The sequence below is a fragment of the Thalassobacterium maritimum genome, from assembly GCF_031127805.1.
Lineage (GTDB): Bacteria > Verrucomicrobiota > Verrucomicrobiia > Opitutales > Coraliomargaritaceae > Thalassobacterium > Thalassobacterium maritimum.
The window spans coordinates 1-57,671 of the sequence record NZ_JARXHW010000021.1; the positions used below are offsets into that span (position 1 = coordinate 1).

At 52.8% G+C, this 57,671-nt stretch carries 33 protein-coding genes and 1 pseudogene (1 of these 34 running past the window's edge); 21 read left to right on the top strand and 13 right to left on the bottom strand.

Annotated elements, in window-relative coordinates; genetic code table 11:
- Nucleotides 1–242 precede the first annotated feature (242 nt).
- Nucleotides 243–1,247 carry a transposase gene (locus tag QEH52_RS10265; protein ID WP_308950227.1) on the top strand — a complete coding sequence of 335 codons (1,005 nt, stop codon included), beginning with the start codon at nucleotides 243–245 and terminating at the stop codon, nucleotides 1,245–1,247.
- Nucleotides 1,248–1,493: 246 nt separating this feature from the next.
- On the opposite strand, the gene QEH52_RS10270 is transcribed toward QEH52_RS10265, so the two are convergent.
- Nucleotides 1,494–2,603, bottom strand: a complete 1,110-nt coding sequence (locus QEH52_RS10270) for an SGNH/GDSL hydrolase family protein (RefSeq protein ID WP_308950228.1) — start codon at nucleotides 2,601–2,603, stop codon at nucleotides 1,494–1,496.
- A 151-nt stretch (nucleotides 2,604–2,754) separates the two neighbouring features.
- Between QEH52_RS10270 and QEH52_RS10275 the strand changes: the two genes are divergently transcribed.
- The 4 genes from QEH52_RS10275 to QEH52_RS10290 all read left to right on the top strand — a co-directional run bounded on the left by QEH52_RS10275 (nucleotide 2,755) and on the right by QEH52_RS10290 (nucleotide 6,924).
- Nucleotides 2,755–5,205, top strand: coding sequence for a hypothetical protein (locus QEH52_RS10275; RefSeq protein WP_308950230.1), 2,451 nt, complete (start codon nucleotides 2,755–2,757; stop codon nucleotides 5,203–5,205).
- Nucleotides 5,206–5,411: 206 nt separating this feature from the next.
- Nucleotides 5,412–5,642: a DUF4160 domain-containing protein gene (locus QEH52_RS10280; RefSeq protein ID WP_345785462.1), complete on the top strand. Its 231-nt coding sequence runs from the start codon at nucleotides 5,412–5,414 to the stop codon at nucleotides 5,640–5,642.
- Nucleotides 5,642–5,890 (top strand): DUF2442 domain-containing protein, encoded by a 249-nt coding sequence (locus tag QEH52_RS10285; protein ID WP_308950232.1) that lies wholly within the window; start codon nucleotides 5,642–5,644, stop codon nucleotides 5,888–5,890. Before QEH52_RS10280 ends, QEH52_RS10285 begins: the two co-directional genes overlap by 1 nt.
- Nucleotides 5,891–6,198: 308 nt before the next feature.
- The gene (locus QEH52_RS10290) at nucleotides 6,199–6,924 is read left to right on the top strand and encodes a rhamnogalacturonan acetylesterase (protein ID WP_308950233.1); all 726 of its coding nucleotides are present in this window, start codon (nucleotides 6,199–6,201) and stop codon (nucleotides 6,922–6,924) included.
- Nucleotides 6,925–7,441: 517 nt separating this feature from the next.
- On the opposite strand, the gene QEH52_RS10295 is transcribed toward QEH52_RS10290, so the two are convergent.
- The 3 genes from QEH52_RS10295 to QEH52_RS10305 form a co-directional block, all read right to left on the bottom strand.
- Nucleotides 7,442–9,343, bottom strand: a complete 1,902-nt coding sequence (locus QEH52_RS10295; protein WP_308950235.1) for a family 78 glycoside hydrolase catalytic domain — start codon at nucleotides 9,341–9,343, stop codon at nucleotides 7,442–7,444.
- A gap of 46 nt (nucleotides 9,344–9,389) precedes the next feature.
- Entirely contained in the window at nucleotides 9,390–12,614 is a 3,225-nt protein-coding gene (locus tag QEH52_RS10300) for a glycoside hydrolase family 3 C-terminal domain-containing protein (RefSeq protein WP_308950237.1), read from the bottom strand.
- 213 nt (nucleotides 12,615–12,827) lie between these two features.
- Nucleotides 12,828–14,960 carry a DUF5722 domain-containing protein gene (locus QEH52_RS10305; RefSeq protein WP_308950238.1) on the bottom strand — a complete coding sequence of 711 codons (2,133 nt, stop codon included), beginning with the start codon at nucleotides 14,958–14,960 and terminating at the stop codon, nucleotides 12,828–12,830.
- Between the two features lie 160 nt (nucleotides 14,961–15,120).
- On the opposite strand from QEH52_RS10305, the gene QEH52_RS10310 reads away from it, so the two are divergent.
- The 9 genes from QEH52_RS10310 (at nucleotide 15,121) to QEH52_RS10350 (ending at nucleotide 30,693) form a co-directional block, all read left to right on the top strand.
- Nucleotides 15,121–18,717 carry a hypothetical protein gene (locus QEH52_RS10310; RefSeq protein WP_308950240.1) on the top strand — a complete coding sequence of 1,199 codons (3,597 nt, stop codon included), beginning with the start codon at nucleotides 15,121–15,123 and terminating at the stop codon, nucleotides 18,715–18,717.
- Nucleotide 18,718: 1 nt separating this feature from the next.
- Nucleotides 18,719–19,480: a hypothetical protein gene (locus QEH52_RS10315; protein ID WP_308950242.1), complete on the top strand. Its 762-nt coding sequence runs from the start codon at nucleotides 18,719–18,721 to the stop codon at nucleotides 19,478–19,480.
- Nucleotides 19,481–19,535: 55 nt separating this feature from the next.
- The gene (locus QEH52_RS10320) at nucleotides 19,536–21,851 is read left to right on the top strand and encodes an alpha-L-rhamnosidase (RefSeq protein ID WP_308950244.1); all 2,316 of its coding nucleotides are present in this window, start codon (nucleotides 19,536–19,538) and stop codon (nucleotides 21,849–21,851) included.
- A 52-nt stretch (nucleotides 21,852–21,903) separates the two neighbouring features.
- On the top strand, nucleotides 21,904–23,733 hold the full coding sequence (locus QEH52_RS10325; protein ID WP_308950247.1) for a sulfatase: 1,830 nt from the start codon (nucleotides 21,904–21,906) through the stop codon (nucleotides 23,731–23,733).
- Between the two features lie 92 nt (nucleotides 23,734–23,825).
- On the top strand, nucleotides 23,826–24,506 hold the full coding sequence (locus QEH52_RS10330; protein ID WP_308950249.1) for a type II secretion system protein: 681 nt from the start codon (nucleotides 23,826–23,828) through the stop codon (nucleotides 24,504–24,506).
- Between the two features lie 17 nt (nucleotides 24,507–24,523).
- Complete coding sequence (locus QEH52_RS10335; protein WP_308950251.1) at nucleotides 24,524–26,356, top strand: sulfatase; 1,833 nt, start codon at nucleotides 24,524–24,526, stop codon at nucleotides 26,354–26,356.
- A gap of 6 nt (nucleotides 26,357–26,362) precedes the next feature.
- Nucleotides 26,363–27,808 (top strand): sulfatase family protein, encoded by a 1,446-nt coding sequence (locus QEH52_RS10340; protein WP_308950252.1) that lies wholly within the window; start codon nucleotides 26,363–26,365, stop codon nucleotides 27,806–27,808.
- Between the two features lie 5 nt (nucleotides 27,809–27,813).
- On the top strand, nucleotides 27,814–29,706 hold the full coding sequence (locus tag QEH52_RS10345) for a sulfatase-like hydrolase/transferase (RefSeq protein ID WP_308950254.1): 1,893 nt from the start codon (nucleotides 27,814–27,816) through the stop codon (nucleotides 29,704–29,706).
- A 6-nt stretch (nucleotides 29,707–29,712) separates the two neighbouring features.
- A complete protein-coding gene (locus QEH52_RS10350; protein WP_308950256.1) occupies nucleotides 29,713–30,693 on the top strand; it encodes a hypothetical protein in 981 nt (326 codons plus the stop codon).
- A 1,187-nt stretch (nucleotides 30,694–31,880) separates the two neighbouring features.
- Here QEH52_RS10350 and QEH52_RS10355 read toward each other — a convergent pair.
- Nucleotides 31,881–33,491, bottom strand: coding sequence for an arylsulfatase (locus tag QEH52_RS10355; protein WP_308950259.1), 1,611 nt, complete (start codon nucleotides 33,489–33,491; stop codon nucleotides 31,881–31,883).
- A gap of 93 nt (nucleotides 33,492–33,584) precedes the next feature.
- On the opposite strand from QEH52_RS10355, the gene QEH52_RS10360 reads away from it, so the two are divergent.
- The 4 genes from QEH52_RS10360 to QEH52_RS10375 all read left to right on the top strand — a co-directional run bounded on the left by QEH52_RS10360 (nucleotide 33,585) and on the right by QEH52_RS10375 (nucleotide 44,539).
- The gene (locus QEH52_RS10360) at nucleotides 33,585–36,749 is read left to right on the top strand and encodes a hypothetical protein (protein ID WP_308950261.1); all 3,165 of its coding nucleotides are present in this window, start codon (nucleotides 33,585–33,587) and stop codon (nucleotides 36,747–36,749) included.
- Nucleotides 36,750–36,822: 73 nt separating this feature from the next.
- The gene (locus QEH52_RS10365; RefSeq protein ID WP_308950263.1) at nucleotides 36,823–40,764 is read left to right on the top strand and encodes a trypsin-like serine protease; all 3,942 of its coding nucleotides are present in this window, start codon (nucleotides 36,823–36,825) and stop codon (nucleotides 40,762–40,764) included.
- Nucleotides 40,765–40,769: 5 nt separating this feature from the next.
- Nucleotides 40,770–43,769: a glycoside hydrolase family 9 protein gene (locus tag QEH52_RS10370; RefSeq protein ID WP_308950265.1), complete on the top strand. Its 3,000-nt coding sequence runs from the start codon at nucleotides 40,770–40,772 to the stop codon at nucleotides 43,767–43,769.
- Between the two features lie 134 nt (nucleotides 43,770–43,903).
- Nucleotides 43,904–44,539 (top strand): transposase, encoded by a 636-nt coding sequence (locus tag QEH52_RS10375; protein WP_308950267.1) that lies wholly within the window; start codon nucleotides 43,904–43,906, stop codon nucleotides 44,537–44,539.
- 77 nt (nucleotides 44,540–44,616) lie between these two features.
- Here QEH52_RS10375 and QEH52_RS10380 read toward each other — a convergent pair whose 3' ends face one another.
- Both QEH52_RS10380 and QEH52_RS10385 read right to left on the bottom strand, forming a co-directional pair.
- Nucleotides 44,617–46,044 (bottom strand): MFS transporter, encoded by a 1,428-nt coding sequence (locus QEH52_RS10380; protein WP_308950269.1) that lies wholly within the window; start codon nucleotides 46,042–46,044, stop codon nucleotides 44,617–44,619.
- Between the two features lie 276 nt (nucleotides 46,045–46,320).
- Complete coding sequence (locus QEH52_RS10385; RefSeq protein WP_308950270.1) at nucleotides 46,321–47,046, bottom strand: PEP-CTERM sorting domain-containing protein; 726 nt, start codon at nucleotides 47,044–47,046, stop codon at nucleotides 46,321–46,323.
- A gap of 298 nt (nucleotides 47,047–47,344) precedes the next feature.
- On the opposite strand from QEH52_RS10385, the gene QEH52_RS10390 reads away from it, so the two are divergent.
- Nucleotides 47,345–48,379: a LacI family DNA-binding transcriptional regulator gene (locus tag QEH52_RS10390; RefSeq protein WP_308950271.1), complete on the top strand. Its 1,035-nt coding sequence runs from the start codon at nucleotides 47,345–47,347 to the stop codon at nucleotides 48,377–48,379.
- A 187-nt stretch (nucleotides 48,380–48,566) separates the two neighbouring features.
- Nucleotides 48,567–49,688: an integrase core domain-containing protein gene (locus QEH52_RS10395; protein WP_308950273.1), complete on the top strand. Its 1,122-nt coding sequence runs from the start codon at nucleotides 48,567–48,569 to the stop codon at nucleotides 49,686–49,688.
- Nucleotides 49,689–49,798: 110 nt separating this feature from the next.
- Here the strand turns inward: QEH52_RS10395 and QEH52_RS10400 are convergent, their stop codons facing one another.
- From QEH52_RS10400 to QEH52_RS10415, 4 genes are all read right to left on the bottom strand, one after another.
- Entirely contained in the window at nucleotides 49,799–49,984 is a 186-nt protein-coding gene (locus QEH52_RS10400; RefSeq protein WP_308950275.1) for a phage integrase N-terminal SAM-like domain-containing protein, read from the bottom strand.
- Between the two features lie 46 nt (nucleotides 49,985–50,030).
- A complete protein-coding gene (locus tag QEH52_RS10405) occupies nucleotides 50,031–50,441 on the bottom strand; it encodes a LacI family DNA-binding transcriptional regulator (protein ID WP_308950277.1) in 411 nt (136 codons plus the stop codon).
- A gap of 104 nt (nucleotides 50,442–50,545) precedes the next feature.
- Nucleotides 50,546–51,769, bottom strand: a complete 1,224-nt coding sequence (locus QEH52_RS10410) for a Gfo/Idh/MocA family protein (RefSeq protein ID WP_308950279.1) — start codon at nucleotides 51,767–51,769, stop codon at nucleotides 50,546–50,548.
- Nucleotides 51,766–54,555, bottom strand: coding sequence for an FAD-dependent oxidoreductase (locus QEH52_RS10415; protein ID WP_308950281.1), 2,790 nt, complete (start codon nucleotides 54,553–54,555; stop codon nucleotides 51,766–51,768). Before QEH52_RS10415 ends, QEH52_RS10410 begins: the two co-directional genes overlap by 4 nt.
- Before the next feature lie 74 nt (nucleotides 54,556–54,629).
- Here QEH52_RS10415 and QEH52_RS10420 point away from each other — a divergent pair, with 74 nt between their 5' ends.
- On the top strand, nucleotides 54,630–55,460 hold the full coding sequence (locus QEH52_RS10420) for a helix-turn-helix domain-containing protein (RefSeq protein WP_308950282.1): 831 nt from the start codon (nucleotides 54,630–54,632) through the stop codon (nucleotides 55,458–55,460).
- A gap of 54 nt (nucleotides 55,461–55,514) precedes the next feature.
- Here the strand turns inward: QEH52_RS10420 and QEH52_RS20715 are convergent.
- Both QEH52_RS20715 and QEH52_RS10425 read right to left on the bottom strand, forming a co-directional pair.
- Nucleotides 55,515–55,706 (bottom strand): annotated as a pseudogene (locus QEH52_RS20715) (family 1 glycosylhydrolase); the annotation flags it as partial.
- Between the two features lie 67 nt (nucleotides 55,707–55,773).
- On the bottom strand, nucleotides 55,774–57,671 hold the 3' portion of the coding sequence (locus tag QEH52_RS10425; protein ID WP_308950284.1) for a sodium:solute symporter family transporter. Its footprint extends 46 nt past the window's final position; only the last 1,898 of its 1,944 coding nucleotides appear in the window; its start codon lies off the right edge, out of view — the gene reads right to left on this strand; its stop codon occupies nucleotides 55,774–55,776.

Genomic DNA, 57,671 nt, shown 5'->3' on the forward strand with positions numbered 1-57,671 from the left:
CAGGCCGTACTCCCCGCTGCTCTTTAGCAATCCACACAGACGCTCTCAGCTGACACTGAAATTTATACGTTGGCTGCGACATCACCTCAGAGTCGACAGCCTCATCAGCCAAGCCCTGCAGTCGCTCAGGCAAGTCTACGCTGCATTTTGATCCGGATTACTTGGACACCGTTCGTATTTTATTAAAGGGACAGGCTAAATAAAATTGACGAAACATTTTAGAGATGGCATGTGTGATACATATGAGAACTCGAAGGACGAAAGTGAGTGGGAGCCATGCGGTGTATCACTGTATGACGCGCACTGTGAATGGTGAGCGCTTGTTCGGGGATCGAGAGAAGGAGATTCTGCGTAAGATGCTGTGGCAAGTGGCTGAATTTTCCGGAGTTGAGATCTTAACGTACTGTATTATGTCGAACCATTTTCATGTGCTGGTGCGTGTGTTTGATGGGCAACAGGTATCGGATGTCGAACTGATGCGCCGCTATAAGATTCTTTATCCTAAGCCTACGAAGTATCAGGAAGCTTCGGCTGTTCAGATGGCTAAAACCCTCGAGGCGGGCGGTGAGGAGGCTGCGTGCATCCGCCAGAAGCTCCGCGCTAGAATGGGGGATGTTTCCGAGTTTATGAAGGCGGTGAAGCAGCGCTTCTCTGTGTGGTATAATCGTTCGCATCAGCGCTACGGCACATTGTGGGCGGAGCGTTTTAAGTCGGTGCTGGTCGAAGGGAAGGGGAACCCGCTGCAAACGATGGCTGCTTATATTGATTTGAATCCTGTGCGGGCGGGGATTGTCGCAGATCCGAAGGATTATCGTTTTTGCGGCTATGCGGAGGCTGTCGCAGGCGATCCGAAAGCGCTAGCGGGATTGGTTCAGGTTTGGAAGGATTATCTCGGCCAAGGGCAGAGCGGGGAGGCTGCAGTCTCGCGGGCTTTGAAGTCACATCGCTTGCTGATTTTTGGTAAGCGGGCTGCGGAACCTTGTTTGCCTGAGATGACGCGTCGGCAAGCTCTACAGGTATTGGAGCAAGAGGATGGCTGTCTTAGTAAGCACGCGATCCTGCGTTGCCGTGTGCGCTACTTTACCGATGGAGCCATTTTTGGTTCGCAGGAGTTTGTTCATGGCTTCGTGGGAGCGTGGCAAATGGAGAAGGGGCGAAAGCACCCGCCGAAAGTGAATGCACTGCGGGGTGCCGATTGGGGCGATCTGTCTGTGATCAATTCTTTGAAGCGACAGGTCTTTAGTTAGGCCTGGCAGCCCCACGAACAATGGCTCGGACAATGAAGAGATGAATGCAAAACCAGCATACAGTGCTGCCATAAGCACCGCTAAGGCCTTCACTGGAGCTTATTCAGACATCAGTCGCTTGACCATGGGCTCGATCGCATGAGCCCATCTGGAATACTGATCTGCAGTCGGATGTACGTAGTCGCTCATGATTGCTGGAGTGAGTTCTCCGGAGTAGGCCGACGTTTGGGTGTCCTTGACGGAAAATTATTTGCTATTCAATTGTATGCGCGCCTGCAAGCGCTGGGCCATCATTTCAAAGCCAGCGTCGTTGGGATGCACGGCGACTCGGTCGAAATATTTTGGATCGTGGTCAATGAGTTCCGGGCCCTCGATGAGGTGGAGCTGGGCGTCGCGACGCGATTGGCTGATGTCTCTGAGCGCCTGTCGGTATGCGCCCAGTGGGATGTTAGCGCGCGCGGGTTGCCAGCTCGGGGGCACCCAGAGTGGGGTGATCAGGTAGACCGGGAGATCCGGTTGATCTTTGCGTAAGTTGTCGAGGAATTGCTCCATGTTCTTGCGGAAGCTGGCGATGGGGCGTCCGCCTTGCCAGTCGTTGACGCCGATGAGTACGGTCGCAAGATCGGGGCTGAGTGAGGCGATGAGCTTGGCATCCTCTGGGGCGGAACTGCGGCCACCGTAGCCGGCGTTGATCAGTTCCCAGTTCTTTTGCTCCGCGAGTCGGTAGGCATAGCTGCGGTCGACGCGACTGGAGGTGAAGCCCTGGGTGACGGAGTCGCCATAGGCGACATAACGCAGTGCGCGCTTTGAGTTGAAAGTTTCGAGCGCTGCGCCGGAGTTGAGGTTTAGACCAATGAATTCGGCGGCATCTTCATAGGGGAGGATGAGCTCATAATCGTGAAAGCCCGAAGTGTCTGGATAAGGGAGCTCAATGGCTACGATCTCGGGGCTGCGCACTTTGGACGTGGCGGCGGTTTGAAAAGTCCAGTCGCTTTCGCTGTGACCATTGACACTGTAGATCCCAACGCTGTTGCGAGCAGTCGTTGAGCTGTGGTTTTCGCTGTAGTAGAGGTAGGCGGTGATTTCTGAGGCATTGGTGCGGAAGGCGATGCGCGTGCCAGGGTTGTCCCAGCCGTAGCCTTTGCCATTCAGTCGGATGAGCCGGTTAAACTGTAAACTCTGGACGGGCTGGCCGTCCAGGGTGCGTGTCAGTATCTTTTGACTGACATACCCGCTGCTGTGAATCTTCGGGTGATCGGCCGGGACGGTGATTTCGGGTAGGCGGATTGCGGCATGCATACTTTGAAGGAGGGTGAGTGCCATTACTAGGCTTTTGAGATAGGGGATTTTAGGCATTTTGATTTATGCGTTGTTTAAAATAGGGAAACGCTAATGCGAGATTCGGCTCATTCGGCGTTGATACGATTTTCAATTATCAAAAATTATACTTAGATGGATCAAGCCTTCGGGATGAATTCTGTTTACTATAGCTTAACGCACGCACCCTATGAATTTGAAAAACGTCACCCTTGAATTGAGCTCAAAACCCTTTCTCGACGACTCTCCGGAGATGATGGAGCAAGTCTGCCGCAGAATGTTTCGCCAATGGAAGCCTCTGACGGATGCAGCGGATCGCATCTCGGTGCTGTTGTGGATTTCGGATGGCAGTGAAATCCTGGAATTCTCGGGGGATTTGCAGCAGACTTTTGAATGGGCCTACTGGTGTGGTTGCGCGAATCCAGTTCCGCCGAGCGGTGATGAGTCGGCGCGCGAACGTATCAATACGCATCATTTCCCAAAAAAATATCGTGAAGATGTGGCTCCTCGCAGCTATGCTTGGCTCAAGGATTTGATTGCCACCATCAAGCAGGTGGGGGCGGACATGACGGGCTGCGACATCCGTGTGGGCGCGACTTTTGATAATGGTCCGGAGTTTGCCCTTTCGGATTTTAAATTTAATCGTCACCGTGAAATCGCGCAGGGCAATACACTTTATCCCGGCAGTTTTGTGACCTGCAATTCCACGCTCCATGCGGATACCCGCGCGTATGCGGCCTTTCCGGATGGGGTTCCTGAAGGGACGTCACTCGGGGCCTACCTGGGAGCGCAATTTCGGGCCTTGGCTGAGGCTGTTGGTTACGACTACATTTGGCTGTCCAATGGTATGGGCTTCGGCATGGAGACCTGGGGGATCAAAGGCGCGCTGTTTGATAAACAGAACTTTCGTCCGGAAGAGGCCGATGCGGCCGCCGAGGCCATGTTGCAATTCTGGCGTGAGTTCACACCACAGTGGCCGGCGGATAAAATTGAGACCCGTGGCAGTAATTTCTCTGCGGGAGTGGAGCTGTCGACCGATGCGGCCCCGCTGAAGGAGCTTTACTCGGAGTATAAAATTGCGCCGCCGGTCAATTCCCCCTGGGCCGCGCTGAATTTCAATACTGGCCTTGAGTTGGCCGCTTGGATGTCGCACGTGGCCGTGTTACCAGGCGACTATTTCCCGTATCGTTTTTATCCGCACGATCCATGGTTTATGAATAGTCCCTGGCTGGATCGCTATGGACGTGAGCCCTGGGACATTTATCTGCCGCTGAGTGTATGTCGTTTGGATGAAAACGGCCGTGCGCAGACTCCGAACAGTGTCGCCTTTTTGACGATTGACGATACGCTCGGTCGCATGCCGGATCAAGTGCCGGACGAAGTGATTCCGCATATTAAAGAGGCCCTGCGTCACGCGCCCGATCAAGCCGGTCCGTTGGTCTGGGTGTATCCTTTCAATGAATATACGGACCTAGTGCGCGGCGCAGAGTGTCGTCCTGACGTTGTCTTTAACGAAGATATGTTTCTCGGAGAGGCGATCCAACAGGGGCTGCCGCTCAATACCGTGATCAGTAGCGACAACTTTCGGAAACGTATGATAGCCGGGGACGCGGAGCTGTTTGACGCCTCCGTGGTCGTTGCACCCGTTACAGCGTATGATGCAGTGAAAGGCCATATTGAACAAGGAGGGAATGTTCTCTTTTACGGGGCCTTGTCTGGGGCTCCCCAGACACTGCTGGAGCTGCTCGGTCTCGAAGTCTGGGAGGCCGTCGATGGAGAGGTCGAAATTCAGTGTATCAAAGATCTGGATACTTGTTGTGATGGCTCGTTGGCACAGCGTGCCTACGTGCACCCGCAATACTCGGCCGGTGGGCTAACGGAAGTCTTCGCCGCTGGTCGTGAGTCAGGAGCCGAAGTGATTGCTCAAGCGACGCAGGGTGCCGCTGGTGCGACACGCATCCTTGCCATGACGCGCGCCGTATCCGCTGATCAGCGAATTGGCTTTGTCCGCAGCTTGCTACCCGCGTCCGATGAGATCGACCCGAACTCCCATCACTTTGATTATGCGGACAAGGAAGCTGCTTTCCCTGTAGAAAAACTCATGCGCACGGTGTTGGCGAAGTATCATTGGCACTTTGCGTATGAAGCGCTGGCTCCTGACTCTATTGATCCACGCATCTGTATTTCCAGAGAGGGGAATGGATTCTGGTATTCCATCTTTGCGCCGGACACGAGCACCTCGATTCAAACCTCGACACCCTACGGTGCACCGGTGTTGACAGAGATGGAAACCTTCGTCGCTGCTGGGCGCGCGCAATGGCATCCCGACAAATGCTGGCACAAGGAGTGTCGCTGTTTCGTGCGGCAGGAAGCAGCCAGCGTGATCCGCTCGAAAATTCTGTTTGCCGCATATCCGCAATATCATGACAGGCGCGTCTATCACAACCTGCGCGGCGCTGATGTCATCTTTTATCCACCCACAGAATATCTCGACACACTGGAGGTCGTGCATACCGCCCAGCCCGCTTCCGTCGAGGAGCTGCTCTTGCAAGAGCCTATGGCCTATGAATTGAAGACTGACGCCAGTGGAACTTACATTGAGATCAAAGACGTGACGGGGAGTGTGTCATTCTCCTGGTGATACGGGGCGACGCTTAGGCTTGGATCCTTGGGGAATGCTGAGCTTCAGGCGGAACTCCAACAAGCGCAGCTTATTCGATAAAGCACTGTGATTGTCTACGAAGCGGTTCGGAAGTGCGCCAAATAATGTCTGATCTGCAAAAGAATTGAAATTCTATTTTTTAGGCTTTAGCATTTCAAAATGCTGAAGTATCCAGATTTCTAGGAATCATCATCCGCATGTATTATCGCGATCATGCGCCTCCGCATTTCCATGCAGAATATGGTGAATACGAAGTAACTATAGATATACTCACAGGCGTAATCACAGGACATTTCCCGAAAAGAGCCCTAAAGGCCGTCCTCGAATGGTATGAACTCCACAAAGATGAACTGCTGCAGGACTGGAAGCTTGCCGAACAGCGTGAACCACTAGAACCAATTCAACCCCTAGAATAATGAAATTCCCACATATAAAAGAAGCTGAGTATTTAGACGGATACAGGATCTGGGTAAAATTCAGCGATGGAACCGAAGGCGAAGTTGATTTAGTAAATGAACTCAGCGGAACCGTATTCGCTCCGCTGAGAGATATCGATTTTTTCAAGGAGTTTTCACTAGATGGTAACACTTTGACTTGGCCGAATGGTGCCGATTTCGCACCTGACTTCATCCACTCATCTCTAAGGCAGATCAAGACGGTATAGACAATAGATTTCTCTGCCGCTCATCTATGTCTTGCCACCTCCTTATCTCTTGGAAAAATAGCTGTGTTCCTATTTATAAAAAAAATCGCGGTTTTTATCGCGTATGCTTAACGGCTGAAGTCGGATCGCTTACGGTTGATTGCATATCCTCAGGTATGAGTGAGCGCTTCAGCGCTTTTGGGCATGAGTCGGGGGAAGCCGGCATCGCACAACTCGGGCGCAAATGAAATGTGAAGGGCTATGTATTTTATGTAAGACTTTTCTCTGCTTTGTCGTCTGCTGTGGACGCCTAGAGTCTTGCATTGATTATGATGACTTCCTTACTCCATCGAATGACAGGTTCTTGGTTTTTATTGCTGATGGGCAGTTTGCTTTGTGGGCTGCTTCATGTCGGCTGTGCTAACAGTCTGTCGACGAATGCTCCGATTAAAATTGCGCTGATTGGGGATTCCACCGCGTGTGAGTATCCGGCGGAGGCTAAGCTGCGGGGTTGGGGGCAAATGCTTCCGAAATTTCTGCCTGAGCATGTTGAAATCTTCAATGCGGCACGGGGTGGTCTGAGCACCAAGACGTATCCGGACTGGCTGTGGAACTGTGTTCTGGAATCGAATGCGGATTACCTTTTGATTCAGTTTGGGCACAATGACTCGCATGCCAAAGGGCGGCCGGAATCGACCGATGCCGCGACGGATTATCGGGACAATTTGATCCGTTTCATTCGGGAGGCCCGGGCTGCGGGGATCGAACCGATTTTGGTCACGCCCGTGCGTCGGCGTTTGTTCAAGGACGGTGCCTTGACCTCCGAGCTTTCCCCGTATCGGGATGGGATGTATGCCGTGGCCGAGGCCGAAGCTGTCAAGCTGATCGATTTACACGAACTCAGCGGACAACTCTACACCGACCTGGGTGAGGCAGGCTCGGAAGCCTTTACACCGAATTTTGTCGATCACGCCGATCGCCCCGGTTCGATGGACCTTACGCATTTTACAGAAACCGGCGCGACTGCGATGGCGGCATTGGTCGCGAAAGAGTAAAAGGTCTAATAGCATCACTGGCCGAGAGGGCCGAATGAATACTAATTAAAAAATGATCGGTAGCGCAGCAGCGTCTTCGCTGCGCAAGTCAGTTTGAAGTCTTTTTTTTCGTAAGTGCGCCTTGAAGGCGCAAATGACTATTTCTTAGTCAGGTTGGCTAGCTAGGATGTCATTCTATCTTGATAGCTTTCGCGAGTAATATTTACTATTTCTGAATTTTTACAAAGTTAACTGGCGTGTTAACTTTTAGGGGAAATGAAAGAAGTTCAGTTATTCAGGTGAGCGGATGGCAGTAGTCCTGTCGAGGAGTTTATTGATTGCCTCACGGACAAGCAGGCGCAGAAAGTTACTTGGGTGCTGAAGCTCATTGAAGACATGGATATTATACCAGCTCAATACTGGAAGAAGTTGACGAATACGGACGATATCTGGGAAGCTAGAATTCAGTTCGCTTTTTCAGTAGTGATTGGCTAGCCACCTTAAAGCCCGTATCAAAAAGGTGAGGGCTTATTAGTTCCTAGTTGGTGCCTAGTGCGGATGTGTGTGTCGTGCTTGTGGATGGCTTCGGTGCGGTAATGATTTTTTGAACCATTCGGATCGTTTCAAAATGATGGATACCTTCGCCAATTTCGACCACAGCGAAACCATCGACTTTCTGGCTCTTGGTCGCTTTTCCATTGTATCGAATACCCCCCGATCCACCGGGGAGTGGCACTTCGACTTGCGCGGTCATTCCTTGCGGAATGTAGACTGAAAGCGCGAACGGCATTTCAGGCGTATTGCGCACGCGGACTTCGACTGGGCCAAGTGGAGTTGGAACTTTACCCATCGCTCGATTCAAAGGTGATACCGAATAGGGGCGAATCCGTGCCTTAACAAAGCCCGGTTCCATAGAATGAACTCCCAGAATAAAGCGAGGGATGAGGTTGGCGGGTGCCGCACCCCAAGCATGATTCCAGTCTTGATTCGGCTTGTACTTTTGATCCCAGGCCTCGTAGGAAATGGTAGTTCCGGTGTTGACCATGTGTTTCCAGCTACGGTCATTATCCGCCAACATTATATCAAAGGCTGCCTGTGCATTTCCGTATTCGAACAATGCTTCAATGAAATACTGAGCCGCATAGACGGAGCAGCGCATGCCGCGGTTTGCGACCCAATCTGAAACAGACTGTTGGTGTTCTTCTGGAACTAGGCCGAAGGCGAGTGGAAAGAAATTTGCGTGCGAAGAACTGTGTTCGGTGTGCACCCCGTCTAAATAGATGCCTTTTTCTTCGTCGAAGAAAGCAGCTTGAAAGGCCGCCAAGCCATTTGCGTAGAGTGCCGTGTATTCTGCCGCTTCTGCGGTTTTACCCTGTGCCTTGGCCAAGAATTCCATCAGTTTCAACGAGCGTAAGTGAAAGGCATTGATCACAGTATTTCGCTCAGTAAAAACGAACTCATCACGTTCGGAAGGGGGCCAATCCACTAGATCGGGACGCGTTTGTCCGCGAACACTGTGGATCAGGTTATCCTCTCCACGTCGCTCCAACAGTAGCTTGCTCTTCGTTCTCTCATAGTTTTCTTCTAGCCACTGTTTGTCGCCAGTCTCCATGTAATCCGCGTGCAGCATAAAAACCAAATGTGAAGCCCATTCAGTCGGCCATGTGGGGTGGGTAAAGAAATGATCGAAGGTGTCACGCGCCATTTGTTTATCGTGATCTACATAATAATGGCTCAATTGATTTAGATAGGCATCTGCCTCGTAGGGAGTGCGTTCACGATCGCCATCCACATAAACACTCGCGAAAGTCGTTGCTTTTATTGAATACTTGCACAGTTCCCAAATTTGGTTGAGCAAATCGTTGGACGAGATGAAGTCCGCAGCGAAGTCATCCCAATTCTTCGAGAACGCGGACCGTCGCACGATCGAGTCACTGCTGAAGGCTGCGGGCCATCCTTCGATCTCGACCCATCGGAAAGGAAGGATCACGCCCCATTCTTCGGGTGTTAGAATCGTAGTCGCATGTGGTGGAGGCATTGTCTTTGTATTGCGTTTATCAGCTTCGGGGGCGACGACGATGGACGTTTGCCCATTCAATTCGACAGTTGCCGCCTTATAGCGAACCGACCCGGGCGGCTTGAGATTGACACCTCCATCCTTGAAGTCTTCACCGAAATGCACTGTAATCCTTCCCTCTTTGCCGGGTGCAGGTCGAAGTTCGATGTTTCCAAATGAGACTTTGCCAAAATCGACCAGAATAGTGCCATTGTCCGACAGAACTATCTTGACGGGCGACTCTTCGACCAAGTGCGCCGAGCTCGCGAACATCTCATTTGGCAGCAGTAGAGAGTAGCCCAGTAGAGAGTAGCCCAGTATGAGGGCAACAGCAGGGGGGTGAAAAAGCTTCGAAGGCTTTAGTAACTGAGTATGGTAACGCATGCCTTTTAGCATTGTTCGGGGCTGCATCATTTAAAGTTTTATGGCCTTAATTGTTTACTTTGATCACAACTTCTTTTTCTGGCTGTGTTGCTGACCGTGCAGCGGTTATCTTGTGAGTGCCCGGTTCCTGAATCCATCTATTGGAGGCGACATCAAAAAAAGAGAAGGCTGTCCAGTGCAGTGGGATGTCGACCGTTTTAACTTCGCCGGGGTGGAGATCTAGCTTGGCAAATCCAGCCAGTTCCTTGACTGGCTGTTCAACACTGGATTCGAGGTCGGATGCGTAAATTTGGACGACCTCCTTACCTGTGACGGTACCGGTATTTTTGATCGAGACTGTAGCGATATACGGATACAAAGGGTCGGAGGATTGTTTCACTCTGAGGTCCTGATAGTCAAAGGTGGTGTAGCTCAATCCGAATCCAAAGGGGTAGCGCACATTGATATTGTTGGCATCAAAGTAGCGGTAACCAAACTCATTGACGGTATCTCGATAGTGTCCGTTCGATCCGTTGTAAGGGAGATCTTTAGCTCTGTAGGGCCAGGAGATCGTCAGCTTGCCCGATGGGTTGACATCGCCGTAGAGGAGGGCGGATATGATATTGCCGCCCTCTGATCCGGGGTGAAACACCTCCATGATGGCAGGTGTCTGCGCTTCCCAGCTGTTCATTTCCACGCCGCCAGCAGTGAAGAGCACAACGACGGTGTGCGGATTCGCCTTAACCATTTCTTGAATCAACTCCGCCTGCCATGAGGGCAATTCGTATTGCGAGCGGTCCGAGTTCTCACCCTGTATTGAAATACGACGGCCCCTTGTGGCAGGATCTTCACTTTTTAGGTCGTCTCCAATATTAAATCGTTGCCCGACGCCTACGCAGACAACAGCGACATCAGCTGCCGCGGCATTGACACGTGCCGCTTTGAAGAGGTCGGTCCCCTCTGGAGGAGGGGGCGCATAGGAGACTGCAAGTCGACCGACAAAACGCCCGCCTTTGGTTGCCGCCTCAACGATTACATCCTGCACGCCTGCCTTCTCGAAGGTGTGCCAGAATACTTTTTCGGTGCCTTCGCCAGCCTGCTCGTCCCACTGACGATAAATTTCGTGACCATTGATTCGAATGCTGACTGCGCAATGCGTGTTCACCTTGAACATATACTTGCCTGCTTGCGGGATGTCGATTTGACCAGTCGCCCGCACGCTTGCTTGGAACATATTCTTCAGTCCGGGGATGCCATCCTTGACTTTGGCAAACTCTCTTGGATCTTCAAAATCATAGACGCGATCTGCCGCTGCTGCGCTGTCGAAGACGCGCGTCGCAATCTGAGCAATTTGTTCGTGCGAGAGAGCTTGATTCCAGGTCCGTAGATCGTCTACCACGATTGCCAGCGAGCGAGCGCCGCCGACACGAGCACCACCAATGTAGTAATTAAAATCAGTTATTGGCTCACTGAGTTCAACACTAGCGAGTGGCTCACCGTTACGATAGAGCTGCAGGGTCTCACCATCCGAAACCAAAGCAACTGGAGTCCATTTGCGGTTCATGTCGTCCCAATTTTTAGTATTGAGCGCTGAATGCTCGCCTTGACGAACCATCAAGCCACTACTGCGCACATCGACGTAGTTATTATCGTTTGCCCAAAGATGCATGAGCGCGGCGTTCGGATTTAAGAACTGCTCGTCCCACTTCAACCAGCAGGTAATCGTCCAGCCCTCCTTGGCATTTTCGATAGAGCCGATTTTGACACGTTCACGTCCGTTGGTAAGGAATGCTTTGCCGTTGATTCCTTCGGTCGAGTAAGCAGCCGGTCCAGGAACTATGTTTGAAATGTCTAGCTTATCCGCTTCGACCGAGTGGATCACGGGACCTTCCAGTTCGAGGCCGTTAAAGAACTCAATTTTGCAAGGGAAGTCGTAGGCGAACTGTGGCCATTCATTCCAATAAGCTCCATTACAGCCTTCTGACACCGTGAAGTCGATACCGCGGGCTCGGAAAGAGTCCGCGAGCGTGATGCCATAGCTATCGTAAACAGTGCTGCTCCCTTGATTCCCGACAGTTAGATCGCGATTATCAGAAAAAGGACCGATTAACGCGACTTTTTGACCTTTCTTTAGTGGAAGGATCGAGCCTTCATTTTTGAGTAGCACAGCGCCTTCGGTGCCGGCTCGGAACATCATTTTTTGAAAGTCCGGGAAGTGGTAGCCTGAAGGAGTTTCATCTCCGAAATAGGACAAGTTTTTGAGCTTTAGCATTGTGCTTTCCATCAAGCGGGCATCAATGTCTGCCATCGTTAGGGAACCACTCTTCAGTGCTAATTCGATGGCAATTTGTGTCATTCTGCGATTGCCTGGCAATTCTGCATTGAGCCCATTTTTGATCGCCTGGGCTGGGTCGAAATAGGCACCCCAGTCCGACACAAAGAAGCCTTTGAAGCCCCACTCATTACGGGCTATATCCAATAGCAGTGTTTTACTGGAGCTCATCCATTCGTTGTTTAACTGGTTATAGCCAGCCATGATACTCCAGACATCACCTTCTTTTACGCACATTCGAAAAGCGGGCAGGTAGAGTTCTCGCAGTGGACGCGTTGGGATCGTGACATTATGCGATTGGCGACCTGCTTCCCAGTTATTCCCGACAAAGTGCTTTGCATTGGCAATTACACCTTCCGATTGTAGCCCGTGGGTAATGTGTACGCCTTGGTAGCCAGTTAGGAAAGGGTCTTCGCTCGCGTATTCAGAATTTCGTCCAGCGCGGTTGTCCTTGATGATGTTGACTCCGGGGCCCCAGATTGCGTTGAGGCCGTATTCTTTTGTCAGATGTGCCCATTGTTTGCCTGCTTCAAACATCACATTCTTGTCCCATGACGAAGCAATTGTTAGGGCGGTCGGAGAGACGGGGCCATGGTTGCCATTCAAACGGTTTTCCTCGCTCTCTACACGATTCGGCGGACGCCATCCGGAGGGCCGCGGACCGCGTGGGCCGTTGGTGGCCATAAAGGGGCCGATTCCGAGTCGCTCGTTCCAGCGCTGCGAGCGGGAGCCCATCCCAGGGAGCCCTTCTAGTGGTTGGATGTTTAGTTGCGCAACCTTTTCCTCCAGCGTCATCTGATCGATTAGCCAGCGTGCCTGCTGTTCGAGTTGCATGTTCTCCCAGCCTTTAGGACGTAGCGGCTCGATAGTGCTTGGTGGATTGTAATCTCCAAAACAGGTCAGGGCTACGCTTGCAGCTAGTGCGTATATGGTAGAATGCGTAGTTTTTAAAGTCTGCATTGTATGTTTATGTGCTTTAGCGAGGGTAAGTGAGTTGAACTTCATTCGTATATGATTTGTCTTAAATATGGCATGTATTCAGGTCCGCGTGGGAAACGTAGGCTGCTATGGACTATCTCGCGCAACATGAGGGCCTCCAGTATACACGATCTAGCTATAGTTGGATGGAGGCGTTTAAGGACAGGATGATGGCCTTTAACGAATACGGTCAGTTTAGTATTGATTGGCTTTGATCGTGTCTTTCGAGACTTGCACTTCGGTCCAATCATCAATGCCTATTACGGATTTGAAGGGGGCGGTGGTGCTGGCTTCTGCGGGTGTTTCGAGTGCGGAGTAAACGCTGAAGGCGGGTTCTTTGCGGATGCCAAAGGGGTGTTCTTTGCTGGGCAGCGTGCGGAGTCCGACTTTGAGCCCGCCTTCCATTGGGTGGTCGACCCAGCGGTGGTAATGAAAGCTTTCGATAGAATCGAGGGGCATGATCTTGGCCCATGTGTATGCGATCGCGGCGGCCTTGTCCTTCATTGATTTCTGACTGTAGTCGGGCGTGTGGTAGCCTTGTTCTGACAGAACGATGGTGCGCTTGTTTTTCTTATAAAGAAAACGGTCTTGGCTGAGATAGGCGTCGAGGACTTCGATGTTTTTGGGAGTGATCATTGGAGAGTCGAAGTGGTTGGTCGCTTTGGTGTCTTCCCAAGTGCGCGGCTTTAATAAACTTTGCGGGTAGGGGTGATAGGCGATCGCCCATTGGTAGTCGCCGCTGACGGTGGAGTAGTCGGCCAAGCGGTCTAGCAACGCGCGGGGTGGGTAGGCTTTGAATTTATCTGCGGGGCTGTAGTTCCAGTGGTGCGTTAGCGAGATGAAGACTTCGGCGGTGGGATTGAAGCGACGGGCTTCGATGTAAGTGAGGCGCATGGCCTTCTCATAGGTGTCCATGTAGGTGGCCATGGGAGTCTCGCCCATATTGGTCCAGATCCAGCCATAATCGACTTCGTTGAAGACGATCCAGTGGGTGATCCAGCCATGCTTTTTGTCGGGGCGACTGTAGCGTTCGGCTAGGAAAGAGACGATGGCTCGGTAGAGGTCGCTGCTGGCTTCTGTGGTCAGGTTGGCCATGGAGTAGATTCCGGCGCTTTGGTAGTCGGGGTGCACGAGGAGTCCTGCATGCTTTCCAACGAGCAAGATGGCGCTGGTGACGATGCCCATGTCAGTGAGCTGTCGAATGTTTTTGTCGTGCTGGTGGACGGCGGCGGCGTTGAATTTCCAGAGCTTACCTTGGTGCGTGTATTCGATGATTTCCGCATTCGGGCCGAGGTTGATCAGATTGCCGAGCTCGATGTTGACGGTGGATGCGGTAATGCCCAGATCGCCGAGGTCGTCATGGTAAATGCCTTCTTTATAAGTGATACCGCCGAGACCTTTTTTGTTGGCAGGTCGTAGGCGCGGGATGTCGCGTTCGGCGGCAGCGCTTAGGTCGGTGGCCCAAACGGCAGGACTGAGTAATGTCGTGGTTTCACCGTTTGGCTGCGCTTGTGCGAGTGCATAACGATTGGCGATGCGGTCGCGGCCGTCTGCTTGGAAGCGGGGGAGGTGGACCTCATACTTGCCAGTTAGGGGCTCCATGTTCAGAAGTGTGCCGTGGGTGGAATTCCACGGATCTTCATGCGGGAGGTATTCGATTAAGTGGATGGAGCGGTGTGAGGAATTTTGAATCGTGCCTGATAAGACGATCTGCTGGCTCTGAACGGATACATTCGCGATGCGCTCGGGCCAATTTTCTTTGTGGAGGTAGGCTTCGATGGATTTGGCGGTCGCTAGCTTTCTCGCTTGGATGGCCTCGGCCTCGGCCGCATTCATTTGCTCTTCTTGGGTGGGGGCGCGCAGCTGTAGATTGCGCATTTGTATTTGCGTGCCTGGTCTGCGGCCGATGTCGATACGGATGACGTCATCCTTGGCGGTCCATTTGCCTTTGGTTCCAGTTTTTAGATTAATCGAGTAGGGCTGCCATGCTTCGGCTTTGGGCAGGGCGCCGCCTTCGAGTTGCCGGCTTTGACTCCAATTGGGTTTCTTTAAACTTTTTGAGTAGAAGACTTCCAGGAAGTCGACTCCGTCGGGGCAGAAGTATTCGAAGGCAAGGATATGGCTGTCTTCGCTGATTCCGGTTGAGCGGGTGGATGAAAGCACGATTTGTGGGTCATTGCCGGTGGTTGTGATTTGCAGCGCATTGTCGGCTGTCCGCTCGACCGTGACGTCGACATTCTTCGAGAAGTCGATCCTGAGTGGACTCGCTGCGTTCAGGCCGTGTGAGGCTAGCAATAAGAGAGAAATGAGGTAGAAGAGCTTTTTCATCGGGGAGGGTGTAGAGTAGTCAAATTGAACGTTTCTGCTAATGTAGATCCATGAAAATAGAAATATAGAGACTTTACAAGAAAGGATTCTTATATAATGTTTTGTCAACGTCACTGAACAGAGATGTTGTCCTCTATCTACTCACCCCTGTTGATTTCTTGTGTTAAAATTACCCCATAACCAATCTGCGCCTACAGCTGGATTTGCGCTTGTTCTAGCGCTGTCGCTCATGGCATTTGTGCTGCTACTCTTGCTTTCAATTACAACGCTTGTCCGTGTGGAGACGAGTGCTTCGGGCACGGCAATCAGTCGGATGGAGGCGCAGCAAAACGCATTGCTCGGGGTTTATTTGGCAGTGGGGGAGTTGCAGCGCGGACTGGGTCCAGATCAACGAGTGACGGCGCCTGCGGACCTCTTGGATAGTGCGCCGGATACCTTAGAAAGCGAGGGCGTCTTGAATCCTTATTGGCTGGCAGCGTATCCCAGTGTGCAGCCTGGAAGCGAAGCTCAGACTTTGGAGACCTTACGTGCATGGTCGACGGATCAATCGGCGGCAGATCGGGTTAATTGGTTTGTTTCTGCACGTACAGATCTCAGTGGCGCTGGCGTGAATCCTGCGACGACGGATGTGGTGGCGCTCAACGGTGGAGATGCATCTCAAGTGATCACACTCGCTCGTTATAAAGATAATGCAGACGCGGTGGTGGATGTGCGGGCAGGGAAACTGGATATTACGAATCAGAGCGATTCGGTGGACGGGCGTTATGCTTGGTGGGTCGCGGATGAGAGTGCCAAGTTTCGGATCAATGTGACTAAAGACGATGTTGTTTTGGATAGTCAGCCCTTCGACCCACGCTGGTCGTTGATGGCTCCGCATCAGTCGAACCCATCGGTGATTCCTGAGCTGTCTTCATTTGATGTCGCCGATCCTTCGCAGAAAGCAAAAATGGCCCGTGTCTCCAGTGCGGATAGTTTGCAGCTTTTGGACCCAAGCTGGGAGACTTGGACCCGTGAGAATAGCGATGACTATACGACGGTCGCGCAGAGTATTCCAGTCGATGTGACTCAGGGGCGCTTGAAGGAAGATCTCAGCGTTTACTTGGGCTCTGATTTGAGTGGCCTGAACGACTCGGACTTTATCGTTCGTGGCAGTGCGACCGATTTGAATTATCGTGGGCAGTTGAGTGTGCCAGCGTTTCAAATGGATCACAGTGCATTGAAGCTGCCTCAGTTTGGTTTGCTGAAATCGTGGTATACTCGTGGCATGGACCTTTCTGGGCTCGATCAAGGAACTCCCGCAGAGCCGCGCGCGCAGGCACCGGATGCGAGTGGTCTGCATCCAGTGATTTTAAGAACGGCACTGTATTTTGGAGTCTCGTATGAGATCATGCCGGACGGGAGTGTTATGCCCGTCTATCTGGTTTACCCTAAATTTGTTTTGTGGAATCCACACAACGTGCCCATTGCGCCTGCCAAATACATCGTGCAGGTGCGGGCCTTCACGACGATTAATACGCAAATTAATGCAGATTTAACTGATGATGGCATCGACAACCCAAGGAGCTATGCGGCGGTGAATATCACTCCGGGGCAAGAGCCCTTCGGTTATCAGGGCAACCTGCCCGCACAGCCTGCGAATAATACATTTGCTCATATGAACTTCGCCGGTGGGGGGAGCTGGGCGCTGGAACGCGATGCGGAAGATAGTTATCCTTATTTCACTTTCGTGATTGATAATCAAGGTTTTGCGCCTGGGGAAACACTCTATTTTACCGGTGCCGACAAGCATCCCAATGGCGAATATGTGGATACTGAAGTGGAGGATGTTTCCGCTGATTTTAATAATCATAATTTGTTAGTGAATGCCGATGAGGGACCACTTGGATTCTTTTACTTACCTTCGGGCTCTTTTCTGACGCCATTGCCGAATCAGACGGGCGATCCCGTGCCGACAACTGGCAGCAGCGATACCCTGCAAACGACTATCTACTTCAGAGATACCTTAACCAACGCGCCCGATGGGAATCGAGAGCCTAGTTTATCTTCGAAATTGTATCACTATTCGACTGCGGGCGATGTGGAGCTCTTACAAGAATTAAACCTGAAGGGGCCCAGCTATAGCGAAACCCAAATCGATTGGGAGCACATAGATACCGAGGGTAATAGCGGCAATAGCTGGAGCCCGCTGGATCGTCCTGTTTCTTATCGCAGTCTCGATTACTATAAAAACACCAATCCTTTCGAAGCCGTGGCGCACCGTGGGCATGGTTACTTTATTAGCCCGATGGCGAGCCCTTCGGCTGGCAATAAGGCGCGAATGATGGCACGGCACAATTTCGTGATGAATGAAGTGACTATGGCAGACCCGCTGGTGAGTAACTTGAGCTCGGGCCGTATATATTCAGACTCGATTCCGACGGATAATTGGTTCAGTGGTCCGCCGTTTCCTTCGGAAATTCCAGAGGATATTTCGTATGCTGGAATTGTAGCCGATGGTTACGATCGACCTGGTGGATATGGGCTCTATCAGAATAGTAGTAATTTTAGCCAAGGCACCGTTTATCCACTCTATGACAGCGTGCGCATGGAAACGGATCTGTTTTCGATCGGCTTTTTGAAGAATGTGAACTTTAGCCAGTTCTATTGGCAGCCGACATTTACTGTGGGTAACTCGGAGGCGCACACCCATGTCCATCGCAATAACATCAAAGCGACCCAGGGGAGCACCGTATATACGGACCTTTCTTATCTATTAAATGAGTCGCTCTTTGATCGTTTTTATCTGTCGACGATTCCGCAAACGGGCGTGTTCAATCCCACCGCAGATTTGATTTTGCCGAACACTCGAAATCGTTTAGTGGCGGGGGACGATGGCACATTTGCAAGTGATACGAATCTGCGAAATTCTCCCACAGCGTTTGCGCAATCCGCTGCCAGTATTGCGATTGAAGGTGGCTTCAACGTCAACTCCACTTCGGTCGATGCATGGCGCATGTTGCTGGCCTCTTATCTCGGAGAGAGCGTGCTCGCCGCCGATGGTAGTGCGAGTCACTCCTTACAAAACTCCGCGTTGACCTCAAAACTGTATCCCTTGCTGGCCGAAGGTGGCGCAGTCGATCCCTCCGCTCCAGAGGCATGGTCTGCAGTGCGCTCTTTAACTGTGAACGAGATCGACTTGCTGGCTGAAGCGATTGTCGAAGAGGTGAAGCGTCGCGGTCCGTTTCTATCTCTGGCAGATTTCGTGAATCGTCGTTTGGTGGGGAATTCAACGACTGTGGAGGGCGACTATCTCGGTCTTAAGGGAACGTTGCAAGCGGCCATCGATAAGCTGTCCATTTCAGGGCAAGGAGTTCTCAACGAAGCATACTACCAGGGCAGTCTTGCCGCTCTCGCGCTTAACTATCCCGACGGTGTGCCAGTCAACTCTAGCTACCCCGAGCATGAAACAGGTATGCCTGGTGGATTGGGGGGCTCACGCATGTTTGGAGTGCCTGGATTCTTGACACAGGGAGATCTCCTTTCGGCCATAGCGCCGATCCTGACCGTGCGGGGGGATACCTTTACGATTCGTGCCTATGGGGAATCACTTTCCGGAATTTCGGACAAGGTGGAATCCAAAGTTTGGTGCGAAGCAGTGGTGCAACGTGTGGCGGATCCGGTGGCAGTTGGGGATTCCGTGGTGGCTCCTACGGGGGATTTTGGACGCTCTTTTCGAATCCTCTCAATTCGTTGGTTGAATGAAGCAGATGTTATTTAATATGAATTCACGAAAATTATTTTTACTTGGACTCCTAACTGTCTGCGCCGTTCCAGTCGCATCGGCTGATGAGAAGATGAAGGCGGCAGAGATGTCTTCCATCAATTACTCGGATTTTCCCAGTATGTTGAGTCCAGATGATTTGGGTTTCAAGGTGCTGGCTCCGTTCATCGGCAAAGAAGACTTGTTCATTCAATATGGAGCCGGTGGCTATCGCAGAATCCAAACAGTGGCGGACGGCTTAAGTCGCACGCATTATTATTCTGGTTCGAGCCCGCTCACGTTTTATCGCAAGGGTGTGGATGCGGAAGGGGAAGTAGTTTATCTACCAGCGGGATCTTGTGAGTTTAAGTCAGCAACGAAGGATGCCGTCATCTGTATGCAGAAACGCGGTGAGGAATATATCGCCTTTCCGATTGATCTGAGCCTGAAGGGACAGCCACTGGGCAGTGTGCGCTTTGTCAATTTCACGCCCGCTAATTTGGTTGTGCTGCTCAACGACGAACGAGCGGCCATCAAGCCCGGCGGCGAAGTGGTCACTACCTTCGAATCCAAAGCGAAGACCTATTTTAATTTTAAAATAGGGGCAATGTATGAGGATGAGGCCAAGATGATTTATTCCAAGCGGCATCCCTTTCGTGGAGGGATGCGCATTCTCTTTATCGGCTATGCCTCGCGCTCTCCGGCGAGTGGTGAAAGTCCCTTTCGTGTCGTGAGTCACTATGATAAAGGTCCAGAGGTCCGAGCGATGTCGGCCGAGTGAGCCTATAATCTTGCAGCGTCTATTTCTGAATTTCCACAACTGTTAAACGATCTACATGACTTCATTGAGTGACCAATCTGTTTGGCTGGTTTCGCCCTTATCGAGCGAATCGACACCAACATCTGCATCTTATTTTCGCACTAAGTTCGAGCTTCCAAATGAAGTGACGAAGGCGGTCTTGCGCTTTTCAGCACTCGGCATTGTGGAGCCGTGGATCAATGGCGTGCGTGTCAATGACGACTATTTTACGCCCGGGTGGAGTGACTATCGCAAGCGTGCATATGTGTGCCGTTACGAGGTAACCGAGCAGCTTGAAGTCGGTGAGAATTGCCTGGGCATTGTACTGGCCGATGGCTGGGCGGGTGCCGCTTTTGGCCCCAAGGGGCATGAAGCTCGCCACGCGCCCCAGACCATGTTTGTCGCAGAATTGCAGCTCACCTTTGCCGACGGAACGCAGCAAGTGATCGGGAGTGATGTCACTTGGAAAGTGCGGCGTGGGCCTGTCGTCAAAAATTCGCTGTATCACGGGGAGACCTATGATGCGCGTAAGGCGATGCCAGATTGGGCGTCGAGTTCCAGCGCGGAGCGCGGGTGGAAGTCAGTCGCGAGTGTGGAGACGCCGCAGGTCGAGTTGACGGAGAAAGCCTGCCCGCCAGTGCGGGTGACGGAAACCTTAGCAGTGGTGGAGCTGCGCAAAGAGTCGTCAGGCTTGATCGCCGACTTTGGGCAAAACTTGGTCGGAGTCGTTCGTATCAAGTTAAAGGATACGCGTGCAGGTCAAAAAGTAATTTTGAAATTCGCTGAGATGTTAAATGAAGACGGCTCGCTGTATTTAGAGAATCTGCGCGATGCGGAGGCGACGGATTGCTACATTTGCAAGGGATCTGCGGAAGAAAGCTATCAGCCGCATTTCACCTTTCATGGCTTTCGCTATGTGCAGATCGAAGGAGTTGATTTGGACTTGAGTGCTGAAGATTTGGAAGCCTGCGTGCTGCATAATGATTTGGCCCCGCTGGGGACGTTTCAGACTTCCAATGCGATAGTGAATCAGTTGCAGGACTGTATTCGCTGGGGGCAACGCGGAAACTTTTTAGAAGCACCGACTGACTGTCCACAACGCGACGAGCGCTTGGGCTGGTCGGGGGATGCACAGGTTTTCGTTGATACGGCATGCTTTAATTATGATTGCGAGGGTTTCTACCGACAGTGGATGGATGCCATGCGCGATGGTCAGCGAGAGGACGGAGCGTTTCCCGACGTGGCTCCAGACATTCTAGGTTGGCATGGTAATGCCGGCTGGGGCGACGCGGGCATCATTGTGCCACATGCAGTCTGGCTGCACACTGGAGCGACCACGATTATTGAAGAAAACTGGCAGGCGATGGAGCGCTATCTGCGCTTTCTCAAAGACCGGGCGAAACACTATATTCAGCCAGAAACCGTTTATGGTGATTGGTTGGCGGTCGATGCGGTGAAGCCGCAATGGGGGCCGACACCGAAGGATTTGATTGGCACCGCCTATTATGCCAGAGACGCGCAACTTATGGCGCGTATGGCTGACGCGCTGGAGCGAACTGCTGCTGCGAAACGTTATAGCCAACTGGCGGCGCGGATCACTGCTGCTTTTCAGCAGCGCTTTATCACCGCGGAAGGATTGGTATTAGGAGATACCCAGACTAGTTATTTGATGGCTTTAGCTTTTGACCTCGTGCCCGAGCATTTGATCGAGGCCGCGGGCGCACGTCTGGTGGAAAAGATCGAAGCGCGTGAGTGGCATTTGTCGACTGGCTTTCTTGGCACGCCATTGCTCAATCCGGTGTTGTCTAAGATTGGCCGCAGTGATGTCGCCTACAAGTTGTTGCTGCAGGAGAGTTATCCGAGTTGGTTGTATCCGATCAAGAACGGCGCGACCACGATGTGGGAGCGTTGGAATAGTTGGACGCGTGAAGATGGCTTTGGTCCAGTGGAAATGAATTCATTCAATCACTATGCCTACGGTGCGATCGGCGAGTGGCTGTATCAAACAGTGGGCGGCATCTCTCCGTGCCCGGAGGCGCCAGGCTATGCGCGCGCTATTTTATCGGCTCAGCCGAGCCCCGACTTAAAGCGCGCCTCCTGTGTCTTGAAAACGCGCGTTGGCACGTATCGCTCAAAATGGACGATCAAGCGAAAGAACTTACACTGGGACCTGATAGTTCCGACGAGCGGGGAAGGGCGGGTAGTGCTGCCTGCGACGCCATGGTCGAAGGTGAAGCTCAATGGTAAATCAGTGCCGAGCCGTTTGAAGCATACCGATCAGCGCAACGCTATGTGCCTGCCTGCTGGGAAGCATCGTATTGAAATTGAGAATTGCCCGCTCGCGCATCTTTAAATTCTCAAAGGCCCATTTCATCCGTCATCGGGCACGCCGCATTTTAATAACTATGTCTGCTTTAAGCACTCTATTCTACGTACCTGCGATCTGTCTCGCGACTGTTGCTTCATTGCTCGCGTCTGCGTCACAAGCTGAGCCTCAACGCCCCAATGTTGTGATGATCATCGTCGACGATCTCGGTTGGCGCGACCTCGGCTGCTATGGTAGCGAGCTCTATCAAACCCCAGCGGTCGATGCCTTGGCGGCGGAAGGCTTGAGCTTTTCAAATGCCTATGCGTCCAGTCCGCTCTGCACGCCGACCCGGGCCAGTATTCTTACGGGGCAAACGGTGGGCCGCTTGCGTTTGACCACGCCCGTCGGGCATGTGCCTGAGGTGAAGCTCGATGCTGCGGAGCGTGCGAGCGCGGCGGCTGGTCTGCCGATGACGGAGCCGGAAACCAATAACCGGATTCCACTCGATTCGATTACCATTTCCAAATTGTTAAAAGATGCCGGCTACGCGACTGCCTTCATGGGAAAATGGCATCTGGGCTACGATCCCTACATTCCTGAAAACTTTGGCTTCGATCATGTTGTGGGCGGTCGTGGTTTCCCGGGGCCACCGCCTCCAGGGTTTTTTGGTCCTTGGGATACCGCAGAGACCAATATGCCTACGGTCGAAGGGCATCCCAATGCAGATGATGTGATCGGCGATGCGGCGGTCGATTTTATCGAGTCCAAGCAAAACGAACCTTTCTTTCTCGCGCTCTGGTTTTTCAATGTGCATGCGCCTTTCCAGGGGAAGCCCGAACTCATTGAGAAATACCGTCCACTCGCAGCGCAGGCGCAGTATCAAAAATCCGCGGTCATGGGAGCCATGGTCGAGACGATGGATCAGAACGTGGGCAAAGTCACCGAAGCACTGAAACGCTTAGGCTTGGATGAGAACACGATCGTGATTTTCTCCTCTGATAACGGAGGCAACATGTATGACCGTCCCGAGGGTGAGAATCCGACGAATAATTATCCTTTGAAAGCGGGGAAGGGCAATAACTACGAAGGCGGCTCGCGTGTGCCGCTGATTGTGAAATGGCCAGGGAAAGTGCCTGCGGGTGATTGGACCGATACCATTGCAATCAGCTATGACTTCTTTCCTACCTTGCTCGATGTCGCGCAATTGGAGACGCCCGAAGCCGCGGTGTTGGATGGAGTGAGCTTGCTGCCCGCCTTTTCCGGTGAGTTGATGGAGCGTCCTCCTGTGACTAGTATGTTTGGGCACACCGTGCTGGCCACGGGAAACCTTGCGAATGCGTGGGTGCGTGATGGCAAATGGAAGTTGCTACGTTTCTTTAAGCTCGGTGCCGATCAGGAGGACTTACTGGAGCTGTATGATCTGTCGATCGATTCAGGCGAAACCCAGAACTTGGCTTTGGAACATGTAGAAGTCGCCGAGCGATTGAACGACTGGTTGGACGCGCATTTGGCCGAGACCGATACCTTGCTGCCTCGTCAGAACCCGAACTACGACCCAGAGATGAAGCAAGCTGGGTTCGTGATGCAATCCGGTGGTTATTTCATCGGCGGCCAAGATGCGACTAAGGCGACAATTACCTCCAATGCCGATCGAGTGGTGCTACGCTACTATCCAGAGGCGGGCGCTACGGGCGACCAGTTGGAATTTCAGTTGATGTCAAATTGTGTGATCTCTGCCACAGTGGGCCTTGGCGATGGACCACTCTACGGGGCGCCGATCACTGTGAATTCTGATCTCACTTCGGGACTCGTCGTAGTGCCGATCGGGCGTGCTTACGAGCGTGGGCCCATTACACTGTTGCTCGATATGGAGCAACCAGGCCGCAGCCATATTAGTGCGGTGCAACTGAGCGACAGCCATCGGTAGCTCCTGAATTAGCCGTAACAGATCCGATAAAAACTCATGCATTGCGAGTTGACAAAAGTTCATAAGAAAGGTTTCTTATTGCATACCTCATCATGAAAAAACTACCTAAAGCTGCCTTTACCCTGATTGAATTATTAACTGTGATCGCTGTGATTGCGGTTCTCGCGGCGATCTTAATCCCTGCTGTCGGTGCAGCCCGACACCGAGCGAATAGTTCGAAAAGTGTGTCCAACCTCAGGCAGATCGGGAACGCGGTGTCGTTGTTTACAAATCAGCACAAAGGCATTTTTCCTTTGCTCAACCGCAAGTTGAGTGATCCGGATAGCACGTCGCAGTATTTTTGGGTGCAAGCCTTGGAAGAAGAGATTTTGGAGTGGGATCGCTCGGAGTCGGGCAAGCACCCGATGTTTGATGATCCGACGGCGCAAAAGAGTCATGGCATCAGCGACTATGGCGGCAGCACCTATATTTTTCTAGATGCGAATCCGGACAATACGGATCGTTCGACTTCTGGGTTCAGTGTGAATCGTCTCGAAAATCCCGCACAGACACTCGTGCTTTGCACCGCCTATGCGGAAAATACTGGAAACGCGTCTTGGTATATTCAGGGCGATTTCGCCAAAGGATCGAATCCGACGAATATACCGGAGCCCCGTTTAAATAATGGCGAGGTGGGCGTGGTCTTTGCGGATGGCCACACTGAGTTACTTAGTCGTGAAAAAGTTTACGATTTGGAGTTTCGCAAACGTCTTTTTGACCCGTCCGAATATTAATCCCGCTTCAGTTTCCTATGTCTATTTTTAAGTCTTTAGTTCTGGGGACATTGCTTGGCCTTGTCGCGCTTACCGTGGGCGCGAAACAGCCTAATATTATTCTGATTGTTGCGGATGATTTGGGTTGGCGTGATAGCTCCGCCTATAAGAGTGAGTTTTATCAAACTCCAGGCATCGATCGTTTGGCGAGCGAAGGGGTGCTTTTCACGGATGCCTATTCGTCGAACCCCCTGTGCTCGCCGACGCGTGCCAGCATTTTGACTGGTCAGTCGCCGGCGCGTTTGCGTTTCACCGCCGCGTCGGGACATATTCAGCAGGCGATTTTAGATCCCAAGCAAGGGACTGCGGCGGCTGTGGATAAGCCGGCTATCATCCCTCAATCGCGCTCACGTCTGCCCAATGAATACGTCACCTATGCCGAGCTTTTACAAGAGGCTGGCTATCGCACCGCGTTTATGGGGAAGTGGCATGTCGGTTCCGCTCCCTACATCCCCGAAAATCAGGGCTTTGATGTGGTGATCGGTGGACGTCATCATCCGGGGCCACCACCTCCGGGAGGCTTCTTTGCGCCATGGGAAGTGGAGACGATTCCCGACTACCCGAAAGGCACGCATATCTCCGATGCGATCACCGATGAAGCGTTGAAGTTTATCAAAGCCAATCGCAGCGATCCTTTTCTACTCAACCTGTGGTTTTACGATGTGCATGCACCGTTTCAAGCGAAGCCTGCCTTGGTCGATAAGTATGAGCAATTGGTCGACCCCGACTACCCGCAACGCTCGCCGACGATGGGGGCGATGATTGAGGCAATGGATCAAAATATCGAACGCCTGTTGCAGGAGCTCGATCGTATGGGCCTGCGCGACGACACCATTATTATTTTCACCTCCGACAACGGCGGCAACATGTATAACGAAGTCGATGGCACCACACCGACCAACAACTTTCCGCTGAAGAGTGGTAAGGGCAATAACTACGAGGGCGGGGTGCGTGTGCCCTTGATTGTTTCGTGGGCAGGCGTATCACGTCCAGGCACCATGACGGATTCGGTGGTGTGCTCTGCTGATTTGTATCCTACGATCTTGAACATGGCAGGCTTGCCGCAGCATCCTGAGCATCACAAAGATGGCATCGACTTTAGTGCAGCCATTGCAGGGGAATTCTTTGATCGCGGCCCCTTCATTTCGCACTTTCCACACTATGTGCCGGCCACGGATAATTTACCTAACACTAGTGTGCGCGTTGGTGACTATAAGTTGTATCGCTTTTACTACGACGGCGAAAATCAAGCGCACCGCTATGAGCTCTATAACTTGAAAACGGATATCGGTGAGACGAACAATCTTGCCGACAGTATGCCGGAAAAAGTTTCGCAGTTGGACGCGACTATTGAGGCCTATTTACAAGAAGCCGAGGTGCTGGTGCCGATCAAAAATCCGCGCTTCGCTAGTAAACCGGTGATGGGCTGGAACGTGATCGGCGATGTTGAACTCACAGCCGAAGATGGAGTGCTCCGCATGGATAGTCATGGTCGTGATCCTCGGATCAGTAGTCACGACTTTCATCATGTCAGTGGCCCCGTGGCGCTGTCCTTTACGATGCGTTCCAAATCGATTGGAAAGGGCCAAGTCTTTTGGACATCGCCCACGGTGAAAGGCTTTAAGGGCGACCATTCGGCTAGCTTTTCGGTCAAGCAAGATGGCGCCTGGCATGATTACGTGGTCCAGCTGCCGTTCACTGGAAAATTGAACTCAATACGTTTAGATCCCTCGCAGGGTGAGGGTAGGATCGAACTTAAAAACATACGTCTGCTCGGTTCAAACGGGCAGGTCTTACACACTTGGAAGTAATTATTTATGTTGAAAAAAGCATGTCTACTCTTGGCCGCGACCTGTCTATTGCAGTCGGTCTCTGTCGCAAAACAACCGAATGTCGTTCTCATTCTGGCGGACGATATGAGCCCCGATCTCTCGATGCTGGGTACGCCTGGCATTGAGACGCCAAACATCGATGCATTCGCTAAAGAAGGGGTGTATTTCAACAATGCATTTGCCGCTTCGGCGTCCTGCTCGCCCTCGCGCACTGCGATCTTAACAGGTATGTGGCCGCATAGTAATGGCAACTGGCGCAATGTGCACACGCCGCCGTTGAATCTTCCCGATAAAGCATTTTCCCGTGAGACACACATCGTTGACAAGGTTGGCATCGGTCGTGACGTGGCGACACTGCCCGAGGTTTTTCAGTCCAACGGCTACTTCACCGCAATCACACAGAAGCTCCACTTAAGCCCCGCATGGCGTTATCCTTATGACGCACGCAATCCAGTGCAGTCCGAGCCTAAGCGTTTTCACAAAGTGATGGGCGATTTCATCGAGCAGGCGGGCGATCGTCCGTTTTTTATTCATGCCAACGTCGCCGCGCCACACCGGCCTTATCGTGCTCACTTAAAATCCAATCCAGATCAGGAACTACCTGCGGCAGACAGTATCGAAGTGCCGTCGTTCTTGCCCGACACACCGGGCGTGCGCCGCGATATGCAGGAGTATTACGCCTGTGTTGAGATCGCAGATGCATGCGTCGGTGCGATCCTTCAGGCCTTGGATGATGCGGGCATTCGTGAGGAGACCTTCATCATCTTCACCTCCGACCAAGGCATGCCGATTCACTATGCCAAAGCATCCGCGTATCCTACTGGAACACGTATTCCGCTCGCGGTGGTGGGGCCCGGTGTCGTCAAAGGACAGACGAATGACTCGCCCGTTTCGCAAATCGATTATGCGCCCACGATTCTTGATTATTGTGGCATTGAAATTCCTGAAGTCATGCAGGGGGAATCTTTGCGGCCGATCCTCAGCGGGGGCGACAGTATCGAAGGGCGCGAGTATGTGTTTGCCGAGCACAATTCACACGGTCCCGATCCGCGCGAGTTCTACCCGCAGCGTGTAGTGACCGATGGTAACTGGTATTACATTTTGAATGTCGATCCTGAAAAAACACAGCGTTTGCCCGATGATCTTCGCGGTGTCGAAGTGTGGGGCAACCATGCTTACGATGCGATCATTGCCGCGAAAGAGAGTCACCCCGCTGAATATGCGTATCTAACACTTTTTGATAAACCAAGGCAGCCTGAGCATCTCTACAAAATCAATGAAGATAAATGGGGCGTGCATGACTTGGCCACTAATCCCGAACGTCAGGCAGTCTTACAGCGCATGCGAGCGGCGATGCATATGTGGCGCACGGCTACGAATGACATTGAAAAGAGTCCGTTGGAAATTCCAGAGCAGCCGGACGCCCACTAATGCTTTTGAACTGCAAACAAGTTTTCGCATCGCTCGTGCTGGGAAGTCTTCTTTGGGCGGGGGCGCTACCGGCGGACGCGACGCAGCCGAATGTGATCGTGATTCTAGCTGATGATTTAGGCTACTCCGATCTGGGGGCCTATGGTGGCGAGATTGAGACACCGAACCTCGACCGCCTCGCAAATCAGGGGGTTCGTTATTCGCAGTTTCGAGTGACCCCGATGTGCTCGACCACACGCGTGGCATTGATGGCGGGGATGTCGTATCCCGCAGCGGGCAACGGAAGCTATAAGAATGTGTTGCCCTTGCCGACGCTGCTACAGCGTGGCGGTTACCGAACGATGATGGCGGGCAAGTGGCACGCGGGAACTCGTGACCCCAGAGATCGCAAGATGTTTGATCGCTTCTTCGGTTTTCTAGGCGGGCTGACTGATTGTTTTGTCGGCAGTAATGATTGGTATACGGGGCAAACACAGTTTCGCGACTTTAAGCCAGGCTTTGATGCGACGACGGCTTTCACCGATTCCAGTATCGAGTTTATGGGTGAAGCGCTGGAGGACGATGTGCCGTTTTTCATGTATGTTGCCTACAATGCGCCGCATCATCCTTTGCAGGCGCGTAAAGAAACGGTGGATAAATATATCGGCCGCTACATGGATGGCTACGAGGCGGTGCGCGAGGCACGCTATCAACGTCAGTTGGAGCTCGGCCTAGTCGATCCCGCATGGACGCCTGCGCCGCATGGCGTGGAGGTGCGACGCTGGAATGAGTTGCCCGAAGCACGTAAGGTCGTCGAAGACGCCCGCATGGCCGCCTACGCCGCAATGGTGGATGAGATGGATCAAGGGATCGGTCGACTCATTGCTTTTCTCGAAGAGGCCGGCGAATTGGACGACACGCTCATTCTGTTTATGTCCGATAATGGCGGGGATTATAACAACGGCTCGATACGAACCGATGCGGACCAGATCCCATGGAAACCGCACAACAATCCGACCAGTAGTAATGGTTGGGCGTGGGTGAAAAATACGCCGTTCAATTTTTATAAACATGCCTGCCATGAGGGCGCACTCGCTGCGCCGCTGATTGCGCATTGGCCCAAAGGACTTGCAGGGCGGACGGGGCAGATCGATCGTTCGCCTGTCGCGGTGACTGATATTTACCCCACGCTCTTAGAGTTAACGGGCGTGAATTTTCCAAAGAATGACACTTCGCTGAAGCCGCTCACCGGACGCTCCTTCTTGGAAGCCTTGACGGAGCAAACTGCTTTCGATGCGCCCAGTCGTTTTCTCTGGTTTAACCAATCGCGGGCTTGGATCGAAGATGATATGAAAGCGGTGTCGCTCTATGGCGGGCCGTGGCAGTTGTTTGATCTCGTAAAGGATCGCACCGAGCAGCACGACCTCGCAGAGGCGCAGCCGAAGTTGACGAGTGAGCTGGCCAGCAAGTGGCAAGCGTATGCGCAGGAGATCGAGATGAGCGGTCGGGATAGTCGTGTCGTGGGGCAAGAGCAAGCGGGCTGGGGGTGGCATCGTCTGCAGATGTTTGCGCCACAGTTGGTTTCCACGTTTCCAGAAAATTCCAAGCTCACTGCGCCGGGAACGACTCGCTTGGAAATGCACTTTTCGGCAGCCGTTGATTTGAGCGGAGCGAAGGGGAAGTTCCTTCGTTTGTTCAAGGTAAGTGATGAGCAGAATCCTGTGTGGGAAATGGATCCCGATGCTTCGCATCCTAGCCAAGGGAAGCGCAGGTTATGCTTTGATAACATCCCTGCGCTCGAAGCCGATACGCAGTATTACGTCTTGGTCGATCCGGGCGCATTTAAGGTCGGCGGTAAGCCAGTCGGTGTGATCAATGATGGCGCATACTGGTGGCGATTCAGAACGACGGCGGAGTAATTTAGCATGAAAAAACTGATTATAAGCACCCTTATCGCGAGCACGTGCGCCGCGGCTTCCGCTGCGGTCGTCATCATTGATCCACCGCAGGCGAATTCGCTGATACTAGAAAACTTTAGTGGGACCTCCGACCCTTCTTCGGAGCAGAGAAATGGCGTGCGCTTTGTTGCCGCTCAGGATGGTGTTGCGAAATATTCCATTACGGATCGAGCAGACCCTCAGTTGATTTTCAAGGGCTATGTCGGAGGTGTTGATTTTGCGAATTACCCGAATGTCCGTATTCGGCATTCATTTTCCGAATCTAACCAGAGCGGCAGTGTTTATCCGATGCCAGCGCGCGAAGGGAAAATGGGCAAGGTTTCAATCAATCATACTCTGGCGGGGCGACAGGTGGTGTTAGAGGAATATCCTCCACTAGGGCAAGGCTTGCGCCTCGATCCTGTAGATGGTGATCACGTGCCAGGCGAGTATTGTATCGACTACATTATCTTAGATCGCGGTCGGACGCTGGGATTTGAATTCGATCAAAAAGACACTACGCGTGGTGGTTTAAATAACTTTTTTATCGGCAATAATCTAGGCGGTGAGAATAGCAAAGAGATCGTTTCGGGGATTGATCGGGGGGTGTATCATGGCGAGCCTATGAGTTCCGACTCCATGATGATTTTGCAACTGACTCCCGCGACTGGTTTGACCGCCATAAATTCAAAGATCTATAAATTTATCGAAATTCGCATGCGTGTGCTGGAGCCTCAGCAAGGCGTGGGAACTGTTTTCTTTCGTAGTGAAACAGCGAACTCAGGCAGCAGCAAAATCGAATTCGATCTGGTTGATGATGAATATTTTCATACCTACCTGATTGATCTACGTGAGGATGCGTCATGGAACTCTGGGGTGATTAACAGCTTTCGCTTTGATCCGACCAATCGAAAACAAGCGTTTGAGATCGATCACATCCGCTTCTATGAGACGGCGAAGTTTAAGTGATTTTTTGCAGGTAGGGGCTTCACTTGTGAAGACCGCGTGTGAGCAGTTCGTCGCAGTGTTGCGGCTTTAGGGTGGTGTGTTTTTAATCTTAGTTTTGTTATTTTTCCTGCGGCCCCAGTTCTGAGAACCGAGGATACGATTGTAGCTTCAAAACTCTGTTTTGGGGTGCGTCTAGTTGAGCGGCGAATCGTCAGTCGCTGCTACGGCCCCGGTTCAGAGAACCGAGGATACGATTGTAGCTTCAAAACTCTGTTTTGGAGTGCGTCTAGTTGGAGCGGCGAATCGTCAGCCGCTGCTACGGCCCCGGTTCAGAGAACCGAGGATACGATTGTAGCCTCAAAACTCTGTTTTGGGGTGCGTCTAGTTGAGCGGCGAATCGTCAGTCGCTGCTACGGCCCCGGTTCCGAGAACCGAGGATACGATTGTAGTTTCAAAACTCTGTTTTGGAGTGCGTCTAGTTGGAGCGGTGAATCGTCAGCCGTTCCTCCGGCCCCGGTTTAGAGAACCGAGGATACGATTGTAGCCTCAAAACTCTGTTTTGGAGTGCATCTAGTTGAGCGGCGAATCGTCAGCCGCAGTTGCGGCCCCGGTTCAGAGAACCGAGGATACGAATGTAGCCTCAAAACTCTGTTTTGGGGTGCGTCTAGTTCAGCGGCGAATCGTCCGTCGCTGCTACGGCCCCGGTTCAGAGAACCGAGGATACGATTGTAGCTTCAAAACTCTGTTTTGGGGTGCGTCTAGTTGAGCGGCGAATCGTCAGCCGCAGCTGCGGCCCCGGTTCCGAGAACCGAGGATACGATTGTAGCTTCAAAACTCTGTTTTGGGGTGCGTCTAGTTGAGCGGCGAATCGTCAGTCGCTGCTACGGCCCCGGCTCAGAGAAGCGAGGATACGATTGTAGCCTCAAAACTCTGTTTTGGGGTACGTCTAGTTGAGCGGCGAATCGTCAGCCGCAGCTGCGGCCCCGGTTCAGAGAACCGAGGATACGATTGTAGCTTCAAAACTCTGTTTTGGAGTGCGTCTAGTTGGAGCGGTGAATCGTCAGCCGTTCCTCCGGCCTCGGTTTAGAGAACCGAGGATACGATTGTAGCCTCAAAACTCTGTTTTGGGGTACGTCTGTTGGAGCGGCGAATCGTTAGCGCTCCTCCGGCCCCGGTTCAGAGAACCGAGGATACGATAGGGACTTTTCCTATCGATCATGCAGTCGCTTGGGCATGGCTGTTGGCACATAGGGCGTGCCGCCTTCTCTGTCGTCGCGTAGGTGTTGAGGGGGCGTGGGATTCTTGAACTCGGCGTAAGGCTTGCCTTTGGCGTTCAGCCACCAGTTTTCCCAGTTCGTTGATAGCTTCTGAACTAGTTCTGGATGGGAGCTGCTGAGGTTCACGGTTTCGCTGCGGTCGTTAGCTATGTTGTAAAGTTCCCAGTCCTTGCCGTCGACGGCGGTGAGCTTCCAATCGCCTGCGCGGATGGCTCGATGATCATAGAGCTGGAAATAAAGGGCGTCGTGCGGCTCGCGGACTTCTCCTTGGAAAATCGGTAATAAACTTTTGCCAGGGAGTTCTGGTAGGGCTTTGCCTTTGCCTGCGGCGGCGTAGGTGCTGCCGGCGAGTTCGAGAAAGGTCGGCATGAGATCGATGATGTGTGCGGGCTGCGTGATGATCGAATTCGGATGGGCGATTTGATTGGGCCACCAGGCAATAAAGGGTGTGCTGATGCCGCCTTCGTGTTGATTGCGTTTATAGAGGCGCAGGGGGGTGTTACTTACGTTGGCCCAGCCCATGCCGATTTCCCAATTGGAGCCGGGATCGCCAGGGAGCTTGTCTTGGGTGAGCATGTGCTCGTCGGTGCGTGCGTAGGGGGAGCCGCCGTTGTCGCTCATGAAAATTACTAGCAGGTTTTTATCGAGTCCGTCTTCTTTTAGATTTTGCAGCAAGCGGCCGATGTTCTGATCGAGACGGTCGACCATGGCTGCGTAAACTGCCATGCGCAGGTCTTCGAGTTCTTGTTGCGCGGGGCTGAGCGATTCCCATTCGGGCAGATTGCTTGGATGCGCGGAGAGTTTGACTTCATCGCCGATGATGCCGAGCGCTTGCATGCGCGCGAAGCGTAGGGCGCGAATGGCGTCCCAGCCAGCCTTGTAGGTGCCTCGGTAGCGTTCGATATCTACGCGGGGCGCCTGTAGCGGGTTGTGTGGCGCGTTATACGCGAGATACATGAAGTAGGGCTTGTCGGGGTGGGCGGCTTTGGATTCTTTGATGAAGTCGATGGCGTAGTCGGTGACGGCGTCGGTGACGTAGAAGTCCTTTGTCTGTGGTTTGAAAGGAGTCTTATCTAGGCGAAAGGATTGGTCGATCGGGGGGAAGAATGCGCTGGCGCCACTAAGGTGTCCGAAGAAACGGTCAAATCCGCGATCAATCGGGCTGCCATTGAGATGCCATTTGCCTAGAGCGAAGGTCGCATAGCCTGCCGGACGCATGACCTCGCCGAGCGTCGCGCCGCGTTGCACACCGAGCCCTGTGACTGGCCAGTAGTGGCCAGACATGATGTTGGCCCGTGACGGTTCACATTTGGAGGCGTTGTAAAATTGAGTAAAGCGCAGGCCTTCTTGAGCGAGTCGGTCTAAGTTGGGCGTATTGATTTCGCTGCCGTAGCAGCCTAAGTCGGAATAGCCCAGGTCATCGGCGAGTATGTAAATGATGTCCGGCTGCTCTGAGGCCGCAGTAGCGGTTGCGTTTCCTAGCGATAAGGCCAGCGCGAGCGCGATGAGTGCACGTAAGGGGCGGTGTAGTCGTTGTGGCATGGGTCTAATGTTTTGTGGTAATTATTATCCTTAAGAATTGTTTCTTGTTATAGTCTTGACCCGCAGAGTGCAATAAGAATCATTTCTTATAGAATGAAACCTTTGTCACTTTTCAACCCTAGGACTGATTCCGATTCCACTATTAGTCACGCTCAGGCGGACTTTCAACGGGCTTTTGAGGACCCGCCAGCGGAGTTGCGCGGAAAACCATTTTGGTCGTGGAATGGAGAGCTCAATGAAGAAGAACTGCTGCGTCAGATGGGAGTCGCCAAGTCGATGGGGATGGGGGGCGTCTTTATGCATTCCCGCACAGGTTTGAAGACGGAGTATCTGGGCAAGGAGTGGTTTGAGCTGATCAATAGTTGCTCGCAGCAGGCGAGTGAACTCGGCCTCGAAGGTTGGCTTTACGATGAAGATCGCTGGCCTAGCGGCAGTGCGGGCGGCAAGGTTACCAAGGGCCAAGCGCATCGGATGCGTTCCATTATCTTACGTCAATATGCGGCAGGTGAAGCGATTGAATGGCCGGAGCTGGAGAACTTTATCGAAGCGCATTATGCAGATTTGGATGGCTTGCACTTGAAGCAGTATGACTCGGTTGCGCATGACTCGGTGGACGTGGTGCCTGCGGGCCGACAGCTCTTGATATTTGTCCGGGAAATTCATCCATCGCATTCATTCTATAATGGTGGCTCGTATCTGGATACTTTAAGTCGTTCGGCGACGGATGCATTTATCGAATCGACGCATGAAAAATACCGTGCGCACTGTGGCGACCATTTTGGCAAAGCAATCAAGGGCGTGTTCACGGATGAGCCTCATCGCGGGTTTATTCTTTGTGACGCGGTTGAACAACCCGGGGCGTCGGATTCCGCGCGAGCGATCCCCTATACGGAAGCACTCTTTGAAGAATTTTCGCAACGCTTCGGTTATGAACTGCGTGGACGATTGCCGGAGCTCTATTTTCAGTATCATGGGGAGAGGCTTTCCAAATTAAAGTGGCATTATGCCGAACTGCTGCAGCAACTCTTTATCGAGAACTGGGCGCGTCCTTGTTTGGACTGGTGTGAGTCGAACGACTTGCTACTGACGGGACACGTGCTGCATGAAGATTCACTCGCGGCGCAAGCAGTGCCTTGTGGTTCATTGGCGAGATACTATGAGCAGATGAGCTATCCTGGGATCGACGTGTTGACGCAGGATTGCCGCGCATACTGGGTGGCGAAGCAGGTGGTGTCCGTGGCTCGTCAGCAAGGACAGCCGTATGTGCTGTCCGAATTGTATGGCTGCACAGGGTGGCAAATGGGCTTCGAGGGGCATAAGCAAATCGGGGACTGGCAAGCCTTTCTCGGTGTCAATCTTCGCTGTCATCACCTAGCGTGGTATTCCATGGCAGGGGAGGCGAAGCGTGATTATCCTGCAAGTATTTTTCATCAATCGGCATGGTATCCACAATACAAATACGTGGAGGATTATTTCTCGCGAGTGAATTTAATCTTACAACAAGGTCAGCCCGATTGCGATGTGCTGGTCATTCATCCGAATGAGTCGATTTCGGCGCAGTTTCATTTAGGCTGGGCCACTTGGCTACGTTCAATTTCGCCTTCGGTAGATCTGTTAGAGACGAAATTTGTTGAACTCTTCCATTGGCTGACGAATAGCCAAATTGATTTTGATTATGGCGATGAGGAACAACTGTCACGTCTGGCAGAAATCGAGGTCGTGGATGGGAAAGCGTATCTGCGCTTCGGTCAGATGCGGTATCGCAGCATCGTGGTCGGTGGCTTAGAAACGATGCGCGGCACGACTTTGTCGTTGTTGGAAGCCTTTCAATTAGCGGGCGGAGCGGTCATCTTTGCTGGTGAGGTCCCCGCTTATCTGGATGCCGAACGCAGTCGTGCGCCGCGTGCTTTTGCGCAGCAGGCGCTCGCATGCGCCTGGGAGCGGGATGCATTGGTTGATTGCCTCCGGGAAAATAGCGATCAGTTGCTGCAACTCAACGAAGGTGCGGGTGTCGCGGATGTGATCAGTCATGTGCGTCGGTTGGATTCTGGAGAAGTTTTTATCGGCTTGGTGAATACGACAGGCACGCAACTAAAAGAAGTTCAAATTGACCTCAGCCAGGGTGGAATAGTGGAACGTTTGAATTGCCGTAGCGGTCAAATTGAGCCAGTTGCCGTGGCATCACATGCGGATGGGCTGCGCTGGTGGGTGGATTTTGAATCTCTGGGTGAGCACTTGTATCGAGTCGTGCCCGAGGCGGAGGAGGGTGACGCTGCGGAGCCTGAACGCGTAACGGCTGCGCCATTTTCGGTGCCGATCGAGGGGCCGTTTGACTATTCATTGAGCGAGCCCAATACTTTGCTATTGGAGCGTGCTCGCTATCGTTTAGATGATGCCGCATGGAGTGAGTGCCGTGATATTCTACGTCAGGATACGGCGATTCGCGACACGCTGGGTTGGCCACAAGTGTCTGGAGAGATGATGCAGCCCTGGTGCCGTCCCCAGGCAGAGGATGCTGTAGCGAAGAAGTTGACGCTGGAGTTTCCTTTTAATGTTTCGCAGATCCCCGCAGCTCTTGACTTGCTGGCAGAGCAACCAGAACGCTGGCGCATTTCGCTCAATGGACGTGTCATCCTTTGCGAAGACCTGAGCCATTGGCACATTGATATCGCGTTGAAACGCATCCAATTGCCGGTTGAGTATTTACGACCAGGTGAAAACTGCATTTCCATGGAGACCAACTTGTCTCAGGACACCGATCTCGAAGCGATCTACTTGCTCGGCGATTTTGGTGTTTATCGTAAGGATGAGGATTGGGAGATCGCGGCATCACCGAAGCAGGTCTTCGTCGGTGATTTGGTGGAGCAAGGGTTTCCTTTCTACACGGGCGCGGTGACCTATTGTTTGCCGCTTCCGAATGCTTTGTGTGAGCAAGCCTTGGACTTGGAACTTCCCAAGTATTCGGGGGCTTGTGCTGAAGTGATACTCGGTCAGCATTCAGAGTTAATTGCCTTTCCACCGAGTCGAACTAGTCTGCCGATGTCATCGAATGGCGCCTGTTTTAAGGTAAAAATTTATCTCACGCGTCAAAACCTATTCGGTCCTTTGCACCGAGTGCCGAAAGAACAAGGGATGACACGTCCCGATTCCTATCGGACTGTTGGGGATGCTTATAGTGAGGCGTATCAATTATTCCCAAGTGGTTTGTTGACATCTCCGATTGTGCATCTGTCAGCGCCGTTCGTCTCGAATGAGTGAGCGCAAGAGAATGGTCTCTCATTCTTAAAATTAATGACGGCCGCATGTCTGTGGTGCTCGTCACTTTTTCTATATGAACTCTATGTTTCGCTCTTTTCAAAACTTTCGAACATGTTTCGCAGTGCTCAGTTTGCTCTTTTGTTTTGTGCTCTCGGCGCATGCGGTGTTGCGCCATCCGGGGATGACGGATGCCGAGGCCTTGGCCCTGGGTGCTTTACCGCAGTTTGAGAGCAAGGCCTATGTCAGTGGCTGTTCGGCGGCGATGCTAAATAGCGAATGGGCGGTGTCCGCTGCTCACTGCATCAGTCTGGAAGACGAGCAGCGCGTGACGATGAGCTATAAAACGAATGGGGGCTCCACCACGGTGGCGGGAACGGCCTACCGTGTGCAATCGGGCGATGGTGGCTATGACGATGTCATGCTCATTCACTTGGACACGCCGATCACAGCCGCTGTGGCTTGGGTGGCACCTTACGATCGCTTCGACGAGTATGAGCAGTTGGGGTGGCAAGTTGGGCGAGGCACTTCCGGGGCACTGGGAGTAAATACGACTTCAGACAATCAGTTTCGTGCAATGACTCAGCGGATTATTTCAACGATCCTTGATGAGGCATCGATCATTCCTCAGCATATTTATTACAATTATAACAACCCTAATGTCACTAGCCCAAATGAATATGCGACTCGCTTTGAGGGCGGCACGGGGCCAGGGGACAGTGGGGGGCCACTCTATGTGTATTCACGTGGCCGATACTTCAATGCCAGTGTCGTGAGCGGCCCGCAGAATGGGAGTTATCGCAATGGTCGCCTAAGCACGCATGGCGCTGCCATGCTGGCGAGATCGGGACTGAAGTTTGCTTATCCGCAAGCACTTACGCCGCAGGCGGTTTGGGTGGCGGAAGATCTAGAGGCTTCAGTCGCGAACTTGAACACGGTGACGACTTGGACGGATCGTCTCAATGGGCTTACGTTTTCAAATGCCAGTGACGGTGGCGCGGGCGCGCCTGTCTTTGTGGCTAGCGCATCGCCAACCGGTTTGGCATCTGTGCGTTTGGATGGTGATGATGCGCTGGGACTATCGCTCGCAGAAAATCCTTTTAACGGCACCACGGCGATGAGTATCGCGATCGTAGTCAAGTCGAGCGGTGGTAATGCGGGACTAGAAACGGATGACTTTGGCACGTCAGGTTTGTTGGATGCGAGCGTTGCGGGCAGTGATCTCGGATGGGGGCTTTCCATGGCGACGAATGGTCGTTTTGGTTGGAGTATCGAGGACCTCGATCGTTCGGTGGATGCGCTCTTTCGCGGAGACACGGGCAACGGTTCTGCGGCGGAGGGGGAGTGGCATGTGGTCGTCGCGACCTGGGATGGTTCAGAGATCGCGTTGGATAACGCGGGTGATGAGCGCAACATGAAACTCTTCGTGGATAGCTTGGCGCAGTCCAAGACCACGCAAGCCGCGAATCACTTTAACATTGGCCGAGCAGTTAGCTCGTTGGTTTTAGGAAAAAGTCTGACCAACACGGTCGGTGGGTTTCAAGGAGAGATTGCCGAGATTCGACTCTACACGGGAGAACTGCAATTACATGAAGTGGATCGCTTACTAACGAGCCTGCGTGAGCGCTATGTCAGCGGTTCGCTCGGAGTCAGCTTTGAGCGGCCTTGGTCGTCGAAAATTTCGATTCCCGCCGGACAAAGTTTACGCACGCGCGGGTTGCTCACGGGGGGTGGCACTTCAATGGTTTGGGAACTCGAGTCTGGGCCCGCTCCAGTCACTTTTTCAAATGTGACTTCGCCCGATACCGAGATAACTTTCGAAGCAGTGGGCACGCATGTCTTACGCGCAGTGGTGAGCGACGGCGTTTCGGTGGGCACGACAGACTTGACAGTTGAAGTGACTGTGCCCGGTGAGTTGCCGACAACGAGCAGTGATGCGGTGACGGGTAATTGGATTTCGAGTGATGTGGGCAGGGTTAATGTCGTCGGTAGTCACAGCGAGGCCGCGGGTGTTTTCACCGTGAATGGTTCCGGCCAAGGTGTCGGCGTCGGAGAGGGGCAGACTTACGATGAAGGCCGCTTTGTGTGGAAGGCTGTGGCGGGCGACTTTGATTGGATCGCACGACTCGACTCGCTGACCGATGCATCGGGCCCGACCCGTGCGGGACTGATGGTGCGCGGAGGACCGGGCGCGACTGATGCCGCCGCATTTGTCGGGTTTGCGCCGAACGGCACGGTGTATGTCTTAGGTCGTCGTGATGGTGGGTGGTATGCGGAGCTTAGCAGCGATGCCGGCTTGGGACTAAGCTTTCCAGTGTATTTGAAATTAGAACGACGCGGCGAAACTGTGGCGGCATTTGTTTCGTCCGATGGAGTGACGTATAGCGCCATTGAATCAGAGCTGACGGTCGCGTTACCAGGCGTGGCACGTGTCGGGATGTTTGTGACGAGCGGTCACGAGAGCACAACGGTAGCTGGGCAGTTTAGCGAGTTGTCGTTGTTGCAAACGAGCTTCGCGTCCACAACTGCATTATCAGTTTTGAGTGCGCAACAATTAGGTGGGGTGATTGATCTTGATCCCAGTTCCTCGGGCACGGATGAGCCATGGTTGAGTGTAGATCTCACGAATGGTTCCAGTGTGGCCAATGTGTATCAGACCTATGTCAGACATCGTCAAACCTCACGAGCGACTTTGACTGAGGGCGGCAATTATTGGGCAAGTCTCAGCGCCGATGATGGCAACGCGCTCACTGTGACCAGTCGTGTGATCGAGACGGTTTATAATACACGCTATGAATTTAATACGGCCAGCGATACGGAAGGATGGAATGGAAATAATGTGACTGATTTGACCAGTGACGGCAGCAGCCTGACGGGCACTGCGAGCTCAGATGATCCGCAGATCAACATCACTGGCTTATCGCTGGATGGAACACTGCATACGCAAGTGGCAGTGAGAATGAAAGCGACCGTCGCCGCGCCGATACAACTGTTCTGGGGCCGCGAGGGCGCGGGCGGTTTCGCGGCGGCACGTTCGCTGCTTTTGGATTATACCGAAGTCGGGGCCTTTCAGACGATAATCTTCGATATGGAGGATGTCGACGAATGGGACGGTGAAAGCATCACCGCCTTACGCTTGGATCCGTTGAATGGATCGGTGAATGGGCAGAGCTTTGAAATCGATTTTGTTGAAATTTCAGACGGTCGTGCGATTCGTCAAGCGCCAGCGTATCACTTCGATGTGGGCGGTGATAGCGAAGGGTGGAAATTTACCAAGGACATCGCTAGCACTTATGTGATCGGTGGTGCTTTGCAGGGCACGACGACTGGCAACGATTCGGTGCTGACGCGGAGTGGTGTTGATTTCGATGCCGACGGGGTGGACAGCGTGTTGCTGCGTATTCGTTCGTCGGTATCAGGAGTGGCTGAGTTCTTTTGGGGCACGACCGATACGCCCGCGTTCAGTGCGGCGCGTAAGGTGAGCGCGAGCTATATGGGCGACGGTTCCTATCAAGTGTTGCGCCTACCGCTCGCGGGCAATGCGGAGTGGGATGGCACGAGCTTGCAAAATATACGCTTGGATCCGAGCAATCAGTCGGGTGCTGTCTTCGCGATTGATACAATCCTCTTTAGCGATGGCGACGGTGACCAGGATGGCATGCCGGACACCTTTGAACTCGCCAACAATTTGAATCCGCTGGCCAGTGAGGATGCCATGTTGGACGCCGATGGCGACGGCGTGAGTAATCTAGGTGAATACATTGCCGGAACTGATCCGACAGATGGCAGTGACCGCTTCACTTCAAGCTTTGTTTATACCGATGGGGTGGCCTTTGAGCTGAACTTCAGCGGCAAGTCTGGTCGTAGCTATCGACTGATGCGTAAGCTGCATTTAAGTGACGCGAATTGGGTGGAAGTTGATAGCCTCGGCGCCTTAGGTAGTGATCAGTCCGTTCATTTATCGGACTCCAGCAGCTTCGATCAGGCGTTCTACATGGTTGAGATTTCATTCCTGTAATTCATATGTTTACAACCCATGCGATCGCTTGGTGGCGTCGTGTTTTCTGCACGCATCCTCTATTCGTATTCACTTTGGTGCTGGGCGCTGCGCTCCACGGGCAGACGGTTAGCGTTGAGCTCGTTGAAGATTACGGCAACAGTTATCAAGCACGTGCGACGATCACCAATGATTCCGCCGTGGCGCTGAACTCGTGGCTGGTGACCTTACAACTGGACGGCACGCTCGATAATAATTGGGAGAGTCTCTATCAAGCTTCGGAAAGTGATGTTGATAATCGGGTGTATGCCTTTTCCAATGAATACTATAACGGAGCCATAGAACCGGGGGAATTCGAAAGCTTCGGGTTTATCGTTCGCACGAGTTCGGAGCCAGTTTTGCCAGAGGGGGGGGTGGTGACACGTGACTGGGAGCCAGTGCTTGAACCCCGCGTGAGTGTCGCGGATGTTGATAACGATGGATCGGGCCCGTTGCTTGGTAAAGCGCAGACGGGTGACTATAACTATGCCGAAGTGCTTCAGAAGTCTTTGTTCTTTTACGATGTGCAGCGCTCTGGTGACTTGCCTGTCGATTTTCGAGTCGCTTGGCGCGGGGATTCCGCGGTGAGCGATGGCAGTGATGTTTCGTTGGATCTCAGTGGTGGGTTTTATGATGCGGGCGATCATGTGAAGTTCGGACTGCCGATGGCGTATAGTTTAACTATGCTCGCTTGGGGCGCGGTGGAGTATCCGTCCGCCTATGCCGAAACGGGACAAGTCTCGATCCTATTGGATCAACTTCGTTGGGGGGCGGATTACTTGATCAAGTGTCACGTGCGCAATGAAGATGGATCGACGGCGGCATTTTATGGGCAAGTCGGGAACGGGGATGTAGATCACGCGTATTGGGGCAGTGCCGAAAGCATGACGATGGCGCGGCCCGCGTATCGAATCGATGTGGACCATCCTGGGGCGGACCTCGCTGCGGAGACGGCTGCGTCGCTCGCGGCGATCTCGATGTTGGTTGCCATCGACGATCCTGACTACGCCGCCGAACTGATCGATCACGCCGTGGCGCTTTACGAATTCGCTGATACCTATCGCGGCAAGTATAGCGAATCGATTACGAACGCCGCGAGTTTTTATAACTCATGGAGCGGCTATCAGGATGAATTGGTGTGGGGCGCGCTTTGGTTGTATCGCGCGACAGGAGATGCCACTTGGCTGAACAAAGCAAAGAGCGAGTATGCGATGCTCGGTGGTGACGCAGGGAATCAGCCGTTTATCTGGAGCCTCTCTTGGGATAATAAATCCTATGGTTGCTACGTCTTGCTTGCGGATTTGGATGGCGGCGCAACTTATAAAGCCGATGCCGAACGTTGGCTCGATTACTGGACTATCGGTATCAATGGCCAAAAAGTGAACTATACGCCAGGCGGCTTGGCATGGCTGGACGAGTGGGGCTCCTTGCGTTACGCCGCCAATACTGCGTTTTGTGCTTTGGTGTATGCCGATAAAGTCAACGACCCCGATGCGCGTTATTCAGATTTTGCGAAGGCGCAAATCAACTACGCCTTAGGCAGTAACCCACAGAATCGCAGTTATGTCTGTGGCTTCGGTGTCAACCCGCCGATCAATCCGCATCATCGCAATGCCCACGCCTCGACGACGAACGACATTGATAGCCCCAACGATAACCGACACGTGCTCTACGGTGCCTTGGTCGGTGGTCCTGGAATCGACGATGCCTATGTGGATGATCGCAGCGACTATCAACGCAACGAAGTGGCCATGGATTATAATGCCGCTTTTACGGGGGCACTGGCGCGGCTCTATCTCGAGTATGGTGGCTATGCGCTCGACGAAGTGGATGCGCCACCAGTCGATGCAGCCGTGTTGCTCTATGAAACGGTCGATGACTTTCCCACAGGCGCACAGAGCGATCGTGAATGGAAAGCCCTGTGGCCCGGCACCAGGTGGGCGAACGGTCCCGACGAAGGCCGAGTCGAAGTGGACGATACGATTGCTTATAATGGTAGCGGGAAATCCGTGCGGGTGCTTTATCCGGAAGGCGGTAAGCAGTCGAATGGCAGTGGTGCGCAATGGTTCATGGATTTAAAAGGCGAATACGATGAACTGTATTTTAGCTACTGGTTGCGCTTTGATCCTGACTTTGACTTTGTGCTGGGCGGTAAGTTGCCGGGGCTCGGAGGGGCAGTGTCTTTCGACGATCGCACGCATGAGTGGTCGGGGCGCTTGATGTGGCGCGAGAACGGATGGGCCGAGTTTTATATTCATGTGCCGTCCGAGCATTTGAACGATCCGGGCGATCGTTTCTGGTGGAATACCGAAGGTTTTCAAGCGATCTTCGTTCCCGGGCGCTGGCATCATATCGAGATTCACATGAAGTTAAATACTCCGGGGCAACAGGACGGATTGGCTGAAGGTTGGTTTGACGGCGTCAAAGCCGCCACATATCCGGGCTTTGATTTTCGAGATGCGGGCACATCCAGCGCGCAGATCGCATGGGTATTCTTTAGCACCTTCTTTGGCGGCAGTAGTGGTGATCATTGGAATGCCCAGAAGGATGAGCATGCGCGTTTCGATCAATTCATCGTGTCTAAGGAGCGTATCGGCTACCCCGGTAAACCCGAGGATATCGACTCCGATCAATTGCCGAACGATTGGGAATTGCAGCATTTCGGTAGTGACATGGCTGCCGATGCATATGCGGACAGCGATGCGGATGGCGATTCGGATTATTTCGAGTATATCGCCGGCACTCATCCCAAGAATGCAAGCGACCGGTTGGCACCCCAGGTGCAAAAAACAAGTGATGCGTTTGTGGTTGATGTGAATGCCAAGGCGGGGCGAGTCTATCGACTCTTGCGCAAGTTGAATTTGACTGATGCTGATTGGCTCGAAGTGGACATTAGTGCGACGATCGCCACGGACGGCACACTTAGTCTCGAAGATCCCAGCTTGCATGGTCGCGCGTTTTACAAGGTCGAAGTGACTGAGCCGTAGCGTGACGCATTCAAGGGCAGGGATGCCCTTGTTCCGGTTTTGGAAACAGGGCATCCTTGCCCTGTGCTGCTGCGAGTGGCGACTCTAATTTCTGGCTGGTGTTCGCGTTCTAAATTTCTAACATCCACTTTTAGATGAGTGAGTTTCTCAATCCCTATGCGCACATCGACCAGCACGGCCTGAATCTGCCGCACTGGCAGCAAGGGGAGGCTTTTGTTTTTGTTACATGGCGCATGGCGGACTCTCTACCTGAAAATGTTTTACGCGCTTGGTCATCCGAACGCAGGATTTGGTTCGAGAAACACCCGTTGCCTTGGGATGCATCGACGCGTGCCGAATACCGTGAGCGCTTTCCGCTGCGGATTGAGCGATGGTTGGATCAGGGCAGCGGATCGTGTGCGCTCAGTGACCCAACGTTTCGTTTGATCGTCGAGGGAGCACTTTCGCATTTTGAAGGTGAGCGTCATGCTGTTCGGTCATACGTCATCATGCCCAATCATGTGCATATTTTATTTCAACCTTTGAGCGGCTGCTTGCTGGAAGATATTTTGCATACATGGAAAAGTTATTCGTCGCAGCAGATTATGAAGATGACGAAGCATACTGGTGAATTTTGGAGTGCGGGCTATTGGGATCGCTTGATTCGCGATCGGACTCATTTTGAACGTTGTGTCCGCTATATCCGTAATAATCCAGCAAAAGCGAAACTGAATCCTTCGCAGTTTAGTTTGTATGAGAACGAAGCACTGACTTGTGAGTCAGAAAGGTGATTCAAGGGCAGGGATGCCCTTGATCCGGTTTAGGAAGCAGGGCATCCTTGCCCTGTGGCGTTGTGTCTCGGTATGCGCTATGTGTCTTTGCCCGCTTTGGCTTCGAGTAAACGCTGCGTTTCTTCGGCACGTTGACGACTGATGGGGTAGAACCACATTAGAAAGATCGCAAGCACCAGGCCGAGTGACTGAAAGCCGATGAGTAGGGCTTTCATTTTTACGGCGGTTGCTTCGTCCAAGCCAGAGGCATCGACCACCTGTGGGTCGTAGCCTGCCGCTGTTGCCATGTAACCACCGAGCCCGAAAGTTATGCCTTGGGCTGCTTTGAGTGCGAAGCCTTTGACGGAACTAAACATGCCTTCGCGGCGGCGTCCGGTTTCGAGTTCGTCGTCATCACAGACGTCCGCGACCATTGAGTCGATCATCAGCCAGCAACCTTGCATGCCAATGAAGGTAATGCCGCCGACCACGTAGAGGGCCCAGGGCCAGCGTGGATCGATCGCGAAGAAATTCAAAATGGTACCGAGGAGGACAAAGCATAGGCCGACCAACATGGCCGAGCGCTTGTTGAAGCGTGTCGAAAGATAGCCGATGAAAAACATGCTGCCATACGATAAGCCAACCGCGAGTGTGGTGAACCATCCGGTGAAGTCGCCAATCGCTTTTTCGCTGCCATTGAACACGTAGTGCAACATCAGCAGCGGTGCGATACTCTGCGCCGAGAAGAGCGCGACGATAATAGTCACGTAGGCGATGAATAAGATGACGAAGGGCTTATTCGTCATCGTGTACTTGATCGCAGGCAAAAGTTTGATCGGTTCCTGTGTTTCAATTTCAAGGTCCTCCTTGCAACCAAAGGTTGGAATCAAGCCAGAGATTAGAACGATGACAGCCACCCCGACTGTGACCCAGAAGGCACCTTCACCTAAGTTCGGAAAGGTATCTGCGGCTGCGAGCCGAAAAAGCCAACCGGCGGAAACTGAACCGATTAGGCCAATATACATGCGCCAGACGATGACGCGGGTTCGTTCATCGTAGTTGGGCGTGAGCTCGAAACCTAGCGCAGTATAGGGAACTACAAACAGTGTATAGGCGACTGCAAGCAGGCTGCCAATCGTGACGATGTAAAAGAACGGGATATTACTGAACCATGGGTTCTGCGCGGTTTCTGCTCCCATAGGTGTCCACAATAAGGGCAACAGTAGGGCGCAGGCAATGACTCCGAAAAACATCAAGGGGCGGCGACGCCCGTATTTTGTTTTAAGATTATCCGACAAATTACCAATCCAGGGGTCGGTAAAGGCATCGATTAACCGCGGAAAGGCCAAGGCCATGCCCGCCAGCGCTGGACTCAAGCCAAAGTGCTGCACGTAGACCAGCGTGCCGAGCGCGGTCAAGGTGTTGAACATAAAGTTATCCGCTAGACCACCAAATCCCCAGGTAACTTTCGTGCGTAAGGGCACGCGTTTTTGACCAGGTATGTGGGGGATGTGTGTAGAACTCATGGGGATGCTAAAGGTTCACCTTTTGATTAAACAGAAATGCAGTTTGTTCTAATGACTATCTAGGTGTGGCAGAATAAAGCAATAAGAAAGGTTTCTTGTTGCTCTCGAATTGATCATTTAATTGGTGGTAGTGACGCTTATTTGTTGGAGTGGCATCGCATTATAGAAAGTCAGTTTCGTATGAGCGGGCTAAAGGCTGAATGTGATGACAAAAAAAGTCGGAAGGTCGTAAGACCTTCCGACTTTGGAAGTAAAAGCTCACTAACTTTGGGCGGATTACTTGCGGCGACGCACGACTACTAAGGAGAGGGCGAGTGCACCGGCAAGTAGTGCATAAGTTGAAGGTTCTGGGATGGTGGTTCCGATGACACGGATTCCGGCTACTTGAAAGTTGTCGGCACCCTCTGCGGTTGCATCATAGAAAGTCCAGCGAAGTTCACCGTTTGCTGCTGTGCTCCAGACTGTGCTCGAATCCGTAGCAATCAGGCTATGGCTCGTAAGATCAATGAAATAGGTGGCGATAGGGTCGGTGCCACTTTGAGTCGCAATCGCTTCAGAGCCGACCAAGACAGTCGAGTTGTCGGAAGCTTTGCGGTAGCCAAACTCCCAAGTGCCGCCTGCAGCATTTGTCGCGCGAATATCGAGCTCAACTCTGGTGATCGTGTAGGATTGTCCCGCAGCGGCATTTCCGAGGTCGAGGTCGAAACGTGTGGTGCCTCCAAAATTACTGGCAGTAAACAGGTCGTTATTAACTGCGGCGGTTCCCGTTCCGTCGTAGTTCCACCCGCCAACGCCAGAACCCCCACCGACTGCGGTAAAGGTCGTCGCTGTGTCATCGAATGTCACAGCTGCGTTTTTTACGGTAAATTGAGAGTCCGTTGAAGCGATGGTGGTGACGCCTCCTGTACCACTAAAATCAATTTCAACGAGCGTGACTTGCGCTGAACTGCTGAATGAGAAAAGTGCAATTGTGGCAACCGATAGTGAGTATATCTTTTTCATGTATGTAGGGTGTTTTTGATTAGGATTGAACGATTGAAGCAAAGTCATTCGATGTTTAGACGATTGGGATAAGAAACAATTCCTGTGTTGCTGTCAAGAATTGTTTCTTATGGTTTTTTGGTTGTTCTATTTTTTGTCGCAAGCGACTGTTTGTCAGTCGCTTGAAGTCTTTTTTATGTTTTTCTTTAGAAAGCTTGCTGTTGGAGTAGGGAGGATGCATCCTGCTTTATTAATCACTAAGCAATTTGAATGAATCTGGATTGCAACTGGTCAGCGCCGAATATTACTAATTGAATCAATGAGAGCACGTTTGAAAGATGTAGCCGCGCGAGCGGGAGTCGCAACGAATACTGCGTCGACGATCTTGAATCGTCGGTCGAATTCCTGGGCTTCGAAGGAAACGGCAGCCCGTGTCTTTAAGGCAGCGGAAGAATTGGGCTACAAGCCTAGCCGAGCTGCATTGGGACTTCGACTTGGCAGCTTTAAAACCGTCGGTCTCGTTATTCCTGATTTGCATAATCCGGTCTATACGACTTTTGCAGATCTACTGGAACAGCGCATGCGTGATCATGGTTATGATCTTATTTTGGAGCACTCTCGTAACGACTTGAAATATGAGAAGCACTGTTTAGATTCGATTATTGATCGCCAGATTGATGCGGTGACATATTTTGTCAGTGATTTGAATACTCACTTGGACTTTCTGAAACGTGCGGCAAAAACATCCACTCACGTTGTTGCATTAACGGGGCCTTCGATCGAGCCGTTTCCTTTCGACGCGGTTGAGATGGATTTCGCTTCGGGGATTACGGCTGCGGTTGAGCATTTATTAGACTTGGGGCATGAACATTTTGCGTTTCTTTGTGCACTTGCGAAAGGGCAGGAAGCGGGGGATCGGCCAAATGTATTTAATCAGATGCTGAAAGAGCGTGGCATCCCTGAGAATCAAAATAGCTTCATCCCGTGTGCGCACGATTTGCTGAGTGCGCGTAACACCTTTGGTGAGTTCTTGGATGGTATTTCGGGGCCCAAGCCGACTGCACTCATCGCCATGAATGATTTAACTGCCATTGGTGCCATGCGCGCCGCGAGCGAGCGGGGTATTCGTGTGCCCGAAGACCTTTCAGTGATCGGAGTGGATAACATTCCTTTGGGTCGATTCCTGCCGCGTCAATTAAGCACTATTGCCCAGCCACTAGAAGAGTTGGCCGATGCGACTGCGGAATTGATGTTATACCGACTCAATAATGATGATGAAGAGGATTCGAAGCCACAGTCTCGTAAATTTAAAGCGAAGTTGTTGATCAAAGAAACCACGGGGCGGGTATGCTGAAGTATTTGAACTAGTGAGGTAAAGTTATTGGATTCGCTTGTCGGCGTAGCCTCGGAACTAGTCACTTTGACCGGTTGGCTCCGCTTTCGCTAAAGCTCCTCCGAAACGGGTAAACTCTAAACAGCGGAAAGCGATCACTCCGCGTGAGAGGTTCAAATTTAGCATCTATATGACTTGCCAACGACTTATGGAAATACGAAAAAACGTCTTGAAGACGCAATTGACCATATTTCTCGCCGCAATGGCAGGCTGGCTGAACCGCAGACAGCTTGACGTGATCAACTATTTGCATGCCGAGAATGAGATACTCAAAGAACAGCTGGAGAAGAAGGATGTGAAGTTGGCTTTGAGCAATACCCAAAGACGGAAACTTGCAAAATGCGGCAAGAAGCTCGAGCGCAAGGGACTGATGCAATACGCGAGTATTGTCACGCCGGATCAGATTCTCTACTGGCACCGTAAATTGGTGGCACTCAAATATACGGCGAAGCGCAAGATCCAAACGGATCGGCAAAAAGAGATGGAAACCATCCGTGAGTTTTGCATCAAGTTCGCGGAAGAGAACGCAAGCTGGGGTTATGGACGCATCCAGGGTGCGTTCTCGAATTTCGGTTACGAGGTCAGTGAAACCACGGTCGGTAACATGCTTCGAGCCGCAGGTATTCCTCCATCTGAGGAACGTATGAAGAGGTCTACTTGGAAGCAATTCGTCCGCTCGCACATGGCGACGATGTGTGTGGCGGATTTCCTCACCACGGAGGTTTGGACGATGCGCGGCCTTGTCCGCTATCACACGCTTTTCGTCATGAACCTCGCCAAGAGCAGGGTGCAGATCGCTCAGATCAGCTGCCAGATGAATGGTCAGGTCATGGCACAGGTCGCCCGGAACCTCACTGATTCGGAAGATGGCTTCTTGTATAAGATGGAATACTTCGTCTGCGACAACGATCCGCTGTTCACGAATGAATTTTGCGAGACTTTGGAAACTTCAGGAGTGAAGGTCATCAAGACCCGCGTCGCGGGACCTGAGCAGAACGGCTATGCTGAGCGCTTCGTGAAAAGCCTGAAAGAGGAGTGCCTTGACCGGATGATATTCTTCGGCGAGCGCTCGCTGAGGAAGGCGATCAATGAGTATGTTGAGCACTATCATCACGAGCGTAACCACCGAGGTTTGGATAATATGATACCGTTTCCGTATGCCTCTGAAACAAAGGGCAGAAGCGGTTCAGTTGTAAAATTTGAACGGCTTGGAGGGCTGTTAAACTATTATCATCGAGAAAACGGAGAGGAGGGACGACTGGCCGGATAGCAGAATCATCAGAACCCGTGATCGAAATGATCGAAATAATGCAAGGAAATCGACCCGAATCGGAGCCGCCTGAGGCGTGTTGATGGAGTGATTTCGATCAGTTCGACTTTCTACAAGTGATTGGCCAGCCAGGCTGAGAGATTGCGCTCATATGCCAGATGATACAGGTAGGCTTGTAACTCATCACGCGAAAGCTCCGAGGTAGCTCGCATGTAATAACGCGCCAGATCATACATCCAGTCGACGTAGCTCTTGATGGTGCGCTTCGAATAACGGCGCAGCTTTAATGCACGCACATAGCGTGCCCGACTATTGGTATTTTTTTTGTGTAGACATAGGTTGTCAGAATAACCCAATGCCTAGCGATTGACAACTGTTGAATCGATCCCCCCGCGCGGTAGCGCGGCTTAGTTCACGCAGCCAGAATTCTTCGAGCCGGTAGCCCAGTTCCTCACAGCGTTCTTGTGCGCCTTCAAAGTATGGCTGTAGCCATTCGTATTCGCGAAAGGCCTTCTGCTTTGCATTGGCATTGATCCACGCGATGGGTAAAAGCGCCTTTTGCTTGGTCTCGCGCACGCGCGCCATATGTTCCGCGAATCGCGGATCCGGTGCGTAGCCTAGTTCGTCGGCGATGGCCTGGATGCGAGCGGCGGTTTCTGCTTTAACACGTGGCGAATTGCGCAGAGCACAGGAAACCGTCATACGCGAGACGCCTGCTTTTTCGGCAATTTGTTTGAGGCTGACGCGAGACATGGACGAGCACAGAAGGGGATTAAAAAGGGAATCTTGCGTAATATTCTGATGCGCTCGAAAGCAAGGAAGCTTTTTCAGATGCTATTGCGGTCGAGCGCCTTCTTTCATGGTTGAAGGCTTGTCAGATCAATTGACTGCGCGGGCATGGCCCAAGTTGTGGCGTTTTCTGAAAAGAGCTTTCCTGTATCGTAGGCGTCGATCATGGCTTGATTCATCTCGGGCAGATAGGTGAGTGGCGAAGCGCCTGGTTCGCCCTTTATTTGCAATTGCTCGGGCTTAAAGACATGAGGCGTCACTTCTTGAAACCCACGCACGCACAAGGTGTGCGCCATCGCGGCGGCGGGCGGACAGATGTCCGGGCTGGGTTGACGGCAGCGAGCGGCGCAGATGTCGAGCTTGCGCATGGTGTCGTCGCCTGGCTTTCCATAGTTGCGTTCGGAGCCGTCCTTGAATACGGCACGTAGCTCGGTACCATTGCTGTAGCTGACGGTGCCGTTTTCAAATTCAAAGCAAAAGTGAGGGCCGTCTTCTAGTTCGACGCAGTGCGCGGTATAAAAGATTAATTCGGCTTTATTATCGAGTGTGAGGCGGCAGCAGGCGGCATCAAAGGTTTCGATCGGATTGGCACGGTAGCATTCGGCTTCCATCCGCAAGGGGCGTGCGGACTGAGCGATCGTCGGGCCGCAGAGATAGAGCATGTTGTGTAAGTAATGCGCGGTGGCATTGCTGACTGGGCTGTCGAAAACCGGTTGCCCTTGGGGAGTCTGAATGCAACCCGTCCAGTTGTTACGCGTGTAGTAGGCTTTGTCGCGGGGCCAAGCGACGCGTGTGCGCAAGCGCAAGGGCGCGCCGAGCTCGCCTTGTAGAATATCGTGTTTGAGGGACTGGATCGCGCGACTGAAGGACCATTGATAGGCGATCTCCAGAAATAGATCCGGGCGGGCGTCGGCGGCGGCTTGCATGCGTTGTCCATCTGCGAGTGTGGCGGCAATGGGCTTTTCGCAGAGCACATGCATGCCCGCTGCTAAAGCGGCGCAGGTTTGATCGGCATGATAAGGAATTGGCGAGCAGATGATCGCCAATTCCGCGGGAGTTTCTTTGGATAGGTATTCTTCCAGTGTCGCGTAGACTGGGATTCCGAGTTGCTGCACTTCCGGCCAATCGGGAGACAGCTCTGGCCGTGGGTCCACCACCGCGCTTAATTTGGCGACTCCCTGGGCATGGAGCGCTCGGATGTGTTCGATATAAAAGTGACCGTAGCCGCCGATCCCGATCAATACGAGTCGTGTGGGGCGGTTGTGAGAGGAAGCTTTGGTATCTGTGCTCATTGGTTAGACAGTAAAGTTTGAACAGCCTTGCGGACACAAGCTCTGGGATCTGCTAAATACGGATCGATGTCGATCGGGCTCGGAATGTCCCAGGTCTTTGCGGCACGGGCGACTGCCAGATCCAGTTGCCAACGGTGGTCTTCGCTGGTGTCGATGCCGACTGGCTCCTGGGGAAGCGGGCGTTGCGCCTCGCCGTCGAGTGTGCGTTTGATGGAGCGTGAGGGGCGCACCCAGGTGTCGGGTGTCGCGTCATGGACGAGTGCTTCTAATAGTTTCGCGACTGGAATCTGTGTATTTATATCTTGGATACGATTGTGCAGTCGTTCAATGCAGAGTGCCAGCGAGGTGCGCAGGTTCAGGCAATTGCCATCCTGCTCTGCCAGCGATTGCAATGCCGGTAAGCAGGCTTCGCTGCCGCATCGGCGTAAGAGGTTGATCGCGAGAAACCAGTTGGGCACGTCAATGTGTTGATTGAAGGGGCCGCGTGACAGCGCAGGTGCTTCGATGCCCGCTTCTTTGGATTGGATCGCCTGTAGTAGGCGCGCTTCGGCCCGCGGATCGTTCCACATGGCACAGATGACGGCGGCGAGCCAGGAGATGTCAGGGTTGGGATGTCGCAAACGCTCGAGCATCTTATGTTCGTATTTACCTTTGTTTTGATAGAGTCTCCAGAGCTGGGGGCTGGGTTTGCCTTGATCCAGTAATTCCAGAGGATCGAGTTCCGATGGCGGGCTTACGGGGGCTCGGGCACCGCTCAGATCGAGACGGGCCTGACAGCGTGCGGGGATTTGCTGGCTAGGAATCCCTTCCAGCCATGCGCTGGCTGCGTAGGCGGCGGCTTCGCCTAAGCGATGCATGTCGCGTTGCATGCGAGCCGCATACGAGGCGGCTGGACTGATGCCTGCAGAGCGGCAGGCTAACCATAGATTGTTTAGCTCGTTGGGTGTCATGATGCCATAGGGCATTTCTGCGTGCACAAGATGGCGGAAGCTTTTGCAGCCCCAAAGCCAGAACATTGTTTCATCGTCTTCAAATTCAAAGTCGACACTGTGGGTGTCGAGCGGGGCTTGCGTGACTCCAATGGAACTTGCCCGGCTGCGGTGGTTCATTAAATCGGCCAGTTCGAGTCGTTCGCAGGTGTGGAATTGACGTGATTGACGGATGCCCGGCAATGGGGCGAGTTGGACCAATCGCTTCTCACCCCCTGGCGGGAGCGTGCGGTACTGCGCAAGCGCACTGAGCCGTGCCCGGGTGAGATCTTCTGGGTCTGTTGGATCGCACCAGCCGGCATCAAAGTTATAAAGTCCGAGGCGGCCGTTGTCCATTTGCCGATAGTAGGCGGGCTGGGAATAGCTGAGAGGCAGTCCATCGCCGGGACGACCGAAGTCATAGCTCGCGCCCGCGAGCGCAGCGACATCGCCATCGCCCGTCGCGTCGATCACAGTGCGGGGGTGGACGATGAGAATCTGATCGGCTGTAGCGATTCGAATTTCTGTGACCGTAGTGCCCTCGCGTTTTGCTCCGTAGATGATGGCTTCTGAAATAAAATGACTGGGGTCGAGGAGTTTCTGATGAAACGCGGTCGCTTTACCCACAGGATGCCAGTGCATACCCCGAGGCGTAGGAATGGTATGGCTGTCTTGCAGCGACTCTCCTTTCTGGTCGAGGGATTCGTGAGCACCGCCAGGGTGCCCGTAAAAGTAGTTACTGATCAGCCCGGCAGTGCCGACGCCGCCCGCGATGGGCATACTTTCGGCGACCAGCACTTGATGACCTTCGGCCTGGGCTGTGAGCGCCGCGATGCTTCCGCCAGTTCCTGCACCGGCGACGAAGATGTCGCATTGTAAATGTTGTTCCGGGAGCGAACCCACACATCGATCTTTGTCCGAGTCGAGCTTCCGAGGGGACGGCACATTCATTGCGACCTCACGGCCCAGAGCGAAGCGGTCCGCGAGTGAGTGAACGGCTTGTGTGCTGAAGGCCGGGCTGGCAGGGAGCAAATTGAGCGGGGGATTTGTGTCGGGGGCATCACATGGTTCCGTTGCTGCGTAGACAGGCAGGTTACGGTAGGCGAGGGCGAGCACTTCGACTTCCGAAAATAGTTCGGGCTCTTGTGTGCGCAGGCTTTGCCAGCGTTCTAAGAGCGCATTCTGCGAAAGCGGCTCGGTGGCGCGCAGGCAAAGATTAAAGGCATTCAGATGTGGGATTGCTTCGATGAATGCGTGTTTGCTGGAAAATTCCACAGGCATTTGGCCCTTGGGAGCAAGACCCAGTAGAATGCGCGCCTCGTAGGCCTGCGGCTTTCGGCGCTTGGCGTAGGTTTGCGGTGCTGCGATCTGAAAGAGCGTGCCGGCATCCGAGGCATCCAGCCATAGTTGAGCCCGTAGCATTCGTTCACTTGATTTTGTCGCCACATGCAATGCGGAGAGTTCTTGCTCTTGTTGGCAGCTACGGATTGGACTCGCTCCGAGCAAAACATCGATCTGATCCGACGCATCCTGTAATTGGGTGGCTGCGATAATCTCTGCACTGCAGGGGTCTAAGTTATTTGATGCACCGCTGTGGTTGTGCACCTGCTGGCAGAACTTTTGCCAAAGTGGATCATGCAGTGCGCCCGCATCGCGGGCAAAGGCGCGGCCCGATTCCCAAGCGATGTCCATGCTGCGGTCCAATAGCAGCACGCGTTTGCCCTGTTGGCCGAGTGTCCATGCGGCAGCCAGCCCCGCATAGCCGGCGCCGTAAATCGCTACATCGTAGCACTGTTCAAATACAGATCGGTAAAGCATCCAGGCATATTAGACGAATCGAGCTGGATGTGCTATGGACAGATCGGCTAAAATCCTGTATAAATCCGCTATAAATGACATATACGTTTAGAAAAGTGGCAGAGCTGTCACTCGCGGACTTGATTGAGCAGGTCGAATCTCTCAGTGGGCTCCAGCTATGTCTCAAGGTCTTTGATGACAATGCGGCCAAGCAGAGCGCGCTGGCGGAGGTGCCTCTTGCCAAGCGGCAACATTTTACGCCCTTCTGCCAGCAGGTGAAAATCGCTCACGACACACGTTGTGTGCAGTGTGATCTCGGGGTCGTCACTCGTAAGGCACTGGAATACACCATACCTTTTTTTCATGTTTGTCATGCCGGAGCCATGGAGCTGATCATTCCCTTAGTGGATGCCGGGCGATTGCTTGGGATCGCTTATCTCGGGCAGTTTCGGTCGGGGCAGGCGGGGGCGAAGACATTGCCCGAATTTTCAGAGAGTCGCATGGATGCACTGGCTGCAATGGGGCTCTGCTTGCAGGCTTATCTGCTGGCAGGGATCGGTCCGGCAGCGGAGACGCATTGCGGAGAAGATGCCCGGCGCGAGCAATTACTGCGTTTGATTCAAAGTCAGTGTCACCAGAACCTGTCACTCGAGTCTGTGGCGCGTCATCTGGGCGTCTCTGTTTCGCGGGCCGGTCATTTAGTGAAAGAGTTGACGGGCCGTAGTTTTATGGAGCTGAAGCAGCAGATGCGCCTCGATGCCGCCCGGCAAATGCTGTTAGAAACCCGGCTGTCGGTTGAGAGCATCGCCGCGCATGTTGGCTACGAGGATGTGCGTTATTTTTACCGAGTGTTTACTACGGCGACCGGCGTGCCGCCCGGTCAGTGGCGCAGTCAGCACGTGGCGCGGAAAGGATTGAATGCCTGAAGAGAGTTGATGTGCCTTGGAGGATTCTAATGGATCAAGTGCATTTTGCTTGATGACTTCGGAATACCAATAAGCACTCAGTTTTGGAGTTCGCTTGAGTGTCTTGTAGTCCATGTGGGTAATGCCAAAACGGATACCGTAGCCTTCGCCACATTCGAAGTTGTCCATGAAGGGGCAGGGAGGAACGCCTTGCACATCGACGCCGTCCTGGATGACGCGGTGCAGTTCTTTTAAGTCGATCCAGATCGGTAAGCTCCGATATTGCCGGGATTAATTATCTGGTTAATCGGAGGCCGAGTAGCTTTGGGCAAGGCTACCAAAATACAATATACAGCGAGATGGTCAGTATGACGACGCCTACGCCGGCAGCTTTGGCGAAGGGAGAGGTTTTCAGATCCATCTCCTCATTGACTGGCATTTCTACTGGTTTGTCCAAAGGTTTGAGAATCGTTAGTGTGAGCCCTGTCAAGAGCACGATGCCGACGGTGATCGCCATGCGGTTGAGAAATGCAATCTCTGAGGCGAAGAGAAGTAGGGCGCCATAGACGACGACACTGGTGACGATCCCCACGACGCCGAAGTAACGTGGTGTTTTTGGGGAAAAGAAGCCGAAGACGAAGACGGCTAGAATGCCGGGGGAAATGAATCCCTGAAATTCTTGAATGTAGGCGAAGATGCTTCGGAAGGCGTCTAGCTTCGGTGCAAAGGATGCGGCTAAGAGAACGAAAACAATGACCAGAGTGCGGCCGACGGCGACGAGTTTGGCCTGATCCTTTTCGCCGGTAAATTTTGCGTAGAGGTCCATCGTGGCAAGTGTTGAAGCCGAGTTGAGCATGGAAGCCAGCGAGCTGATGACTGCGCCACAGAGAGCTGCTAAGACGAACCAGGAGATCCATGGCATGGGTTTGATCAGATTGCGTACGAGCACGGGGAAGGCCGCATCGTAATCGTAGCCTTTCAGTGTGCCGGCGATCACGAGATCAGGGTTTGCGGCTTTGACTTCTGCAGCGGCGTTATTGATTCGGTTCGCCATTTCCATCGAATCGAGCCCTGTGTCCAAGTCTTCTAGCTTGGCACCGGAGGCGGTTAGATTGGTTGTATAAATCTCAAGTGCCTTCTCCGGATTGAGCGATACATAATCCTCATCGACTTTGAACAGAGCATCTGTGGATGCGGATGCGATAATCTTCGTGTTGGCACCATCTGCGGTGCTTCGGAGGTCATCCGAAAACAAATTAAAGGCCATGATGCCCGGGATCACGACGACAAAGGGAATGATTAACTTGAGGAAAGCGGCGAAAACGATGCCCCTCTGTCCTTCCGCCAGCGACTTGGAGCCCAGGGTTCGTTGCACGATAAATTGGTTGAGACCCCAGTAGAAGAAATTCGGAATCCACATGCCGATCAGCAGTGCGGTCCACGGGATGTCGGGATCGTCGGTCGGACGCACCATGTGCAGTTTTCCGCCAGCGGCGTTTTTGCCGACGACCGCTTCGGCTTCACCGTCGACACCGTCGTTCAGCAACATGAAACGTTCCAGTGAGCCAGCCTGTTCGATCTGCTGAACGGTGGCTTCGGAGTTGGCGACTTTAGTGAGAATCAATTCTTCGGCGGGCTTTTCGCCGAGGTAATTAAAGGCCATAAACATGACAATGGCTCCCCCGATAACCAGTGCGGAACCCCAGATTAAGTCGGTCCAGGCACAGGCCTTCAATCCTCCGATGAAAACATAGAGCGCCGCTAGTATCGCAATCGCCCAGCACATGGCGGTCAGGTTGTTGATGATCGGCACGTCCGCATAGTATTCGGAGACGAATTTGGCCCCCGAGAAGATGACCGTCGATGTGTTGACAAAAACCAGCGTAAGCACGGCAGGAATCGACATGGCCAGCCGAGCCACCGTATCAAAGCGATACTCTAGAAATTCTGGAATTGTATAGATGCCGGTACGCAGGAATTTGGGCAGAAACCAGAATGCGACAATGACGAGCGTGATGGAGGCAATCCACTCCCAGGAAGCGATGGCCAGTCCTTGTCGATCGGCGGCTCCCCCGGACATGCCGACAAACTGTTCTGTTGATATATTCGCGGCGATTAAGGAGAAGCCGACCAGCCACCAGCTCAGACCGCGACCAGCTAGAAAGTAGTCGCTGGCGGCATGCTTGCTTTTCAGCTCTTCACTGCGACTTTTCCAAATACCTAGTGCAATGA

Coding starts and splice junctions, on each gene's coding strand:
- QEH52_RS10265 (WP_308950227.1), top strand. CDS start 243: ATGAGAACTCGAAGGACGAAAGTGAGTGGGAGCCATGCGGTGTATCAC.
- QEH52_RS10270 (WP_308950228.1), bottom strand. CDS start 2,603: ATGCCTAAAATCCCCTATCTCAAAAGCCTAGTAATGGCACTCACCCTC.
- QEH52_RS10275 (WP_308950230.1), top strand. CDS start 2,755: ATGAATTTGAAAAACGTCACCCTTGAATTGAGCTCAAAACCCTTTCTC.
- QEH52_RS10285 (WP_308950232.1), top strand. CDS start 5,642: ATGAAATTCCCACATATAAAAGAAGCTGAGTATTTAGACGGATACAGG.
- QEH52_RS10290 (WP_308950233.1), top strand. CDS start 6,199: ATGATGACTTCCTTACTCCATCGAATGACAGGTTCTTGGTTTTTATTG.
- QEH52_RS10295 (WP_308950235.1), bottom strand. CDS start 9,343: ATGCGTTACCATACTCAGTTACTAAAGCCTTCGAAGCTTTTTCACCCC.
- QEH52_RS10300 (WP_308950237.1), bottom strand. CDS start 12,614: ATGCAGACTTTAAAAACTACGCATTCTACCATATACGCACTAGCTGCA.
- QEH52_RS10305 (WP_308950238.1), bottom strand. CDS start 14,960: ATGAAAAAGCTCTTCTACCTCATTTCTCTCTTATTGCTAGCCTCACAC.
- QEH52_RS10315 (WP_308950242.1), top strand. CDS start 18,719: ATGAATTCACGAAAATTATTTTTACTTGGACTCCTAACTGTCTGCGCC.
- QEH52_RS10320 (WP_308950244.1), top strand. CDS start 19,536: ATGACTTCATTGAGTGACCAATCTGTTTGGCTGGTTTCGCCCTTATCG.
- QEH52_RS10325 (WP_308950247.1), top strand. CDS start 21,904: ATGTCTGCTTTAAGCACTCTATTCTACGTACCTGCGATCTGTCTCGCG.
- QEH52_RS10330 (WP_308950249.1), top strand. CDS start 23,826: ATGAAAAAACTACCTAAAGCTGCCTTTACCCTGATTGAATTATTAACT.
- QEH52_RS10335 (WP_308950251.1), top strand. CDS start 24,524: ATGTCTATTTTTAAGTCTTTAGTTCTGGGGACATTGCTTGGCCTTGTC.
- QEH52_RS10340 (WP_308950252.1), top strand. CDS start 26,363: ATGTTGAAAAAAGCATGTCTACTCTTGGCCGCGACCTGTCTATTGCAG.
- QEH52_RS10350 (WP_308950256.1), top strand. CDS start 29,713: ATGAAAAAACTGATTATAAGCACCCTTATCGCGAGCACGTGCGCCGCG.
- QEH52_RS10355 (WP_308950259.1), bottom strand. CDS start 33,491: ATGCCACAACGACTACACCGCCCCTTACGTGCACTCATCGCGCTCGCG.
- QEH52_RS10360 (WP_308950261.1), top strand. CDS start 33,585: ATGAAACCTTTGTCACTTTTCAACCCTAGGACTGATTCCGATTCCACT.
- QEH52_RS10365 (WP_308950263.1), top strand. CDS start 36,823: ATGAACTCTATGTTTCGCTCTTTTCAAAACTTTCGAACATGTTTCGCA.
- QEH52_RS10370 (WP_308950265.1), top strand. CDS start 40,770: ATGTTTACAACCCATGCGATCGCTTGGTGGCGTCGTGTTTTCTGCACG.
- QEH52_RS10375 (WP_308950267.1), top strand. CDS start 43,904: ATGAGTGAGTTTCTCAATCCCTATGCGCACATCGACCAGCACGGCCTG.
- QEH52_RS10380 (WP_308950269.1), bottom strand. CDS start 46,044: ATGAGTTCTACACACATCCCCCACATACCTGGTCAAAAACGCGTGCCC.
- QEH52_RS10385 (WP_308950270.1), bottom strand. CDS start 47,046: ATGAAAAAGATATACTCACTATCGGTTGCCACAATTGCACTTTTCTCA.
- QEH52_RS10390 (WP_308950271.1), top strand. CDS start 47,345: ATGAGAGCACGTTTGAAAGATGTAGCCGCGCGAGCGGGAGTCGCAACG.
- QEH52_RS10395 (WP_308950273.1), top strand. CDS start 48,567: ATGGAAATACGAAAAAACGTCTTGAAGACGCAATTGACCATATTTCTC.
- QEH52_RS10405 (WP_308950277.1), bottom strand. CDS start 50,441: ATGTCTCGCGTCAGCCTCAAACAAATTGCCGAAAAAGCAGGCGTCTCG.
- QEH52_RS10410 (WP_308950279.1), bottom strand. CDS start 51,769: ATGAGCACAGATACCAAAGCTTCCTCTCACAACCGCCCCACACGACTC.
- QEH52_RS10415 (WP_308950281.1), bottom strand. CDS start 54,555: ATGCTTTACCGATCTGTATTTGAACAGTGCTACGATGTAGCGATTTAC.
- QEH52_RS10420 (WP_308950282.1), top strand. CDS start 54,630: ATGACATATACGTTTAGAAAAGTGGCAGAGCTGTCACTCGCGGACTTG.